52 protein-coding genes, 1 tRNA gene and 1 pseudogene (2 of these 54 running past the window's edge) are annotated in these 56891 nt (G+C 59.9%); 16 read left to right on the top strand and 38 right to left on the bottom strand.

The window, feature by feature from the left end; genetic code table 11:
- A protein-coding gene (phaP, locus tag AB7M29_RS18365) for a TIGR01841 family phasin (protein ID WP_217854914.1) crosses the window boundary here: on the bottom strand, positions 1-162 show its beginning. Its footprint begins 408 nt before the window's first position; only the first 162 of its 570 coding nucleotides appear in the window; the start codon lies at positions 160-162; its stop codon lies off the left edge, out of view.
- 255 nt (positions 163-417) lie between these two features.
- On the opposite strand from phaP, the gene AB7M29_RS18360 reads away from it, so the two are divergent.
- Positions 418-2847 (top strand): DUF3141 domain-containing protein, encoded by a 2430-nt coding sequence (locus AB7M29_RS18360; RefSeq protein ID WP_454247475.1) that lies wholly within the window; start codon positions 418-420, stop codon positions 2845-2847.
- 25 nt (positions 2848-2872) lie between these two features.
- Here AB7M29_RS18360 and AB7M29_RS18355 read toward each other — a convergent pair whose 3' ends face one another.
- On the bottom strand, positions 2873-3910 hold the full coding sequence (locus AB7M29_RS18355; protein WP_217854912.1) for an AraC family transcriptional regulator: 1038 nt from the start codon (positions 3908-3910) through the stop codon (positions 2873-2875).
- A gap of 257 nt (positions 3911-4167) precedes the next feature.
- Between AB7M29_RS18355 and phbB the strand changes: the two genes are divergently transcribed.
- The 3 genes from phbB (at position 4168) to phaC (ending at position 7939) form a co-directional block, all read left to right on the top strand.
- A complete protein-coding gene (gene phbB, locus AB7M29_RS18350) occupies positions 4168-4914 on the top strand; it encodes an acetoacetyl-CoA reductase (RefSeq protein ID WP_217854911.1) in 747 nt (248 codons plus the stop codon).
- Between the two features lie 57 nt (positions 4915-4971).
- Positions 4972-6150 carry an acetyl-CoA C-acetyltransferase gene (locus AB7M29_RS18345; RefSeq protein ID WP_454247474.1) on the top strand — a complete coding sequence of 393 codons (1179 nt, stop codon included), beginning with the start codon at positions 4972-4974 and terminating at the stop codon, positions 6148-6150.
- An 88-nt stretch (positions 6151-6238) separates the two neighbouring features.
- Positions 6239-7939 carry a class I poly(R)-hydroxyalkanoic acid synthase gene (gene phaC / locus AB7M29_RS18340; protein ID WP_454247473.1) on the top strand — a complete coding sequence of 567 codons (1701 nt, stop codon included), beginning with the start codon at positions 6239-6241 and terminating at the stop codon, positions 7937-7939.
- A gap of 109 nt (positions 7940-8048) precedes the next feature.
- On the opposite strand, the gene AB7M29_RS18335 is transcribed toward phaC, so the two are convergent.
- Both AB7M29_RS18335 and AB7M29_RS18330 read right to left on the bottom strand, forming a co-directional pair.
- The gene (locus tag AB7M29_RS18335) at positions 8049-8384 is read right to left on the bottom strand and encodes a YajG family lipoprotein (protein ID WP_217854908.1); all 336 of its coding nucleotides are present in this window, start codon (positions 8382-8384) and stop codon (positions 8049-8051) included.
- A 116-nt stretch (positions 8385-8500) separates the two neighbouring features.
- Entirely contained in the window at positions 8501-8902 is a 402-nt protein-coding gene (locus AB7M29_RS18330; RefSeq protein WP_217854907.1) for a RidA family protein, read from the bottom strand.
- A 143-nt stretch (positions 8903-9045) separates the two neighbouring features.
- Between AB7M29_RS18330 and AB7M29_RS18325 the strand changes: the two genes are divergently transcribed.
- A complete protein-coding gene (locus AB7M29_RS18325) occupies positions 9046-9978 on the top strand; it encodes a LysR substrate-binding domain-containing protein (protein WP_454247472.1) in 933 nt (310 codons plus the stop codon).
- A 189-nt stretch (positions 9979-10167) separates the two neighbouring features.
- Here the strand turns inward: AB7M29_RS18325 and AB7M29_RS18320 are convergent.
- Positions 10168-10326 (bottom strand): annotated as a pseudogene (locus AB7M29_RS18320) (general stress protein); the annotation flags it as partial.
- Positions 10327-10613: 287 nt separating this feature from the next.
- Between AB7M29_RS18320 and AB7M29_RS18315 the strand changes: the two are divergent.
- A complete protein-coding gene (locus AB7M29_RS18315; protein WP_454247471.1) occupies positions 10614-11171 on the top strand; it encodes an ATP-dependent Clp protease proteolytic subunit in 558 nt (185 codons plus the stop codon).
- Between the two features lie 41 nt (positions 11172-11212).
- Here AB7M29_RS18315 and AB7M29_RS18310 read toward each other — a convergent pair whose 3' ends face one another.
- The 4 genes from AB7M29_RS18310 to AB7M29_RS18295 form a co-directional block, all read right to left on the bottom strand.
- On the bottom strand, positions 11213-11497 hold the full coding sequence (locus AB7M29_RS18310) for a hypothetical protein (protein ID WP_052963286.1): 285 nt from the start codon (positions 11495-11497) through the stop codon (positions 11213-11215).
- A gap of 95 nt (positions 11498-11592) precedes the next feature.
- Positions 11593-12423, bottom strand: a complete 831-nt coding sequence (locus AB7M29_RS18305; RefSeq protein WP_217854904.1) for a DUF3618 domain-containing protein — start codon at positions 12421-12423, stop codon at positions 11593-11595.
- Positions 12420-12863: a phage holin family protein gene (locus AB7M29_RS18300; protein WP_052963288.1), complete on the bottom strand. Its 444-nt coding sequence runs from the start codon at positions 12861-12863 to the stop codon at positions 12420-12422. Before AB7M29_RS18300 ends, AB7M29_RS18305 begins: the two co-directional genes overlap by 4 nt.
- Positions 12863-13504 carry a hypothetical protein gene (locus AB7M29_RS18295; RefSeq protein ID WP_217854903.1) on the bottom strand — a complete coding sequence of 214 codons (642 nt, stop codon included), beginning with the start codon at positions 13502-13504 and terminating at the stop codon, positions 12863-12865. The genes AB7M29_RS18300 and AB7M29_RS18295 overlap by 1 nt, the downstream gene beginning before the upstream one ends.
- Before the next feature lie 366 nt (positions 13505-13870).
- On the opposite strand from AB7M29_RS18295, the gene AB7M29_RS18290 reads away from it, so the two are divergent.
- Together AB7M29_RS18290 and AB7M29_RS18285 are read left to right on the top strand one after the other, a co-directional pair.
- A complete protein-coding gene (locus AB7M29_RS18290) occupies positions 13871-14302 on the top strand; it encodes a nuclear transport factor 2 family protein (RefSeq protein ID WP_454247470.1) in 432 nt (143 codons plus the stop codon).
- A 183-nt stretch (positions 14303-14485) separates the two neighbouring features.
- A complete protein-coding gene (locus tag AB7M29_RS18285; protein WP_454247469.1) occupies positions 14486-15265 on the top strand; it encodes a carboxymuconolactone decarboxylase family protein in 780 nt (259 codons plus the stop codon).
- Between the two features lie 209 nt (positions 15266-15474).
- Here the strand turns inward: AB7M29_RS18285 and AB7M29_RS18280 are convergent, their stop codons facing one another.
- From AB7M29_RS18280 to AB7M29_RS18265, 4 genes are all read right to left on the bottom strand, one after another.
- The gene (locus tag AB7M29_RS18280; protein ID WP_454248727.1) at positions 15475-15753 is read right to left on the bottom strand and encodes a hypothetical protein; all 279 of its coding nucleotides are present in this window, start codon (positions 15751-15753) and stop codon (positions 15475-15477) included.
- A 317-nt stretch (positions 15754-16070) separates the two neighbouring features.
- Complete coding sequence (locus tag AB7M29_RS18275; protein WP_217854899.1) at positions 16071-17579, bottom strand: tripartite tricarboxylate transporter permease; 1509 nt, start codon at positions 17577-17579, stop codon at positions 16071-16073.
- A gap of 24 nt (positions 17580-17603) precedes the next feature.
- Complete coding sequence (locus AB7M29_RS18270; RefSeq protein WP_217854898.1) at positions 17604-18095, bottom strand: tripartite tricarboxylate transporter TctB family protein; 492 nt, start codon at positions 18093-18095, stop codon at positions 17604-17606.
- A gap of 1 nt (position 18096) precedes the next feature.
- Positions 18097-19062, bottom strand: a complete 966-nt coding sequence (locus AB7M29_RS18265) for a tripartite tricarboxylate transporter substrate binding protein (protein WP_217854897.1) — start codon at positions 19060-19062, stop codon at positions 18097-18099.
- 238 nt (positions 19063-19300) lie between these two features.
- Here AB7M29_RS18265 and AB7M29_RS18260 point away from each other — a divergent pair, with 238 nt between their 5' ends.
- Entirely contained in the window at positions 19301-19954 is a 654-nt protein-coding gene (locus tag AB7M29_RS18260; protein ID WP_052963294.1) for a hydrolase, read from the top strand.
- A 75-nt stretch (positions 19955-20029) separates the two neighbouring features.
- On the top strand, positions 20030-21355 hold the full coding sequence (locus AB7M29_RS18255; RefSeq protein ID WP_454248726.1) for an OprD family porin: 1326 nt from the start codon (positions 20030-20032) through the stop codon (positions 21353-21355).
- Positions 21356-21373: 18 nt separating this feature from the next.
- Here AB7M29_RS18255 and AB7M29_RS18250 read toward each other — a convergent pair.
- From AB7M29_RS18250 to fdnG, 7 genes are all read right to left on the bottom strand, one after another.
- Positions 21374-21469 (bottom strand) — tRNA-Sec (locus tag AB7M29_RS18250).
- A 6-nt stretch (positions 21470-21475) separates the two neighbouring features.
- Entirely contained in the window at positions 21476-23395 is a 1920-nt protein-coding gene (gene selB, locus AB7M29_RS18245) for a selenocysteine-specific translation elongation factor (RefSeq protein ID WP_454247468.1), read from the bottom strand.
- Positions 23392-24840, bottom strand: a complete 1449-nt coding sequence (gene selA, locus AB7M29_RS18240) for an L-seryl-tRNA(Sec) selenium transferase (protein WP_454247467.1) — start codon at positions 24838-24840, stop codon at positions 23392-23394. The genes selB and selA overlap by 4 nt, the downstream gene beginning before the upstream one ends.
- 79 nt (positions 24841-24919) lie before the next feature.
- Positions 24920-25846, bottom strand: a complete 927-nt coding sequence (gene fdhE / locus AB7M29_RS18235; protein WP_454247466.1) for a formate dehydrogenase accessory protein FdhE — start codon at positions 25844-25846, stop codon at positions 24920-24922.
- Between the two features lie 4 nt (positions 25847-25850).
- Entirely contained in the window at positions 25851-26504 is a 654-nt protein-coding gene (locus tag AB7M29_RS18230) for a formate dehydrogenase subunit gamma (RefSeq protein WP_454247465.1), read from the bottom strand.
- Positions 26501-27445 (bottom strand): formate dehydrogenase subunit beta, encoded by a 945-nt coding sequence (fdxH, locus tag AB7M29_RS18225; protein ID WP_217854892.1) that lies wholly within the window; start codon positions 27443-27445, stop codon positions 26501-26503. Before fdxH ends, AB7M29_RS18230 begins: the two co-directional genes overlap by 4 nt.
- Complete coding sequence (gene fdnG / locus AB7M29_RS18220) at positions 27446-30511, bottom strand: formate dehydrogenase-N subunit alpha (RefSeq protein WP_454247464.1); 3066 nt, start codon at positions 30509-30511, stop codon at positions 27446-27448.
- Positions 30512-30796: 285 nt separating this feature from the next.
- Between fdnG and AB7M29_RS18215 the strand changes: the two genes are divergently transcribed.
- A complete protein-coding gene (locus AB7M29_RS18215; RefSeq protein ID WP_217854889.1) occupies positions 30797-31951 on the top strand; it encodes a MalY/PatB family protein in 1155 nt (384 codons plus the stop codon).
- A 78-nt stretch (positions 31952-32029) separates the two neighbouring features.
- Here the strand turns inward: AB7M29_RS18215 and trbK are convergent, their stop codons facing one another.
- Positions 32030-32203, bottom strand: coding sequence for an entry exclusion lipoprotein TrbK (gene trbK / locus AB7M29_RS18210; RefSeq protein ID WP_217854888.1), 174 nt, complete (start codon positions 32201-32203; stop codon positions 32030-32032).
- A gap of 195 nt (positions 32204-32398) precedes the next feature.
- Between trbK and AB7M29_RS18205 the strand changes: the two genes are divergently transcribed.
- Positions 32399-33256: an SDR family oxidoreductase gene (locus AB7M29_RS18205; protein ID WP_454247463.1), complete on the top strand. Its 858-nt coding sequence runs from the start codon at positions 32399-32401 to the stop codon at positions 33254-33256.
- Between the two features lie 130 nt (positions 33257-33386).
- Here the strand turns inward: AB7M29_RS18205 and AB7M29_RS18200 are convergent, their stop codons facing one another.
- The 3 genes from AB7M29_RS18200 to AB7M29_RS18190 are packed head-to-tail and all read right to left on the bottom strand — an operon-like array spanning position 33387 to position 34868.
- Positions 33387-33833 (bottom strand): DUF421 domain-containing protein, encoded by a 447-nt coding sequence (locus AB7M29_RS18200; RefSeq protein ID WP_217854886.1) that lies wholly within the window; start codon positions 33831-33833, stop codon positions 33387-33389.
- Positions 33834-33840: 7 nt separating this feature from the next.
- On the bottom strand, positions 33841-34359 hold the full coding sequence (locus AB7M29_RS18195) for a hypothetical protein (RefSeq protein ID WP_454247462.1): 519 nt from the start codon (positions 34357-34359) through the stop codon (positions 33841-33843).
- Complete coding sequence (locus AB7M29_RS18190) at positions 34356-34868, bottom strand: CinA family protein (protein ID WP_052963309.1); 513 nt, start codon at positions 34866-34868, stop codon at positions 34356-34358. Before AB7M29_RS18190 ends, AB7M29_RS18195 begins: the two co-directional genes overlap by 4 nt.
- Positions 34869-35037: 169 nt before the next feature.
- Here AB7M29_RS18190 and AB7M29_RS18185 point away from each other — a divergent pair, with 169 nt between their 5' ends.
- The 3 genes from AB7M29_RS18185 to AB7M29_RS18175 all read left to right on the top strand — a co-directional run bounded on the left by AB7M29_RS18185 (position 35038) and on the right by AB7M29_RS18175 (position 37739).
- A complete protein-coding gene (locus tag AB7M29_RS18185; protein ID WP_123722790.1) occupies positions 35038-35649 on the top strand; it encodes a Yip1 family protein in 612 nt (203 codons plus the stop codon).
- Positions 35650-35704: 55 nt separating this feature from the next.
- Positions 35705-37051 (top strand): cation:proton antiporter, encoded by a 1347-nt coding sequence (locus AB7M29_RS18180; protein ID WP_454247461.1) that lies wholly within the window; start codon positions 35705-35707, stop codon positions 37049-37051.
- Positions 37052-37262: 211 nt separating this feature from the next.
- A complete protein-coding gene (locus AB7M29_RS18175) occupies positions 37263-37739 on the top strand; it encodes a hemerythrin domain-containing protein (protein WP_052963312.1) in 477 nt (158 codons plus the stop codon).
- Between the two features lie 121 nt (positions 37740-37860).
- Here the strand turns inward: AB7M29_RS18175 and AB7M29_RS18170 are convergent, their stop codons facing one another.
- The 3 genes from AB7M29_RS18170 to AB7M29_RS18160 all read right to left on the bottom strand — a co-directional run bounded on the left by AB7M29_RS18170 (position 37861) and on the right by AB7M29_RS18160 (position 43812).
- Complete coding sequence (locus AB7M29_RS18170) at positions 37861-39783, bottom strand: PAS domain S-box protein (RefSeq protein WP_454247460.1); 1923 nt, start codon at positions 39781-39783, stop codon at positions 37861-37863.
- A gap of 100 nt (positions 39784-39883) precedes the next feature.
- Complete coding sequence (locus tag AB7M29_RS18165; RefSeq protein ID WP_454247459.1) at positions 39884-42151, bottom strand: helicase C-terminal domain-containing protein; 2268 nt, start codon at positions 42149-42151, stop codon at positions 39884-39886.
- On the bottom strand, positions 42148-43812 hold the full coding sequence (locus tag AB7M29_RS18160; RefSeq protein WP_454247458.1) for a VRR-NUC domain-containing protein: 1665 nt from the start codon (positions 43810-43812) through the stop codon (positions 42148-42150). The genes AB7M29_RS18165 and AB7M29_RS18160 overlap by 4 nt, the downstream gene beginning before the upstream one ends.
- A 208-nt stretch (positions 43813-44020) precedes the next feature.
- On the opposite strand from AB7M29_RS18160, the gene AB7M29_RS18155 reads away from it, so the two are divergent.
- Complete coding sequence (locus AB7M29_RS18155; protein WP_038983339.1) at positions 44021-44245, top strand: YgdI/YgdR family lipoprotein; 225 nt, start codon at positions 44021-44023, stop codon at positions 44243-44245.
- Between the two features lie 127 nt (positions 44246-44372).
- Here the strand turns inward: AB7M29_RS18155 and AB7M29_RS18150 are convergent, their stop codons facing one another.
- From AB7M29_RS18150 to AB7M29_RS18100, 11 genes are all read right to left on the bottom strand, one after another.
- The gene (locus tag AB7M29_RS18150) at positions 44373-45452 is read right to left on the bottom strand and encodes a tartrate dehydrogenase (protein WP_454247457.1); all 1080 of its coding nucleotides are present in this window, start codon (positions 45450-45452) and stop codon (positions 44373-44375) included.
- Between the two features lie 35 nt (positions 45453-45487).
- Complete coding sequence (locus AB7M29_RS18145; RefSeq protein ID WP_454247456.1) at positions 45488-46945, bottom strand: NAD-dependent succinate-semialdehyde dehydrogenase; 1458 nt, start codon at positions 46943-46945, stop codon at positions 45488-45490.
- 261 nt (positions 46946-47206) lie between these two features.
- Positions 47207-48364 carry an acetylornithine deacetylase gene (gene argE, locus AB7M29_RS18140; protein WP_454247455.1) on the bottom strand — a complete coding sequence of 386 codons (1158 nt, stop codon included), beginning with the start codon at positions 48362-48364 and terminating at the stop codon, positions 47207-47209.
- The gene (locus AB7M29_RS18135; RefSeq protein WP_454247454.1) at positions 48361-49530 is read right to left on the bottom strand and encodes an NAD(P)/FAD-dependent oxidoreductase; all 1170 of its coding nucleotides are present in this window, start codon (positions 49528-49530) and stop codon (positions 48361-48363) included. The genes argE and AB7M29_RS18135 overlap by 4 nt, the downstream gene beginning before the upstream one ends.
- Positions 49527-50903 carry an FAD-dependent oxidoreductase gene (locus AB7M29_RS18130; RefSeq protein ID WP_454247453.1) on the bottom strand — a complete coding sequence of 459 codons (1377 nt, stop codon included), beginning with the start codon at positions 50901-50903 and terminating at the stop codon, positions 49527-49529. Before AB7M29_RS18130 ends, AB7M29_RS18135 begins: the two co-directional genes overlap by 4 nt.
- Positions 50885-51193, bottom strand: coding sequence for a (2Fe-2S)-binding protein (locus AB7M29_RS18125; protein WP_217854876.1), 309 nt, complete (start codon positions 51191-51193; stop codon positions 50885-50887). Before AB7M29_RS18125 ends, AB7M29_RS18130 begins: the two co-directional genes overlap by 19 nt.
- Positions 51190-53031 carry an ABC transporter ATP-binding protein gene (locus AB7M29_RS18120; RefSeq protein ID WP_217854875.1) on the bottom strand — a complete coding sequence of 614 codons (1842 nt, stop codon included), beginning with the start codon at positions 53029-53031 and terminating at the stop codon, positions 51190-51192. The genes AB7M29_RS18125 and AB7M29_RS18120 overlap by 4 nt, the downstream gene beginning before the upstream one ends.
- A gap of 1 nt (position 53032) precedes the next feature.
- Positions 53033-53908, bottom strand: a complete 876-nt coding sequence (locus tag AB7M29_RS18115) for an ABC transporter permease (protein ID WP_123359464.1) — start codon at positions 53906-53908, stop codon at positions 53033-53035.
- The gene (locus AB7M29_RS18110; RefSeq protein ID WP_123359465.1) at positions 53905-54861 is read right to left on the bottom strand and encodes an ABC transporter permease; all 957 of its coding nucleotides are present in this window, start codon (positions 54859-54861) and stop codon (positions 53905-53907) included. Before AB7M29_RS18110 ends, AB7M29_RS18115 begins: the two co-directional genes overlap by 4 nt.
- A gap of 47 nt (positions 54862-54908) precedes the next feature.
- A complete protein-coding gene (locus AB7M29_RS18105) occupies positions 54909-56546 on the bottom strand; it encodes an ABC transporter substrate-binding protein (protein ID WP_201060413.1) in 1638 nt (545 codons plus the stop codon).
- 94 nt (positions 56547-56640) lie between these two features.
- A protein-coding gene (locus AB7M29_RS18100; protein WP_454247452.1) for an NAD(P)/FAD-dependent oxidoreductase crosses the window boundary here: on the bottom strand, positions 56641-56891 show its end. It continues 1024 nt past the right edge of the window; only the last 251 of its 1275 coding nucleotides appear in the window; the start codon falls outside the window, past its right edge; it ends in the stop codon at positions 56641-56643.

Genomic DNA, 56891 nt, shown 5'->3' with positions numbered 1-56891 from the left:
GCGAACACCTTCAAACTGCTCCTCGGTGGAGTCGCGCAGTGCCTTGAACTGCAACTGGCTGAGCTGTTCAACGCTGGCGAACACTTTGCCACTGATTTGCTGCAAAAGGTCGAGGTTGGCTTTCTGAGCGGTTTGCAGTTTTTCCGAATTGAAAAAAGACATGCTTGAATCTCCTGGTACTGGAAGGCCCTGATGAGCCTGAGGACGCGATAGCGATCCGGCCAGTCATCGCGCTAGCCTTGATATTGCAGTGCACAAAATAATTTGGCAACGCCTATTTTTGTGCGGCGCAAAATAAACATTGCTAACGCCCTCCTTATTCGCTGTAGACTCCTGCTCATCGAACGGCCAGCCTGGCCCTCTTTAACTAAAGGGTTCAGATGCGCAGGTTCCCATGCATAGCAGCAGGAGATCACCATGGGTCAGGAAGCAAATATTGCGCTGCAAGATGAAGAGCGTAGCGACCCCGCCGGCTTGTTCGAACACCTGAATCATCTGCAACACCTCAATACCCGCAACGTCCTCGACGCTGTGCAGAAGCGTCAGGCAAAAACCTTCGCGCCTTTAGGCCTTGGGCAACTCAGGCAGCCGACACTGGCTGACTGGCAGGAATACTTCACTGACCTTGGCCAACGCAGCGTGCTGTTCTGGGACACCTTGCGGCAGCGCGGCGACAACACCCTGGCCCACGAACGCGCCGGGTATCCGCTGCTGCTCAAGTTCAATCATCAAACGCTGGTCGCTGGTGAAGACCTGCCTCGTGTGGTCAACTATTCGTTGTTGCAAATCCTCGGCGGCCCGGGGCAACAGATCGACAGCAAAAAACAGCCCGTGATCATCATTGACCCCCGCGGCGGTCATGGCTCGGGGATCGGCGGTTTCAAACAGGACTCGGTCATCGGCGAAAGCCTGAGAGCCGGCCATCCCACCTACTTCATCGCCTTCAGTCACTCGCCACGCCCAGGGCAAACCCTTGCCGATATCACAGACGCCCAGGCACGGTTCATCGAGGTCGTCAGCGCCCGGCATCCGAACAGCGCCAAACCTATCGTCATTGGTAACTGCCAGGCGGGCTGGGCGTTAATGGGCCTGGCGGCCACTCGGCCAGAGTTGCCGGGGCTGATCATCGTCAACGGTGCGCCGTTGTCGTACTGGGCCGGCGTCAATGGCCGCAATCCGATGCGCTACACCGGCGGTTTGCTGGGCGGAGGCTGGATGGCGCGCCTGGGGAGCGACCTCGGTAATGACCGCTTCGACGGCACCTGGCTGGTGAGCAATTTCGAAAACCTGGACCCGGCCAATACCTATTGGGGCAAGTACTACCACCTGTTCAGTGAAGTCGACAGCGAGGCCGCACGCTTTCTGGATTTCGAACGCTGGTGGGGCAGCCCGACCCTGCTCAATAGCGAAGAGATCGAGATGATTGTCGACGACCTGTTCATCGGTAATCAGCTGTCCGGTGGCCTGGGGCGCAAGAGCAGCGGGCTCGACCTCAAATTGATTGAAGTGCCGGTGGTGGTGTTCTGTTCCTATGGCGACAACATCACCTCCCCGCAGCAGGCACTGGACTGGATCACCGACGTCTACCCCAGCGATCTCGCGTTGCAAAATGCCGGACGCACCATCGTTTACCTGCGGCATGCGAGCATCGGTCACCTGGGCATCTTCGTGTCCGGTGAAGTGGCGCGGCGTGAGCACCGCGAGTTGCTGGGTGCGGTCGATGCGATCAATGCGCTGCCGGCCGGGTTGTATGAAATGCTGATCGACGACCTGCCGGAGCCCTCGGCGACGCCGTATACCGTGCGTTTCGAGCCCCGGCGTATCGCCGACATTCATGGCCAGGTGCAGCCGCCCCGTGATGACGATCGCGAATTCGCGCTGGTGCAACGTGCGTCCGCCATCAACAACAGCGTGTACGACGAATTCATACGCCCATGGTTGCGCCTGCTGATCAACGAACCGAGCGCCGAAATGCTGCGCCGCGCGCACCCTTTCCATCAGCAGCAAGTAGCCTGGAGCAGTTTGAACCCGGCGCTGTGGTGGCTGACTGGCAGTGCCGCCCAAGTGAGCAAGGATCGTCACCCCGCCAGCCAGAACAACCCGTTACTGGTCTGGCAGGAACTGTTTTCCAATCAGGTGCAGGACGCCTTGAACGGCTATCGGGACCTGCGTGATGCGGCTCACGAAATGTGTTTCTACGGCGTGTATGGCGTACTCAATAGCTTCGCCGGCAATGCACCCGGGCGAAATCTGCAGGAACACGCCAAGCAGCACGACCAGGTTCTGATCGAGCGCCTGCAGGATGCCCTGCCCCTTGGCGGCCTGATGGAAGCCTTGATACGGATTCTGTTCCTGCTGGGCCGCGACAGCGACGAACCGGGCAAGGAAAGCATCGAGAAATTGATCCTGCAACTGCAGGTACTGCTCCAGGACTACAGTGCCGAGCCGCTTGATTTGCGCGAAACCCTGCGCCTGCAAAAATTGCTGGTCGCCACCCACCCGCAAGAAAGCCTGCACAGCCTGCCCTTGATGCTGGTTGAAGTCGAAGAGCGTCAACAAGTGCTGGCGGCCGTTGCCAATTTACTGCCCGAACTGCTGAGCAGCGGCGCAAACAACCCATGCTGGTGTGAGCTGCATACACTACTCGACGTTCCGCTGCCAGGTTTCAGCCTGACCCAACCACCCGGTGCAGCCGATGCGATTGAAGTGAAAGTCCCGGCGATCACTACAGAGCCGACCAAACAGAAAATCCCCGCAGTGACCCCAGACCTCATCGCCAAGGTGGTGAGTCCGGTGCGCAAACCTGCCAAGAGCAAGAAAGCCGTAAAAAAACCTCCGATGAAATAACGCTGGGCGCTGACGGGAGGCTGTATCAGAACGGCGTGGCCCCCTTGATCCCGAACGATTCATCGGCCCGATATTGACCGGGGGTCATGTCAAACCAGCGGCTGCAGGCTTTGTTGAAGCTGCTGTGATCATGAAAACCAAGGAGATAGGCCACGTGCTTCATGTTGAAGTGAGAATGGCGCAGATAGAAATCGGCCAATTGCCTGCGTACGGCATTCAGCACGTCCTTGAATTGGGTCCCGTCTTTTTCCAGGGCGCGTTGCAGGGTTCGCTTGCTGATGTTCAAAGATGCAGCGATCGACTCCATGTCGCATTGCCCCTGCCCCTGACTCAAGCGCTCGGTCACCAGCGCCCGAATCCTGCCGACAACGGAAAAACCAAAAAGCAGGTCCAATTGCGCCTCGGCAAAGCTGTCATGCAGCACCGCCAACGCTTCATTGGCCATGCTCAAGGGGCGCTGCAACTCCTCCCCGTCGAACACAATGCTGTCGTAGGCCGCGTTGAAATGCAGGTCGCAACCAAACAGGCGACGGTGTTCGGAGGTGTCTTCAGGTTCGGGATAAGTGAAATCCACACTCAAGGGCTGCATTGATTTGCTGCCCGCCAGCCAACGGCAGATTCCCAGCAACGACGCCAAGCCGGCATCACTGTATTGGCGTGGTTTAATCGAGCCGCTTTGTTGATGATCGAGTCCGGACAGTCGGTAGTTTTGCTGTTCCGGTAGAAGGAAAAGGCTGAATCCGGTGCCTATCAACGGACTGAAGCGAACCAGCCGTTCCAGCGCTTTTTTCAGATTGAGACTGGACATCATGGTGTAGCCGACGATCTGAAAAGTGCCGGGATTGAAATTTCCGTAAGCTTTCAGACCGATGTCTGGATCACCCGAGGCCTGAGAAGCCAGATCCCATAATCGATAAATCGCCCTTCGCTCGCAAAACGCTCCTGGTTTGTTCGCAAGCTTCATGTCTAGTCCAGCCTCCCGACACAGACTGGCAACATCCAGCCCTTGAGCCGAGAGCGTATTTACCAGCACGCTGGCGTAGCCAGAACTCATTCTATACATGGCGTCCTCAATGACGTGTGGAACCGAACATCCTGTCCGGAGCCATAACTGATCTGCGATGAATCAAAGACTAACGGGTTCTTCAGTGGCGAATATTGATCCCAGTATAGGTAACCAGCGTTTTTCGCCACCCGTCATTAACCTGGGCATGGCACCGTTGGACACCAGAGCGTCACCTCTCAACACTTCCGCACACCCGGCCAATACCGAACAATCCCCCTATCTTGCAACGCAAAACAAAGAAAGGAATGGATTGTATGAAGTCGCTTGGTCGTATTGCGTTGGTCACGGGTGGTATGGGTGGGATTGGTACTGCGATAAGCCAACGCCTGTACAAGGAAGGATTCAAGGTCATCGTCGGCTGCAGCTCGGATTCCGCCCGCAAGAACGAATGGATAGCCACCCAGCTGGCGGAGGGCTATCAGTTCGAGTGCATCTTCGGCGACATCACCGATTGGGAGTCGACTCGTAAGGCTTTCGAAATGGCACGAGAACAATTCGGCCCGATCGATGTGCTGGTCAATAACGCCGGCATCACTCGGGACGCTTCCTTTCGCAAACTCACTCCAGAAGACTGGAACGCGGTGATCGGGACCAACCTCAGCGGCCTGTTCAACACCACCAAACAGGTGATTGAAGGCATGTTGGCCAAGGGCTGGGGGCGGGTCATCAACATTTCGTCGATCAACGGTCAGCGCGGCCAGTTCGGCCAGACCAATTACAGCGCGGCCAAAGCCGGTATCCATGGCTTCACCATGGCACTGGCCCGGGAAGTCTCGGGCAAGGGCGTGACCGTCAATACCGTATCGCCCGGCTACATCCAGACCAGCATGACCGCTGCCATCCGCCCGGACATTCTCGAGACCATGATCGCCGCCACACCGGTCGGGCGCCTTGGCCAACCCGAAGAAATCGCCTCGATCGTCGCCTGGCTGGCGTCCGATGAATCGGCCTACAGCACCGGTGCCGACTTCTCGGTCAACGGCGGCATGAACATGCAGTAAGCCTGTCAGGGCATTGATGCCCTGCTCCCGCTCGACAAAATTTTGATGAGGTCATGCATGAACGAAGTCGTAATCGTTGCCGCTACTCGCACCGCCATTGGCAGTTTTCAAGGTTCACTGTCCGCCATTCCAGCTACCGAGTTGGGCGCGGCGGTGATTCGTCGCCTGCTCGAACAGACCGGGATCGACGCTGCGCAGATTGATGAAGTCATCCTCGGCCAGGTGCTGACTGCAGGCTCCGGGCAAAACCCGGCACGCCAGACCGCGATCAAGGCCGGCCTGCCCCATACCACCCCTGCCCTGACCCTGAACAAAGTCTGCGGTTCGGGCCTCAAGGCGGTTCAGCTTGCGGTTCAGGCGATCCGTTGCGGCGACGCCGAACTGGTGATTGCCGGCGGTCAGGAAAACATGAGCCTGGCGCCCTATGTTCTGCCCAAGGCGCGCACCGGTCTGCGCCTGGGTCATGCGCAACTGCAAGACAGCGTGATTCAGGATGGTTTGTGGGATGCCTTCAACGACTACCACATGGGCATCACTGCCGAGAATCTGGCGAATCAATACAGCATCAGTCGCGAAGATCAGGACGCTTTCGCCGCGACCTCGCAACAGAAAGCCGCCTCGGCCATCGAGGCGGGTTACTTCAAGGGTGAAATCACCCCGATCCTGATCCCCCAGCGCAAGGGCGAGCCGCTGGTCTTCGACACCGATGAACAGCCACGTCCGGACAGCACGCTTCAGGCACTGGGCAACCTCAAACCCGCGTTCCAGAAAAACGGCAGCGTGACCGCGGGCAACTCGTCGACCCTCAATGACGGCGCCGCCGTGTTGATGCTGGCCAGCTCTGCCAAAGCCCTGGCGCTGGGTTTGCCGGTACTTGCGCGCATCAAGGCCTATGCCAGTGCCGGAGTGGACCCGTCGATCATGGGCATCGGCCCGGTACCCGCTACCCGTCTGGTGTTGACGAAAGCCGGCTGGAGCCTGGACGACCTCGACCTGATCGAAGCCAACGAAGCGTTCGCCGCGCAGTCACTGGCCGTCGGCAAGGAATTGGGCTGGGACATGAACAAGGTCAATGTCAACGGTGGCGCCATTGCCCTCGGTCATCCGATCGGCGCATCAGGCGCGCGGATTCTGGTGTCGCTGCTTCATGAACTGATCCGGCGCGATGGCAAAAAAGGTCTGGCCACCTTGTGCATCGGTGGCGGCCAGGGCGTCAGCCTGGTCATCGAGCGCTAGAAACACAGGCAGAGTTGCCAGACGCGGCGCCGACGTTAGGCGCCGCGTTTTTTTTCCTTCCGGATTATTCATGTGGGCAAGGAGTTCCATGGACAACACGCATACCTTAAACACATTCTGGTCGGGCCAGGTTCCATTCATTGCGTCCTTTGCAGTTCAACAATTAAGGCTCTGGGTCAGCAGCAATCCCTGGTTTACCGGGCAGGACTACAACGCCTGGTTTGAACTGCCACGCGAAACCCTGGACAGCCTTCAATCGGACTATCAGCAACAATGGAGTGAACTCGGCCAGCGTCTGTTGACCGGTCAGCCCTTCAGTTTCGAAGACCGACGTTTCGCCAGCGGTAACTGGAGCCAGCCGCTGTTCGGTTCTCTGGCGGCGTTTTACCTGCTCAATGCCGACTTTCTGCTGAAACTGGTCAATCAGCTGCCGATCGACGGTAAAAAGCCGCGTCAACGCTTGCTCTATCTGGCGGAACAAGCCATCGCCGCCGGCGCGCCGAGCAATTTTCTGGCCAGTAACCCCGATGCGCTGCAACGGGTCGTGGACACCCAAGGAAGCAGCCTGCTCACAGGCCTGATGCACCTGGCCAGCGATCTGCAGGAAGGCAAGATGCGCCAGTGCGACGCCAACGCGTTCACAGTCGGTGTCGACCTGGCGAATACTCCCGGCGAAGTGGTCTTCGAGAACGAACTTTTCCAGCTCATCCAGTATTATCCGCAAAGCGAAACCCAGTACCGGCGCCCGGTGTTTATCGTTCCGCCATCGATCAACAAGTACTACATCCTTGACCTGCGCCCCGACAATTCGATGGTTCGCCACCTGTTGCAGCAAGGCCACCCGGTGTTTCTGATGTCGTGGCGCAACTTCGATCAGGAACACGCCGGCACCACCTGGGATGACCTGATCGAAACCGGAATTATCAAAGGCCTGCAGCTGACCCGTGAAATCACCGGCGAGCAACGGCCCAATTGCGTGGGTTTCTGCATCGGTGGGACGTTGTTGAGTTCGGCGCTGGCTGTATTGGCGGCTCGTGGCGACAAAGAGATCGCCAGCGTGAGCCTGCTGACCACCTTCCTCGATTACCTTGATACCGGCCCCATCGACATCTTCGTCGACGAGCAATTGGTGGCTTATCGCGAGCGCACCATCGGCGGCCTAAATGGTCCCATCGGCCTGTTCAAGGGCGAGGACATGGGCAATACATTCTCGTTGCTGCGCCCCAACGACTTGTGGTGGAACTACAACGTCGACAAATACCTCAAGGGGCAGAAATCGATACCCCTTGACCTGTTGTTCTGGAACAACGACAGCACCAACCTGCCCGGGCCGATGTACTGCTGGTACTTGCGCCATACCTACCTGCAGAACGATCTGAAATCCGGCGAGCTGGATTGCTGCGGGGTCAAGCTGGACCTGCGCGCCATCGATGCCCCGGCGTACATCCTCGCCACCCATGACGACCACATCGTGCCATGGAAAAGTGCCTACGCCAGCACCGAGCTACTGTCTGGAACCAAGCGTTTCGTACTCGGCGCCTCAGGGCATATCGCGGGGGTGATCAACCCACCGGCCAAGGAAAAACGCCATTACTGGACCAATAATCGCGTCACCAAAAACCCTGAAACCTGGTTCAAGAATGCCCAGCAGCATCCGGGCAGCTGGTGGAATGACTGGTTCGTCTGGCTGGCCGAACACGCCGGGGAACGCCAGCCTTCAGTGCTGAGCACGGGGAATGCTAAATACCCGGCACTTGAGTCGGCGCCGGGGCGTTATGTGATGCAATGAGAGCCGCCCCGTCCGGGTAAATAGGCAAAAAAAAGTCCCGTGGCCGAATGAGTCACGGGACAAAGAAATGGTTGGTTGCGGCCAACCAAAGGAGCATTTTTAAAAGCGGTTACAGGCATTCCTGCGCGGCACGTTCGAAACTCGACGGCATGAAGTTCGACGCCAGCAAGTGGCGCTCATACAAAAACACCTTGCCGCCATTCGGGGCTTTGAAGGCTTCCAGAACATTGTCTGCCGCGACTTTGCTCGGCACCACGATCCGGTAGCTGCGCTGGTTTTGCGAGACCGTCGGGTTCAGTGCGCTGCCCTGCAACTTCGGCACCACGCAGTCGGCGTACTCGGCAGGCGTTTTTTTCGTCTGAAAGGTCAGCGTCGGGTCGTTCGGTGCGGAGGCGCAACCGGTCAGCAGCAGGGCGACAACAGCCAGTCGGGTCAATGTCTTCATTTGCGCCAGTTCCTTGAGCAGCGTCTTCGATGGAGGCGATTTTCCGACTTTGCCCGACAAAGCAGAACTGGCGTTTCTTGATGGTCACTATTACCGGAACCGATAGTTGCCCCGCGCTATCGCTGATTTTCAGGAAGCTTGGCAATCACCTTGATCTCGAACTCAAAGCCATACAGCCACGTGACGCCGACAGCAGTTAGTGTCGGGTGCGGTGCGTTACCCCAGAACTCCGGCACTACCTTCCAGATCGTTTCGAATTTCTCTTGCGGATCGACGATGAAGACCGTTATGTCAATCACGTCGTCGAAGGTGCAACCGGCAGATCCCAGGATCGCGTTCAGATTGTTGAACGCGAGCCGAACCTGAGTCTCCAGGTCGGGCTCGGGTGAGCCGTCTTCGGTGCTGCCGACTTGCCCCGAAACGAATAAAAAGCCATTGGACCGGATAGCCGGTGAATAGCGATTGCGCTCATAAAGCGCTTGGCGTCCGGGCGGAAAAACAACATCACGCTTGCTCATAAAGTGCCTCCAGCAACGGGTCAAAGACGACCCGCAATTAATGATGAAGAGACTTTAAGGACTTGTGCCTGCCCGATAAACGAGCAACTGTAGCCATCACTGTTTGTAAAACCCAAACAATCCAATAGATATCCGGGGCAGAAATGGACCGTTTCGATGCGATGCTGGCATTTGCTCGGGTGGTGGAGACGGGCAGCTTCACCAAGGCGGCCGAAACACTGCATATGAGCAAGACGAGCGTGACGCAACTGGTGCAGCAGTTGGAGGCCCGGTTACGCGTGAAATTGCTCAACCGCACGACGCGCAAGGTCAACGTAACCGCCGATGGCGCCGTCTATTATGAGCGCGTGGTACGGCTGCTAGCCGACATGGACGATGCCGAGACCAGCCTGTCCAGCGCCTCGGCCCTGCCCCGGGGCCGGCTGCGAGTGGATGTGCCCAGCCCGTTGGCCAGCATGATTCTGGTCCCGGCGTTGCCTGCGTTTCATGCTCGATACCCTGACATCCAGATCGACATGGGCGTCAGCGATCGCATCGTGGACATGATCGGTGAGAATGTAGATTGCGTCGTGCGCGGTGGCGAACTAACCGATCAGTCTCTGATGGCCCGGCGGGTAGGCGAACTCCAGTTGGGCGTTTATGCGGCGCCGAGCTACCTGGAGCGCGTCGGTACGCCGTCGCATCCGCAAGAGCTGGAAGATTCGCATCATCGTGTCGTCGGTTTCCTGTGGGCACGCACCGGCAAAGCCGTGCCTTATGCCATGCGCAGCAACAGCGAGAGTGTCCATATCAAGGGTCGCTATGTGTTGGCGGTCGACGATGGCAATGCCTACATCGCGGCCGGGCTGGCCGGCCTCGGAATTCTTTGGCTGCCAGACTACATGTCCAAGCCCCACGAAGCGCGCGGCGAGTTGGTCCGTTTGTTCGAAGATTGGCGCCTCGATCCGATGCCGATCTACGTGGCCTTTCCGCCGAACCGGCATATCAGCTTCAAGTTGCGCGTATTCATTGATTGGGTCGCTGAGCTGATGGCACAGCATGCGCCTATCATGATTCGTGAGGTGTCAGGAGTCTGACCTGGATAAAACCAAGCCCCGCCATAAGCGGGGCTTGATGTATTTCACACGGCATCAGGGTTTACGCCCGCCGCCGGGATTTTGCCCTCCTCCTTTTCTGCCTGCATCTCTATCCTTGTCGTCGGCAAAGTTGCCCGAGCGGCCTCCTCCCTGTTCGCTGCCGGAGCGATTGGTATCGCTGGATTGACGGCCCCCTGAGGCCTGTCCACCTTTTTTGCCGGCGTCGGAGGGGCGTTGCGGATCGTTCATCATCCCGCCGCCTGACTGCCCGCCTTTTTTGCCAGCTTCGGAGGCTTTATCAGGGTCGTTGGCAAAATTGCCAGGTTTTTTGTCACCGGTGTTAGCCATTTTCGTTCTCCTCATTGTTTCGCGCGAACCTTTGTCGGCTCGTCTTATTCCGAGGTTTTCCGGGATTGAAAGTTTGAACTGATGCGGCATTCTTGCGACCAACGGATTGGGGTTATTAGTTCCAGAAAACTCCTGCTGCGGCGACTAATGGGTGTGCATCAAACGAGTATAAAAACAGGCTGCGCTTATACAAATTGATGAAAGAAAAGAGCGTTGAGGTCTGGCATCATTCAAGCAGTTACGCTTAATCATTAGCTCTCTAATTTATCCTGTATGGAGGTACGTCGATGACAGAGCACATCGTCCACTTTCATTGCCAGATTGATCAGGGCACGATGGAACGCTTCAGGGACTGCTGCCTCGACGCCATCGACCAGGGCGCCTCATCTTTACTGCTGAATCTTTCCACCAGCGGCGGCAGCACCAATTTTGGCTTCGCCCTCTACACCTTCCTCAAATCCCTGCCAGTGCCGCTGTGCGCGATTAATGCCGGCAACATCGAGTCGATGGGCATCATCATGTACCTGGCCGCCGGCCGACGTATCACCGCGCCCCATTCGCGGTTTCTGATTCACCCCATGAATTGGTACTTCCCCCAAAGCTCGGTCGACCATCAACGCCTGCGCGAATACCTCTTGAGCCTGGATAACGACCTCGCGCGTTATGTGCAAATCTTTGCCCTGGAAACGGCCAACGCGGATACCAAACTGGATATTTTTCATTGCCTTTCAGCGGAAGAGAAAGTGATTGCGGCGCATGAATCTTTGGTTTACGGAATCGCCCACGAAATGCATCAGATGGTGTTTGCCGATAACGTCAAACACTGGAAAATCAGTGGCGGCTGACGCATGTTCGAGACGGACCTGAGCTTTTCGTTACCGATGCGTCAGGTGCCAGCAATGGGCTGAATGTCCAGGGTCATTCCGTCACTCAGCGTGAGTTTTAAATCCTTGATAGTGCCGGCTACACGATCCTGGAAAACCGGTTCGCCCTCGGGATCAAGTTCATCGTAGATAAAGCGGTTGCCCTCCAGCCAGCCGATGGCCGTTTGCAGTTCGGGCGTGAGGTAATACTTGCCGTCCAGAAAAAAACCGGCGAACGGTTCTACCCTTTCCCGGTTCTCGATTTCGTAGCGCACGCCGGGGGTCATGCCTGTGGATTCATCAATCATGATGGTGTACCTCGTCATGGTGTCTGATTGGCGTCGACAAACCGGGCTCGACGGGACGTCTGTGCATCAGACCTCCCGCCTTGCCCTGATACCTGTCAAGAAGTTCCCAGCCCACGCGACAGGTCGGCTGAGGTTTCGGACGCGGTCTTGCGCATCTCGCCCGTTTCTCCAGCGATTGCCTCGTGGGGCTCTGTGGTTTCCATCACCTTTTCGCGCACCGCCTCATAGCCCTCCCGTGCTTGCTGTTTGACCTTGCCGGTGAGGCTTGCGCTGGTCCTGCCCAGATAACGGCGCTCTGTTTCGGTGGTCGGTAACGCCGCGCCCAGCAACGCGCCCACCGCAATACCCATCGCAGCCATCAGCAGTGGTTGCTCCTTGAGCAGATGACTGAACTGGTCGCTCATTTCATGAGTCCTGCGCGCCAGGCGATCACTGGTGTCATGGACGGTATGACTGAGCTGATCGGTCTTCGCATGCAGGCTATCGCTCAGGTGCGCTGCCTTACCTTTGACCGCCTGATAGCTGTCCTTCAGCGAATCGGTGGTGTTGTGCAGACGCTGTCGGGCGCTGTCCAAACCCTCGGAGAGCCCTTCACCCACGTCATCGGCCCAGTCGACATCCGGCTGCGGCTCGACGCGATATTCCCTGGGCGTTGGCGGACGATTCTGGCTCATCATCAACCACATCAGCCCGACCGAAGTCAGCACCGCGGGCACGGGGTTGTTGCGCACACTGGTGCCCAGATTGGTCAGGAAGGTCGAGCCGTTGCTTTGCATCATCAGCAGCGCCTGATCGAACATCTGGCCAGGGGTGAACTTGCTTTCCAGCGCGTCGACGATATGCCCGATGTTCTCCCGTTGCGCATCGATTTCACGCTCGATGGTTTCCGGGCTCTTGGCCGCTTCGGTTTCGAATTCTCGGTTCATGACACTTTCCTCCGCAGGGCTTCCTGGTCTTTGTTCAGCGCGTCCAGGGTGCGATCAGGCTTGAAGTGGGAAGGCTCGAATTGTTTTTTGCCTGCCTGCAGCATCACGAACCCGATGACCATCACCACGACGCCGACAATCAGCGCGGCCAGCCAGGGCGCCATCACCAGGCTCAAGGCATAGACGACCGCCATCAGCAGAATGATGAACCCGGCGAGCAGCACAATGGCGCCGCCGGCGACCCCGGCAATCCCTGCTTTCAATGTCGTCAGGCTGGCCTGCAATTCCACCTTGGCCAACGCCAGCTCCTTGGTGAATAACGCCGGTACTTCCCGAGTTAACTGCCGCAATAAACCGACCACGGAAGCGTCATGATCAGCCGTCGTGACCGACGGTGTGACGGGAGGTGTGCGTTGTAGTTCTGGATCTTCTCTGTTCATCACCGTTCTCCTGAGAAGGGGCTGGACCCCGGCATTGAGGAAGTATCGCCACGATGGTCGGGCGCGCTCGGCGAGGACGGCGTGATGCTAGAGGCCAACCCGGGCGACAGCTCGCCTCCGGGCGGCATCGACGTTTCATAAAGTCCTTGCGAGCCATCGCCAGTGAACGTGGCTGCGCTGCTCTGGGCAGCGAACTCACGGTCGGTGGTTGTCGGCATAGTCGCCGTGCCTGCTTTCAGGAACCGCGACAGACCGAACCCCACCGCGATGCTGCCGACAATGAACAGCCCCGGATTGTCCCGTGCCAGGTCAGCGCCATCGTGCAGAAGTTCTTCGGCGCTTTTGCTGCGCAGTTTTCCCGCCAGGCTGCTCATGCTGTCGGCCATGTCTGCCAGGTAATCGGACATCCCAAACGTATCGTTCGTCCTGATCTCGGAAACGACTGACTGGGCGCCTCTGGCCAGTGCTTCAATCTGATCCGCTGCGGTATCGCGGTACTGGCCGAACTGCTCATCGGCCTGATGCCGTGCACCGCCTATCGCTTCGGTAACCTCCTCCTTTAAATGCTGAAAGTTTTGTTCGGAGCCTGCGGGATCCCGAGGGGCATCCGGTTGTCCGGTTCTGCTATCTGGAATAGTCATGTCATCCATCGCCTTCGTAATGAACACGTCAGGAAGTGGCCGCGGGCTGTCCGCGGTAGTGCTTCATTGCAGATGACGAGGGTGTCTGGCGGGGAGTTCCAAGCAGATGATGAAGTGATGAAAAGCGGCACCAGAGGTACTCGCGGGAGCGGAACCTGTGGGAGCGGGCTTGCTCGCGAAAGCGATGTGTCAGGCGACATCAATGTTGAATGTGCCGTCGTCTTCGCGAGCAAGCCCGCTCCCACAGGATTGCGTTTCATTGACTGACTGGATGCATCCAGTAACAAAAATCTGCTAAGTTGTACGATGACAGATGAGACGGCTGTCTCTCGTCTGTCATCTCCATAACAACAAGGAAAAATATTCATGAAAAAAACGAAATTGCTTATCGGCTTCTTGTGCCTCTTCAGCGGCTATGTAATAGCAGCCCCCTCATCGGGTGAGAAGGAAGTTGCCGTAGCGGTGGACCATCTGACGCAAGCCATGCTGCACAAGAACATTCCCCAACTGAACGCGCTCACCGCTGAAAACCTCACCTACGGCCATTCCAGCGGGAAAATCCAGGACAAGAAAGCGTTCATCGCCGACATCGAAACCGGCAACAGCGCTTTCAAGACGCTGGAAATGCAGGGGCAGACCATTACTCTGTCGGGTGATGTGGCGTTGGTCCGGCATCATTTTTCGGCACAAGCCATCAAGGGTGAAGAGATCGTTCCGACGGAAATCGAGAACTTCCAGATCTGGCAGAAACAGAAAGGCAAATGGCTACTGGTAGGACGACAAGCGTTCCGCTTCTGATTTCTGCGTGACAAGGCAGTGAATAGGCGCTGGGCTGCGATCGGTTTCAAACGTGGGCTCAATTGATGAGCCCACCTCATGACTCCATGCAGCTTATTGGCCTTAATCGATCTATCCACTTTCTTTAGTATGTGAAAGATGAGTGGCTGCCATCAGGCGCCAGACAACCTGGAGGTCGATGTCATGAAGCTGTTCGCTGCCACACTCGCCACGCTGTTCTTTTCCGCGTGGGGCGAAGGCAATCAGGGGAGTGCCAAACCTGCGCCCAAACCTTCACCGGATGTTCAGGAAGCGACACCCCAGCTCTACACTTATACGACTGAGCTGCTGTTCGGCGAGGTGTGGAAACGCCAGGAATTGGCGCCCCGGGATCGCAGCCTCATCACGATTGCCGCGCTCCTGGCCAACGGGCAATCCGCGCAACTCACAGGGCACTTCAACCTGGGGCTCGACAACGGCCTCAAGCCCAGCGAGATCAGCGCCCTCATCACCCATCTCGCGTTCTACTCCGGCTGGCCCAACGCAATGTCAGCCGCCGGCGTGGCGAATAAAGTGTTTACAGATCGAGGCCTGACGGCTGAGCAGATCCTGCCGCCCTCCTCTGAACCGCTGACGCTGGACCCTGCCAGCGAAACCAAACGCAAAGCCGCCGTCGAGGCGTCAATCGGGGACGTGGCGCCACAACTGGCCGCGTACACCAATGACGTTCTGTTTGGCGATCTGTGGCGCAAGACTGACCTGACGCCAAGGGACAGAAGCCTGATCACCGTTGCAGCCCTTACAGCCCAAGGCCAGGTGGCGCAACTGCCCTTTCACTTGAACCGAGCGATGGACAACGGCCTGACCCAAACCCAAGCCGCCAAGGTCATCACGCACCTGGCGTTTTACGTCGGGTGGCCGAAAGCGATGTCTGCTGTGCCTGTTCTGAAAGAGGTGTTCGCCTCGCGTAAACCCCAGGGATGAAAGGTTAATGCCAGTCAGTTATGCACAATCAATGTGGGAGCGGGCTTGCTCGCGAAGAGGGAGTGTCAGTCGACATTAATGCTGGTGGGCCACCGCCTTCGCGAGCAAGCCCGCTCCCACATTTGCTCGCTGGCGTGCACAAATAATGTGTTCACAGAAAATCCAGTGTGGGAGCGGGCTTGCTCGCGAAGGCGTCCGTCGCTACACCGCTAAACAGCAGTCTTGAACCCCTCCTCCCGCTGCAACGCCCGAGCCTGAATCACATCCAGTATTGCGCAACCTTCGCGCATCAGCAGATGCACCACCCGGGTAACACGGGTCAAGTCGCAGTCGGAAATGCCGTTGAGGTTAAGGCTGGACAAGGTGTCGGTCAGATCTCGAACCACGGTGAAGCGGTGCATGGCGCAAGCGGCCATGTCGCTGAGTTCTTTGTGGGTGTTGATGAAGAGCACTGGGGTTTCAGCGTCGTAGGTGTCGATGTAGAGCAACCACCGTTCGCGGCCAAGCGAAAAAGGTGGCGGCTGTGTGCGGGTTGGCCGACCGGCACCCATTAGATCCGGCACACCCGAGGGTGTCCCGCGCACAGCTGCCATAACACGATATCCAGACATAAAACGGTCTGAACAATGACGCTGATGCGTTTTGGGTGATCGACCGGCCAAGGTCGTTCGCGGTGTTTTCCGCGAGTCCGAACTATAGGGGTCGATACCGAAACGCGGCAACAGGGTACGTTGTAGGAAACGTCTTGGAAAGTTGTGCGCCATAAAGTTGATCGTTCCTACGATCGCGTGGGAACGATCGGCGCTCAATCGTCCTCATGCAATTTAATGCCGCGTTTATGCAGCAGATACGGAACCAGCAACACCAACAGCGTCAGCACCAGGACCGACGCCGCGATGGGTTGTGTCACAAATATCATCCAGTCGCCCTGGCTGATGGACAAGGCGTTGCGTAGTTGTTTTTCCGCCATCGGCCCCAGCAGCATGCCGACGATCACCGGGGCGACGGGGAAATCGAAACGCCGCATCAATACCCCGGCCCAACCGATGCCCAGCATCAGAAACAAGTCGAACGTTGAGTGGCGCATGCCGTACACGCCGATGGTGGCGAACACCAGAATGCCGGCGTTCAGGTACGGTCGTGGAATCTGCAAGAGTTTGACCCACAGACCCACCAACGGCAGGTTCAGCACCAACAGGATGGCGTTGCCGATGTACAGCGAAGCCACCAGCGTCCAGACCAGCTCGCCCGAGGTCTGGAACAGCAACGGCCCCGGTTGCAGGTTGTAGTTCTGGAATGCGGCCAACAGGATCGCCGCCGTGGCAGAGGTCGGTATGCCCAGGGTCAGCAGCGGCACCAGAGAACCGGTGGCGCTGGCGTTGTTGGCCGCCTCGGGGCCGGCGACACCTTCGATGGCGCCCTCTCCTTTGCTGGCCGCGAACTCTTTCGGGTACTTGCTGAGCTTGCGTTCGGTCGAATAAGACAGGAACGTCGGAATTTCCGCGCCACCAGCCGGAATCGAGCCAAAGGGAAAACCGATCAAGGTGCCCCGTAGCCACGCGGGAACCGAGCGTTTCCAGTCGGCACGGGTCATCCACAACGAGGTCAGGCGATGTCGGCTGCCCGTTTCTTCCTTTTGGTAGAGCACGCTGTACAAGGCCTCACCGACGGCAAACAAACCGACCGCCACCAGCACGACCTCAATGCCATCGACCAGTTCGGGCACCTCCATGGTGTAGCGGGCAATGCCCGAGGTCGAGTCCAGGCCGATCAAGCCGATGGTCAGCCCGATCCCCAATGAGGCAAAGCCGCGCAGCATCGACGCACCGAGCACCGCCGACACCGTGGTGAAGGCCAGCACCAGAATCGCGAAATACTCCGCCGGCCCGAACTTCAGCGCCAGCGTGGCCACGAGGGGGGCGAACAGGGTCAGCAAGATCGTCGCGATGGTGCCGGCCACGAATGAACCTATCGCCGCCGTCGCCAACGCCGGGCCTGCCCGCCCGTTGCGGGCCATGAGATTGCCTTCCAGGGCCGTGACCATGGAGGACGATTCCCCCGGGGTGTTGAGCAGAATCGAGGTGGTCGAGCCGCCAAACTGAGCGCCGTAATAGATACCGGCGAACATGATCAGCGCCCCGGTAGGATCGACCTTGGCGGTAATCGGCAGCAGCAACGCCACAGTCAGCGCCGGCCCGATCCCCGGCAAAACACCGATCGCGGTGCCCAGCAGGCAGCCGATAAAACCCCACATCAGATTGATCGGCGCCAACGCGGCACCGAAGCCGGTTGCCAGACTCGAGAGAATATCCACCTTGTCGACCTCCTTCGGCCCGGATCAGATCCAGGCGTTGACCAGGGGCGGAAGGGAAACCCCTAGCCCGGCGGTGAAAAGCCAGTAGATCGGCAGTGTCAGGGCGATGCCGATGGCCAGGTCCCGCACCGGGCTACGACTGCCAAAACCCCGTGCAGAACAGGCAAACAGTAATGAGGCGGCCAATACGAAACCGATGTAGGTAATGAGTAAGGCAACCCCCACCAGCCCCGCCGTGACCCAGGTTGCGCCGAGCTTGCCGCCGGGCTGAGCCTGGGTGGTCTGGTGGTCGTCGGCAAGGTTGCGAAAACCACCGGTGAGCGCCTGATAGCACATCAACAGACCGACGATGCCCAGAAACGCCGCGACGGCGTAGGGATAGACGTACGCCGCCATGATGACGAAGCCCATCTCGGCAGGAAATCGCGAGGCACCGAACGCCAATACCGCGCTGATGGCGACGACACCTAAACCAATCGCCAGTTGGGTCGGCATGACTTTCCAGCGCCCGGCCATCTCAAAGCAGTCCGACCTTGACCAGCATCGCGCGCAGACGGCCATGTTCTTCTTCGACGAATTTGCCGAAGTCATCCCCGGTCAGAATGCTCGGTGACCATGCATTGGTTTTTACGTTTTCTTGCCAGACAGTGCTTTTGGTGGCGGTCAGGACGGCTTCGGTCAGTTCTTTGCGCTGGTCAGGCGTCAGGCCCGCTGCGCCGTAAACGCCACGCCAGTTGCCGATCGTCACGTCATAGCCACTTTCTTTGAGAGTCGGTGCATCGATGCCTTCAACGCGGCTGGGTGCGCCAATGGCGAGTAGCCGGAACTGCTTGGACTGCACGTATTTGGCAAGCTCGGCGTAGCCGCCGGTGATCACCGTGATGTGGCCCCCCAGCGTCGCGGCGACGACTTCGCCGCCACCGGCAAAGGCCACGTAATTCACCTTGTTGACGGGGACGTCCATTTTGCTCGCCAGTTCGGCGATGCCGATGTGGTCGATCGACCCCTTGGAGCCACCGCCCCATTTGATATTGGACGGGTTGGCTTTGAAGTCTTTGAGCAAGTCATCCAGGGTTTTGTACGGGGAGTCGTCCCGCACGGCAATCACGTTGTATTCGGTGAACAGCCGGGCGATCGGCGTCACGTCCTTCAAGGTGATTTGCGGTTTGTTCTGCTCGATGGACGCGACCATGATTGCGCCGACCACCAGCAGGGCATTGGCGTCGCCCTTGGTGCCGTTGGCAAATTGCGCCAAGCCCAGGGTCCCACCGGCGCCGCCCTTGTTCTCGAAGGTAGCGGACTTTGCCGTTTTCGCCTCGACCATCGCCTTACCCAGGACGCGTGCAGTCTGGTCATATCCACCACCGACCGAACCGGGGGCCATGAACTTGACGGTGTCCAGCGCAAAAACCGGTAAGGCGAGCGCGGCGGCGGTAATGAAAACGGCGAGGTTGCTGCTGAATCGACGGGCCAATGCAAACATGAGTGGTCTCCCGAGAGCTGTTTTTTGTTGTTTTCGATCAGGGAAGAACCCCTGTTCGTTGAACATGCGTCTGGAATAAGCGTAGGTCATAGTTGTGTTTGTTGGCGGTATTTCAATGGCCTGCCTGCCGCCACTATTCCTGCGAAAAAAACAGCACATCGACTCAATATTCCCGCCCGAATCTACGCAACCATGGCCTCGCGAATCACCTCTCACTTAATCCGTAAGGACATTCACCATGGCCATTGCAAAAGCTGTTCCCGGCAAAACCCTGCTGACCCCGACCGACCACACCCTGATCATGATCGATCACCAGTCGCAGATGTCGTTTGCGACCAAGTCCATCGATGCCGTCACCCTGCGCAACAACGCCGCCCTTGTCGCCAAGGCCGCAAGGGGCTTCAAGGTATCGACCATCCTCACCACCGTCGCCGAGAAGAGTTTTTCCGGCCCGATTTTCGACGAAATCAAATCGGTATTCCCGGAACACAAGGTGATCGACCGCACCAGCATGAACACCTGGGAGGACGAGCGTATTGCCGTCGAAGTCAACGCAGCCGGCAAGCAGAAAATCGTTCTGGCCGGCCTGTGGACTTCCGTGTGCATCGTTGGCCCGGCCCTTTCGGCGATTGACCAGGGCTTCGAGGTGTACGTGATTGCCGATGCCTGTGGCGACGTCACCACCGAGGCCCATGAAATGGCCATGCAACGCATGATCCAGATCGGCGCCCGTCCCATGACATCGTTGCAGTACTTGCTTGAACTCCAGCGTGACTGGGCACGTACCGAGACTTACGACGAGACGGTGAAAACCTCCATCGCCAACGGTGGTGCCTATGGCCTGGGCCTGATCTACGCCAAGACCATGTTCAACGCCTCTGAAGGCCATTGAGAGAAAACAGCGACTCTTTGGAGTCGCTGTTTCAGGGGGCGATCAATGATGTTTTCTTTACAAGCCCCCCCGCTCATGCCCGGTCGGGAGGACGTGGCCAAAGCGTCCTTCTGGCTCTGCGTGCTTTTCGCCGGAACGGCCTTGGCGGATGAAGCGCCGGCAACCGCGCCAGGATTCCTCGAGGGAGCGAAGCTTGAGGTGCTCAGTCGAAATTTCTTCCTCAACAGCGACTACCGTTCACCCTCGCCTTCGGGCAAGAACTACAAACAAGAGTGGGCTCAAGGCTTTATCGGCTCTTTTGAATCCGGATTCACACCCGGCACGCTAGGTTTCGGCGTCGACAGCCACGCCTTTACGGGGCTGAAGCTCGACGGCGGCAAAGGGCATTCGGGAACGGGGTTACTGCCACTGGACAGTGACGGTCGTAGCGAAAGCAACTATTCCAGTGCCGGTGGCGCGCTGAAAATCAGGGCTTCCCGAACCACCCTGGCTTTCGGTGAAATGACCGTGGAAACCCCGGTGTTCGACACCGCCGACAAACGCCTGCAACCGGAATACGCCACGGGTTTTCTATTGAACAGCGGCGAAATCGACAACGTGAATCTGGTGGCCGGTCATTTCACGGCGTTCAAGAATCAAGACAACCCCTCGGGCAAGGGCAACTTTTACGGCTACGGTGCCAACACCGAGGCCGGAGGCATCACGCTTCTGGGCGCCGACCTGTTCACACACAGTCCTGTCGGCGGTGCGCTGTATGCCTCCGAACTGAGCGACACCTGGCGCCAGTACTATGGCAATCTGCACCTGAAACGGTCCGGATGGTTCCTCGACGCCAACCTGTATCGCACGCAAGACAGCGGCAAGGCGTTGGCCGGTGCCCTCGACAACACCGCCTACAGCCTGTCGGGCAAATACACCGTTGAGGCTCATGCCTTCACCCTGGCCTGGCAACGCATCAATGGCGACACACCGTTCGACTTCGTCGGCGGCGACTCCATTTACCTGGCCAACTCGATCAAATACGCCGACTTCAACGGCGCCCACGAACGCTCCTGGCAGGCACGCTACGACCTCGACCTCGGCGCTTATGGAATACCCGGCCTGAGCTTCATGACCCGTTATGTCAGGGGCAGCGACGTCGATGGCACCCGTGCGCCCAAGGGTGGGGCCTACAACCCGTTCGACCAGACTGTCGGCGGGTACGTGCCTCAACAAGGCGATGGCGGGCGACATTGGGAGCGCGACATTGACGTGCGCTACATCGTGCAATCAGGTGCCGCCAAAGGGTTGTCGGTGCAACTGTCCCATGTGTCTCACCGAGCCAACAGCGCCCAGGCGGGCGATGACATCGACAGGGTTTACATCGTCATCCAGTACCCGCTGACCTTCGGGCACCTATGATCAGCGTCACGATGGAAATGGCGGAAGGCAGCCGGAGTCGAACCTGCCCGGGAACGGATGCCGTCCCCAACCGGGTTTGAAGCCCGGCCGCGCCACCGGGCGCGATTGCCTTCCTTGAACTCAGTTTTCTGTTTGTTGGGCCAATGCATTGTCGAGCCGGATATGGCGCCGGTCGCCAAAGCGCCGGGTCAGGCCGATTCGGTCGAAGTACTCAAGAATCTGAATGCTGCGTTTGCGCCCCAGGCCCACGGCATCGCGAAACGCGGTGACCTGAATCACCGGGTCATCGCTGGCCAGTTGCACCAGCATAGCCGCCAATCGGCGCACCAGTGTCTCGGTATAAAACAAGTCACGAACCACTTGATGCACAAGCCCCAGCCGCGCCATCTTGCGCAGCAGCAGGCGCACGGCGGCCTCTTCATGGCCCGTCGATTTAGCCAGATCACGCACCCACGGCGGATCGAAACCCGCCTGTTCGAACAACGGCTGTAATTGTTGCCACAGGGTTTCGTCATCCTCGCTCAACCGCACTTGGTGATCGGGCAAATGCAGCCATGGGCCACTGGCGACGATCGCACCGCTGACCAGTAATTCGTCGAGCAGGCTGATAAAGGTCGGCCGGTCCAGCGCGGTGCCGGCGAAGCGACGCAGGCGATCCCTGTCCGGTCCCATTTGATCCGGTTCGAGTTGATGAAAGCGTGCGAGGTGTTCCAGCAGTGGCGCTTTCAGGGCTTCCCAGCGAGCAGCGCTGAAGAGCAACGGCCCCTGCCGCGTATCGATCAAGCGCACGTCGTCGGGCAGCTCCCAAGTTTCGCGCGGGCGATTGAACTGACGCTCCAGACGTTGCGGATCGAGCCCGGTGTCGCTGTTGGCCAGCAGCGCCGGCAATGCTTCTTCCAGGCTGTTCGTGGTGGCCAGCGCTTGTAGCTGCGCCAATCGTTCGAGACTGCGACGGTGTCGGGTCGGGGCGAACGGGTCAAGCACCCGGCCGCCGCCGAGGGTGCGTTGGGCGCTTTGGTCGCGCAGGATCAAACAGTCGCCCTTCACCACCAGCACCGGCGCGTTCACCAGCAGTTGCGCGAACATCTGCTCACCCGGTGCCAGGCTGGCGCCCCCCAGCAACGCCACTCGCCCGGTCACGTCCTGAGTACCCAGATGCACGTGCACGGGCTGAAAGTGCTCGAAGCTTCGCGCCTCGCTGACCAACAAGGTCATCTCGATATCCAGACACTGGGTCGGCGCATGCAGCCATTCGGCCAACAACCAGTGGCCCCGGTGAATCTGCTCCAGGGCCAAACGGTCGGCACTCAGGTTCAGCGCGACTCGCAGCCCGGCCGTTGCGCTGTCAGCCGCCTGGTTCTGCGCGTGCAGGCCTCGCACCCGCACCGGTTTGCCCAGCGGACTCAACATCAGCGTATCGCCCACGGCCACTTGGCCAGACAACGCGGTGCCGGTCACCACGATCCCGGCACCGGCCACACTGAAAGCCCGATCAATCGCCAGGCGAAAACCGCCGCTGGCGCTGCGTTGAAGCACCTCATGTTGCGCATCCAGCAAGGCCTGACGCAGTGTCTCGACGCCTTCGCCGGTCACGCTCGACAGCGCGATTTGCGGCGCGTTGGCATAAGGTCCGGGTGCGAGCAATGCTTCGATCTGTTCCCGGACGGCTTGCACACGAGCAGGGTCGACGCGGTCGCATTTGGTGATTGCAATCAGTGCCCGAGGGATGCCCAGCAACTCGACAATCGCCAGATGTTCGCGGGTCTGCGGCATGACGCCGTCATCGGCCGCCACCACCAACAACACCAGATCAATGCCCTGAGCCCCGGCCAGCATGTTGTGGGTGAAGCGCTCATGACCGGGAACGTCGATAAAACCGGTCAGGGCGGCGCCCGGTTCCAGCGCCGTGTAGATGTAGCCGAGGTCGATGGTCATGCCGCGTTCGCGTTCTTCCCGGCGACGGTCGCCGGCCTGGCCGGTCAATGCCTGGAGCAAGGAGGTCTTGCCGTGATCGATATGCCCCGCCGTGCCGACAATCACCCGTCCGCGCCCTCCTCCTGCAGTTGATCGAATTGCGCCAGCTGATCGAGTTGCGTCAACCACGCGGCTTCGTCGTCCAGTTGGCGCAGGTCCAGCCAAAGCGCATCGTCATCGATGCGCCCGAGCACGGGAATCGGCAACCGACGAAACGCGGTTTCCAGCCCCATCAATCGCCGCCCGCGCAGACGTTTGGTTACGTTGGGCCGCAGGCATAACGCAGCACTAGGTAAGCGAGCCACCGGTTGGCTGCCGCTGCCGATCATGCCCAGCGCCGGTACCGCGCTGACGCTCCAGCCATTGCCCAACACCTGCGCCAGTGACGGTTGCAGGCGTTCGGCCTCGGCGAAGATGTCGGCCTGGGGCCGGGTCAGCAGGCGCAGACTCGGCAGGCGTTCGGCCAATCGATCAGGATCGCGGTACAGCGCCAATACGGCTTCGAGGGCAGCCAGGGTCAGTTTGTCGACCCGCAGCGCACGCTTGAGCGGGTTCTTCTTGATCTTCGCGATCAGGTCTTTGCGGCCGACTATCAGCCCGGCCTGGGGACCGCCGAGCAGTTTGTCGCCGCTGAAAGTAACGATGTCCGCGCCATCAAGCAGCGCCTGACGCACCGTCGGTTCGGCGGGCAAACCCCAGCGAGTCAGGTCCAGCAGGCTGCCGCTGCCCAGGTCTTCCAGCAGCGGCAGTCCGTGACGGTGTGCCAACTCCGCCAGTTCAGCCGTCGGCACCCGGGCGGTGAAACCTTCAATGGAGTAATTGCTCGCGTGTACGCGCATCACCAGGCCACTGCGCGGACCAATCGCAGCCTCGTAATCGCGGGCATGGGTGCGGTTGGTGGTGCCCACTTCGTGCAGCCGCACCCCGGCGCGGGCCATGATGTCGGGAATGCGAAAGGCACCGCCGATTTCGATCAGCTCACCACGGGAAATGATGCCTTCCTTGCGCGCGCCCAGGCTGTTGAGTGTCAGCAACACGGCGGCGGCATTGTTGTTGACCACGGTCACCGCTTCGGCGCCGGTCAGCTCACGGATCAACCCTTCGATCAAATCATCCCGATCGCCGCGCTTACCGCTGTGCAGGTCAAATTCCAGATTGAGCGGATAGCGGGCGGCGAGTTGAACGGCTTCGATAGCCGACTCCGGCAACAACGCGCGCCCGAGGTTGGTGTGCAGCACCGTGCCGGTAAGGTTGAACACCCGGCGGACCTGGCTGCGATGCTGGATCGCCAGACGCTCGCCTGCCCTGCCCGCCAATACGTCGGGGGCGATTTCGACGGCATCGAGTTCCCCCTTGAGCACCGGCTCGCGCAAGTCATCGAGCAGTTGCCGCAGGCCGGCCAGCAGCGCGTCACGCCCATAACGCTCGGCCAGCGCCTGGCAGGCAGGATGGCGCAGCAAGCTGTCGATGGAGGGCAGCCGCAAGGTTTGGCTGGCGGAGGGTGCGGGCATCAGAGGCTCCCGGAAGCGATTGATCGTCGCGTCTGAGTGTAGCCGCTGGGCTCATAGGGATCGGCTTAGGGAGACAAGCTCAGTCGCCTCCCGGTGCCAGCATCAGATTCGGCGATGGGCGCTGGTAGCCTTCCTGCTCCAGGCGCATGTCCAGCATCAGGCTGGACAGGTCCGCCGAGAGTGCTTCGGCTTCGGCGTCGTTTTCCAGGTAGATCAGCTTCAGGTAGCTGTTGCAGCCGGGGCAGACTTCCGCCCGCAACGGCGCCTGATTGGCGGCATGACGGTCATCCTCGAAACTGACGTATTGCAGCCCCTTGCTCTGTTCGCAATACACGCACTTGACCCGCACCGCATGCCATTCGCAGGCGCACAACGAGCACACCAGATAGCGCAATCCGTTGTATTTGCCGCGATGACGAATCACTCCGGCCATCGCCGGCGAACCGCAGGCTGGGCATTGACTAAGACTGTCGCCGCGCTTGAGTTCAAGGTTGGGTGAACTCAGCAGCCAATGGCTCCAGGCCGCTTGCAGCGCTGCACCGAGGAACGGCACCAGCTCTGCCGGCAGCATTGAATACTGGCCGCTGACCAAGGCAATTGCCCACGCTTTGAGCAGCCCCGGGTTGGCGCTGCGCAAAGTCGCCACGGCGTTTTCTATCGCCGTTTGTGGCGGTGGCTGATAGCGTTGCAGCAAGGCTTCGAGATACGGTAGCCAAACATTTTCGCGCACCAGACTGTCGGCGGCGAACGGTGGCAAGCCATGTTCTACGCACACCCGAAGACGTTCGGGATCGGGCATGGCGGCCACGGGCGGATCGTCCATCAGGTTCTGCTGAGCGTGGCAAAGACCTGCGATCAAACGCAGGTAGTCCGCCATGGGATGCCCATCGGCCAGGCGTTCCAGACGCAGCGCGCGCAAGGTGAACAGGTTGTTCGGTGGCAGGTACAGAAACGGCGGTGAACTCGCCGCCGCTTCTATCTGCCCAGGCTCGAGGATCGTGGCCAAGGGGTCATCCTTTTTTGGTGATCGGTCGCTCAGGCGTTTCGTCACCGGTCACTTCCCGGTACCAGAGTTCATGGTGTTTTTTCGCCCAGGCGCGGCTGACCCTGCCACGCACCATGGCGTGGACCGAGCCGCGAATCCAGATACCGGCATAGACGTGAACGATGATGCTCAGCACCAGGATGAACCCCGCCAGCGCATGCAGCAGCATCGCCCAGCGAATACCGGTGATGCCGAAGTACGCGCTGAACCAGGCACGCCAGATCACCAGCCCGCTGAACAACAGCACCAGCATGCAGATCAGCAACACCCAGAACAGTAGTTTCTGCGCCGGGTTGTATTTGCCGATCGGCGGCACGCCCTCCTCATCGTTGCGCATGACAGTCCCGACGCGCCTGAGCCACAACCGGTCGTTGGCGCTGAAGTAATTCGCCCGCCAGAAACTAAACACCAGGCCGAGAAACAGCACAAACATCGCCACGCCCATGTACGGATGCAGAATACGCGTCCACGAACCGCCGCCAAACAGGTTGCTGAGCCAGAACAACCCCGGATGGAACAAGGCCAGCCCCGACAGCGCGGCCATGAGAAACAGAAGCGCCACCAGCCAGTGATTGGTGCGCTGGTTGGAGGTATAGCGCAGTATCGTTTTGTCGTTCATGGCCTGTCCTCCCCGCCGGGTTTCGTCGGATCAAAGGTGTGCACCGATGGATCGAACTCATGCACCGCAGGGTCGACGGTAACTGGGTGTTCGTCTTCCTCAACCAACTGCGGCCCAACGCGCACGTAATGGAAGAATCCGGCCAGCACCGCCGCGCCCATGGCCAGCAACGCCAGGGGTTTGCTCAGGCCTTTCCACAGGTCCACCAGCGGACTGATCGCCGGGTGATCCGGCAACCCGGCATACAACCTGGGCGTGTCGGCATGGTGCAGCACATACATGACGTGGGTGCCGCCGACGCCTGCGGGGTCATACAAACCGGCGTTTTCGAAACCGCGACTCTTGAGGTCGACGATACGTTCGGCAGCGTGTTCTTTCATGTCTTCCTTGCTGCCGAAAACGATGGCGCCGGTCGGGCAGGTTTTCACGCAGGCCGGCTCCAGCCCCACCGCCACCCGGTCCGAGCACAGCGTGCATTTGTAAGCCTTGTGGTCCTTTTGCGAGATGCGCGGAATGTTGAACGGGCACCCGGTGATGCAATACCCGCAGCCGATGCAATGGTCCTGATCGAAATCGACGATGCCGTTGGCGTGCTTGATGATCGCGCCGGGGCTCGGGCACGCCGCCAGGCAGCCGGGCTCGGCGCAGTGCATGCAGCCGTCCTTGCGGATCAGCCATTCGAGGTTGCCGGCGTCGGTTTCATGCTCGGTGAAGCGCATCAAGGTCCAGGTATCTGCGCTGAGGTCTTGAGGGTTGTCGTAAGTGCCGAGGTTGTGACCAACATCGTCGCGCAGCTCGTTCCACTCCGAGCAGGCGACCTGGCAGGCCTTGCAGCCGATGCACTTGGTGGTGTCGATCAGCTTGGCCACTTCCTCTTGCGTGCGCACCGAGGGCGGCACGGTGGTGGTGGCCGAACGGGCGATGATGTCTTGGCTGGCCATTTAGACTTTCTCCACGTTGACCAGGAATGACTTGGATTCCGGGGTCTGTGTGTTGCCATCGCCGAGGAACGGCACCAGGGTGTTGGTCAGGTAACCGTGACGGGTGGCGCCGGTGAAACCCCAGTGCAACGGGATACCGATCTGGTGCACCACTTGATTGTTGACCTGCAGCGGACGAATCCGCTTGGTCACCACCGCCACCGCTTCGATATGCCCGCGCTTGGAACTGACCCGCACCCGGTCACCGGCAGCAATGCCCTTTTCCTTGGCCAGGACTTCACCGATTTCGACAAACTGTTCGGGCTGGGTAATAGCGTTGATCGGGCAATGCTTGGACCAGAAATGGAAGTGTTCGGTCAGCCGGTAACTGGTCGCCGCATAAGGGAAGTCCTTGGCCTGCCCGAGGGTGTCCCAGACTGAATCGAAGATCCGTCCGGCCGGATTGCTGGTCGCCTGCTTGTTGTTGGGGTGCATCGGGTTGATGCCGATGGGTGTCTCGAACGGCTCATAGTGTTCCGGGAACGGCCCTTCGTTCATCTTGTCGAGGGCGAAGAAACGCGCCACGCCTTCGGGGTTCATGATGAACGGGTTCATCCCGGCTTCCGGCGGCACATCGGCCTTGTAGTCAGGCACGTCTGTGCCGGTCCAGACCTTGCCGTTCCACCACACCAGCTTCTTGTTCGGGTCCCACGGTTTGCCTTGAGGGTCGCAAGAGGCGCGGTTGTAGAGAATTCGTCGGTTCATCGGCCAGGCCCAGGCCCAGCCCAGGTTCTGCTTCATGCCGAAAGGATCGCTGTTGTCACGCCGGGCCATCAGGTTGCCCTGCTCGGTCCAGCTGCCGCAGAAAATCCAGCACCCGGACGCCGTGCTGCCATCGTCCTTGAGCTGGCCGAAGCCGGACAGTTGCTGACCCGTCTTGATCACCGCGCCCGAAGCGTCGGTGACATCGGATACGGCGTAGCCGTTGAATTCCCGGGCCAGCTCTTCTGGCGTCGGGTCATCCGGCACTTTGTAGGGCCAGTCGAGCTTGAGGATCGGCTCGGCCCAGGCACCGCCATTGGCCTGATAGCGCTTGCGCAGGCGCAAGAACAACTCGGCCATGATCTTCACATCCGTGTGCGCCTGCCCCGGGCCATCGGCGCCCTTCCAGTGCCATTGCAGCCAGCGACCGCTGTTGACCAGCGACCCGTTTTCTTCGGCGAAACAGGTGGTGGGCAGACGGATGACTTCGGTCTGGATCTCGGCCGTTTGCACATCGTTGTAAGGCCCGGCGTTGCGCCAGAACTCCGAGGTTTCGGTGGCCAGTGGGTCCATTACCACCAGCCATTTGAGTTTGGCCAGCGCCTTCATCACCCGGTTCTTGTCCGGTAAGGCGGCGATCGGGTTGAAGCCCTGGCACATGTAGCCATTGACCTCGCCCTTGCCCATCATGTCGAACATTTTCAGGATGTCGTAACCGGGGATGTCCAGCTTGGGCAGCCAGTCATAGCCCCAGTTGTTCTCTGCGGTGGCATTGGCGCCGTACCAGGCTTTCATCAGGCTGACGTGAAACTTGCCGTAGTTCTGCCAGTAAGACATTTGCCCGGGACGCAGCGGCTTGAGTGCGCGCTTGGCGATATAAGCGTTGTAATCCTGTTCGGCCTCGGCCGGCAGGGTCAGGTAACCGGGCAGCAGATTGGACAGCAAGCCCAGATCGGTCAGGCCCTGGATGTTGGAGTGCCCGCGCAGGGCATTGACGCCCCCGCCCGGCATGCCGACGTTGCCCAGCAGCAGTTGCACCATGGCCGCGCTGCGGATCATCTGCGAGCCGGTCGAGTGCTGGGTCCAGCCCAGCGCGTAAAGAATCGTCATGGTTTTGCCCGGTTGCGAGCAGGTGGCGATTTCTTCCCAGATTTTCTGCATCGCGTCCACGGGCATGCCGCAGACCTGACTGGCCAGCTCCAGGGTGTAGCGGCTGTAATGCTGCTTCATTAATTGATAGACGCAGCGTGGGTCTTGCAAGGTCGGGTCGACTTTGGCGAAACCGTCCTCGCCGATTTCGTAGCCCCAGCCGGACTTGTCGGTGTAGATGCGTTTGCTCGCGTCGTAACCGCTGAACAACCCGTCCTCAAAGCCGTAGTTGGCCTTGACGATGAACGACACGTCCGTATAGGCGCGTACGTATTCGTGCTGGATCTTGTCTTCGGTCAGCAGGTAATTGATCAGCCCGCCCATGAAGGCAATGTCGGTGCCGGTGCGGATCGGCGCGTAATAGTCCGCCACCGAGGCCGTACGGGTAAAACGCGGGTCGACCACAATCAGCCGCGCCTTGTTGTGGGCTTTGGCTTCGGTCACCCATTTGAAACCGCAAGGGTGCGCTTCCGCGGCGTTGCCACCCATCACCAGAACCAGATTCGCGTTGGCGATATCGGTCCAGTGGTTGGTCATGGCACCACGGCCATACGTCGGGGCAAGACTTGCCACCGTCGGGCCATGTCAGACACGTGCCTGGTTATCAAACCCCAGCATGCCGAGACTGCGAATCACCTTGTGGGTGATGTAACCCGCTTCGTTGGACGACGCCGACGCCGCGAGGAAACCGGTAGTCAGCCAGCGGTTCACCGTTTGCCCCTGGGCGTTCTTCTCGATGAAATTGGCGTCGCGGTCGGCCTTCATCAGGTCGGCGATGCGATCCAGCGCTTCATCCCAGGAGATTCGCGTCCACTCCGTGGTGCCGGGCTTGCGCACCTGCGGGTACTGGAGACGGCTGGGGCTGTGAATGAAATCGAGCAGGCCTGCGCCTTTAGGGCAGAGGGTGCCGCGATTGACGGGGTGGTCGGCATCGCCTTCGATGTGGATGATGCTCTGGGCGACATTCTTCGCGTTGTCGCCCTGGCTGTACATGATCAAGCCGCAACCGACCGAGCAGTACGGGCAGGTGTTGCGGGTTTCATGGGTATGGGCGAGCTTGAAATGACGCACTTGTTCGGCGAAAGCTGGCGTCGGGGCCATGCCCAGCGCGCCGAGGCTTGAGCCCGCAAGGCCGAGACCAGCGACCTTGAAGAACTGACGACGGTTGAGGTCCATCGTGCACTCCTGATCAGGTGGAAACCCGGTGCATTGGCCAGCCTCGCTCCTACAAGGGTTTTGCTTAACTGCCTGGCGTTTTGCGTAGCCGGGTTTTTCTGGACGATCACGGTGACGGTAACCTATCTACCGCCACTTAGAACTTTAGACAATGTTGCCGTGCGCCGTCTGAAAACCGACCGTCGGCGGCTTGCCGGTCATGCTCTGTTGCGCAATTCGCCAGCGATCAAGGTTGGCGCTTATCATGGCCGCCGGATTAACCCCCTGCCTTTTATGAGACTGAGCATGACTTTCGATTTTGATCAGGTGTTCGACCGCCATGGCACCGGCAGTACCAAATGGAGCCGCTACCCGGCCGATGTGTTGCCGATGTGGGTCGCCGACATGGACTTTGCCGCGCCGCCAGCGATCATTCAGGCGCTGCAAAAACGCCTGGAACACCCGATGCTCGGTTACAGCGTGGCTCAGGATGACTTGCGTGACGCCATCGTCGCCGACCTTTGGAACAAGTACGCTTGGCGTGTGCAACCTCAAGAGCTGATATTCCTGCCGGGTATCGAGTCGGGTTTCAACATGGCCCTGCATGCGCTGGTTCAGCCGCAGCAGAACGTGGTCGTGCAAACGCCAAACTACCCGCCGCTGCGCCATGCGCCGGGCCACTGGCAGTTGAACAAGGTCGAGCTGGACTTCGACGCGTTGGCCGATGGTACGTATGCCACGCCGCTCGATACCTTGCGCGAGGCGCTGCAAGGGGGCGGCGCGCTGCTGCTGAGCAACCCGCATAACCCGCTGGGAAAGGTCTTCCCGCGTGAGGAACTGCAAGCGGTCGCCGACATTTGCCTGGAGCAGGACGCCTGGATCATCTCCGACGAGATCCATTCCGAGCTGTGCTTCGACGGGCGCATACACATTCCGACCGCCTCGCTCAGCCCAGAAATCGCCAAGCGCACCATCACCCTGATGTCGGCGAGCAAGGCCTACAACATTGCCGGTTTGAAGACGGCGTTCATGATCATCCAGGACGCGACACTGCGCCATCGGGTCAACAACGCCCGCTGCGGCATGGTCGACAGCGTCAACCCGCTGGGCCTGGAAGCCACCCGCGTCGCCTACCGCGAAGGCGGCCCGTGGCTGACCGAGCTCATGGCCTATCTGCAAAGCAATCGGGATTATCTGGTGGACGCGGTTCGTACGCGGTTGCCGGGTGTGACCATGAACATCCCTCAGGGCACTTACCTGGCGTGGTTCGACTGCACGGCGCTGGGGCTGGATAACCCGCAGCAATTCTTCCTCGAGCAGGCCAAGGTCGGGCTGAGCGCAGGGCTGGATTTTGGCGATAACGCCCAGCAGTTCGTGCGCTTGAACTTCGGCTGCCCGCGGGCGCTGCTGGAGGAAGGGATCGCGCGGATGGAGCGTAGTTTGCGTAACCACCAGGCCTGACGCCCCAGGTTGACACCGAAAACCCGATGCCCGTGCATCGGGTTTTTTATGGGCGATATGCGCAGTATCGAATCCCGTTCAAGGCGTTATGCGCTCCATGCAGGCTTTGATGAAGTCTTGCCGCTTCTGATCGTCCGGTAGCTTCATGAAGTTTTTCGGCTCGCAATTTTTCTCATTCACTTCGTATTTGTTTTCGCAGCCAGCGAGACATGCCAACGAGAGTGCCAGTGCAACGAGCGATTGGGTGTTCATGAGCAACTCCTCATCGAGTTTCTTGCATCGCATTGAGCCTAACTCATGAGTTGAGTGTATGCAGAAACAGTGAGCTCTCCCCTTGCGCTAAACCCGTCGGAAGTCCAACCGAACTCAAGGCAAAAGACCGGGGTCAACCCTCAACGAGCGCTTGTGGCGTTTGAGTCTTTTGCCTTGAACAGAGGAGATTTCCCGATGACTGACTATCCAAAACCACCCTTCCCTAAACAAAGCCAGCCAGTCCCCGGGGTTCAAACGAAAATGGACCCTTACCCGGATTGTGGCGAGCAGAGTTACAAAGGCTCGGGTCGGCTGGAGGGCAAGATTGCCCTGATCACTGGGGGTGACAGCGGCATCGGCCGTGCGGTGGCGATTGCATTCGCCCGGGAAGGCGCGGATGTGGTGGTTGCCTACTTGAATGAAACTGAAGATGCGCAGGAAACCGCACGCTGGGTCGAACAGGCCGGTCGTCAATGCCTGCTTCTGCCCGGCGATGTGGCGCAGAAAGAGCACTGCCAGGCGCTGGTGGACAAAACGGTCGAGCGCTTTGGCCGGATCGACATTCTGGTCAACAACGCCGCCTTCCAGATGACCCACGAAAACATCGAGGACATCCCGGACGAAGAATGGGTGATGACCTTCGATGTGAACGTCACGGCCATGTTCAGGCTCTGTCAGGCCGCGCTGAAGCACATGAAGCCAGGCAGTTCGATCATCAACACCAGCTCGATCAACTCCGACATGCCCAAGCCGACATTGCTGGCCTACGCGACCACTAAAGGCGCGATTGCCAACTTCACCGCCGGCCTGGCGCAGATGCTCGGCCCGAAAAACATTCGGGTAAACAGCGTGGCACCGGGGCCGATCTGGACGCCGCTGATCGTCTCGACCATGCCCGAGGAAGAGGTGCAAAACTTCGGATCGCAAACCCCGCTCGGCCGTCCCGGCCAACCGGTGGAAGTCGCACCGATCTATGTACTGCTGGCCTCGGATGAAGCCAGTTACATCACCGGGCAACGGTATGGCGTCACGGGCGGCAAGCCGATGCTTTGACGCAACTGGCATGGCCAGCGTTCGGCCCCTGTAGGAGCTGCCGAAGGCTGCGATCGTTTGACTTTGATGTCAGCGAAAGCAAGACCAAAAGATCGCAGCCTTCGGCAGCTCCTACGGGGATCGCAGTGAATCAGGGCTCTTGAGCAATCACCGAAATTTTGCCGTTGCGCTCGATGATGGCGAATTTGATCTGCTCAAGGGTTTCAATGCCTTGGCTCGAACGCGCAGCCTCCATGATATCTGCTTCGACCAGCCGCGCATGGCGCAGGCGTTTGTGCAGGATCTTGCCGTTTTCGACGATGATCGTCGGCCCGCCATCGATCAGCCGCTGTACCCATTGCGAGCGTTGTTTGAGCAGTGAAAGCCCGACATCAATGGTAATCAGCGTGACGATCACCAGCATCGAGTTGGTCAGGGAAAAGTCATTGCCCAACAGGGCTTGTTGGGTCGCCTCGCCGATGATCATCAGCAACACGAAATCAAATGTCGTCAGTTCGGCCAGCGAGCGCCGACCGGCAATCTTGAACAGCACCATCAACGCCAGGTACATCACGGCCGCGCGCAATACCGAATCCATAAGTCACCTAAGGGAAAATGAATTGATCCACCTTGACCGAGGCCGCCCCGGGCGAGGCGATATGGCTGCGAAACAGGCCCAGCCCCTCGCCACGCAAAGTCAGGTAAAGACTGGCTTGGCCTTGCGCGTCCGTTTGTACCCACAGTTTCATACCCTGCTCGCCACTGAGTGCACGCACAGGTTCTGGTTGCAGGGTTTCGATTTCGAAGCCCTCCAGCAGTTTTCCGGTCAGCTCCAGCTCAACCGTGGCATCCGGCCGGCCGATCACACTGACCTTCATCGGATTGGTCGAGCCATGACGGTGGAACATCTCGTACTCCACCCGTACCTTGCCATCGCTGCCGTGAACGTCCCGGGAACTGAGCGGGCCACGGGAAAACAAGCCGAGCAATGCCAGCACCACCAATAGCACCATCACGTACCAGCCCCAGCGCTCGAATCGCCAGACCCTGACCTGATAGGCCATGTCTTCACGCACCGGATAATCGCGGCTGTGGTATTCGGTGCGGTGGGATTCGTCGTTCATTGATTCACCTGATCTTGTTCTCCGGCTAGGGCACGTTTATGAAAAAACGAGATCCGCTTCAAGGCATGTTCTGCGGCCAGTAACTGGACCTTGCTGCGGGACCCGAAAAAACGATGCTGTTGGGTGAATACACATTTCCCTTGCTCAGTCTGGTAGGCCCAGGCGAAACAGATGGTGCCGGCCGGAATCCCGTCGACATCCTCCGGCCCCAAGATACCGGTGGTGGCCACGGCGACGTTGGCGGTGCTGTCGAGCAAGGCGCCCAAGGCCATTTCGCGAGCCACTTCGCAACTGGTCAGGTTGAAGGTTTCGATCGTATGGGGGCTGACATTAAGTAACCGTTGCTTCGCTTCGGAAGAATAGACCACGTAACCGCTCTCGATCAGGTCCCCGCTGCCCGGCACTTCGGCCAGCAAAGTCACGATCTTTCCGGCGGTACAGGACTCGGCAGTCGTCAGTCGCAGGTCGTGTTGGCGCAAATATTCAACGACGGTTTGGCTGACGTTCATGATCAGGCATCCAGGCAAGAGGAACTGCTCGGTTGACCTTCGACGCTTGCAAACATTCCCTCGGGCAGACCGCCCATACCCCCCGATAAAAAATGAACCCCCGGCGATGGATGCACCTCAATACTTCTAGGGGCCCCTATGCCGGGCCGCTCGTTATTTGGAGGTCGTCATGTCCGCACCTTTCGTCAGGCTGTTCACTCAGCCCAATTTCGTCTGGACAGATATTCGTAAGGAAGAGGAAGCGCATCCGCGCCATTACCTCGCTCATTTGCTGTTGCTCGCCCTGATCCCCGCCGTGTGCCTGTTTATCGGGACTACCTACGTCGGCTGGAGCCTGGCCGAGAACGAAACGGTCAAACTCAGTGCCTCCAGCGCCCTGCAACTCTGCGGGCTGCTGTACCTGAGCATCATTGTCGGCGTGGTGCTGATGGGGCTGTTCATCCGCTGGATGTCGCGCACCTTTGACTCACGCCCCAACGTCAATCAGTGCATCGGTTTTGCCGCCTACACCGTCACCCCGTTCTTCCTCGCAGGTATCGCCGGGCTCTACCCGAGCCGCTGGCTGGCGATCACCGTGCTGGGGGCCGCCTCCCTCTATTCAACGTTTCTGCTGTTCGTCGGTTTGCCGATCTTCATGCACGAGCGCAAGGAGGAAGGCCTGCTGAATGCGGCGAGCGTATGGGGCGTCGGACTATTGGTGCTGGTGACTATCCTGGTGGAGATGATTCTGCTCTGGTTCAACTATCTGGGGCCTGAGTACGTGCGTGTGACCGGCGTGTGATTATCCTGATTCCGCCATCCGCCGGCGGTCGGCGGCCTACCTCCGAGAACCGGGCATGAGCTTCATTGTATGGGTGGCGGTATTGGGTACGGTGCTGTTGACTCTGGCACTGACCTCGTCCTATCTGCGCTGGATGCCGGTGACCACCTCCGCGGTGTGCCTGGCGCTGGGCGTGGCGATCGGTCCGGCGGGCCTGGGCTTGCTGAAGCTGGACATCAAGGACGCGGCGGTCTGGATGGAGCACCTGACTGAGGTCGCGGTGCTCTTTTCGCTATTTGTCTGTGGGCTCAAATTACGCCTGCCGCTGAAGGATCTTCGATGGCGGGTGGCGTTCGGTCTGGCGGGACCGGTGATGATCTTGACCATCATTGGCGTCAGCCTGTTGCTGCATTACGGTTTTGCCCTGGCCTGGGGGCCGTCGCTGCTGATCGGGGCGATTCTGGCCCCCACCGATCCGGTACTGGCCTCGCTGGTGCAAGTCAACGATGCCAGGGATTACGATTCGGTGCGTTTCGCACTCTCCGGTGAGGCGGGCCTCAACGACGGCATCGCCTTCCCCTTCGTCATCCTCGGCTTGCTGGTTGTGCAACAGAGCGGCAATAGCGACGCCTGGCTCGGTGAGTGGGCATTGAAAAGTGTGCTGTGGGCCGTGCCTGCCGGTTTGTTCATCGGTTACTGGATGGGCCATGGCATCGGTCGCTTGACCTTGTCGATGCGCATCCGCAATGCCGACAGCACCATTTCTCCCAACGATTACCTGACCCTGGCGCTGATCGCCCTCGCTTATGTCGCGGCCGAAGAGATCCATGCCTATGGCTTTTTATCGGTATTCGCCGCCGGCCTCGGGTTGCGGCAGGCCGAAGTCAAATCCACCGGCGACGCGCGGATTCCCGCCGAGCATCTGGTGCAACCGGTGGTCGGCCACCAGAACGTCGAACCTGCGGCTGCCGTCCACGGCGACGTGACGAACTTGCCAGAAACCCAGGTCGCGGCGGGCATCATGATGGGCGACATGTTGGCATTCGGCAGTTTGGTGGAACGCGCCATGGAAGTGTTTCTGGTCACCCTGCTGGGCGTGGTGCTGGTGGGCCACTGGGATTGGCGAGCGTTGGTGGTTGCGCTGGTGTTGTTCTGTGCCATTCGCCCCTTGTGCGTATGGCTCATACCGTGGGGGCGCTTGCTGGACAGCCGTCAGCGCCTGTTGATCGGCTGGTTCGGGATTCGCGGGATTGGGAGCTTTTATTACCTGTTCTACGCCTTGAACCACGACCTCGGTCCGGCGGCAGCGACGCTGTGCACCGACCTGACGCTGTCTGTGGTGGCGCTGAGCATTCTGGCGCATGGCATCAGTACTCAACCGATGCTGGCCCGTTATGAGCGGCGCAATCAGCAAGACGCCTGACGGTTTCCTCCTTCGGTCAACCTGCATTGAACAGCAACAAATATTCATGCAGGTTGCACGACAAACGTCGTTTCTATTCGATCACATCCCTCTGTTTTTCATGGTTTTTTGGTAAACCTTGAAACAGGCACGAGAAATGCTCCAGCAGTGTGAGCGACAACGGCAGCAAGACCGTTTGCGTGTGCCCCGTGACTAAACAAGAGGTTTGACCATGAACGCCATTGACCTGTTGAAAGCCGACCATGAACGCGTAAAAGGCATCCTGGCCCAGTTGAGCGAGTCCACCGAGCGTGGGGTTAAAAAGCGCACCGAGTTGCTGGCCAAACTGGAAATGGAAATCAAGATCCATACCCGTCTGGAAGAGGAAGTCTTGTATCCGGCGTATAAAAAAGCCGGGGGCAAAGAGCAGGACATCATGTATTACGAAGCCAAGGAAGAACATCGCACCGTCGATACGCTGGTGCTTCCCGACCTGAAAACCACTGATCCCTCTACCGTCGAATTTTCCGGTCGAGTGAAAGTGGTCAAGGAGTTGCTGGAACATCACATTGAAGAAGAGGAAAAGGAAATGTTTCCTCAGGCCAAAAAACTACTGGGCAAAACGACGCTCGACGAATTGGGTGCAGAAATGGAAACCCTGAAAGCCCGATACAAAAAAGAGCTGGGCGCGCCCAATCTCGCTGCTTGATGGTGGGAAGAGCAAAGCCCGGCGAATGACTTACGAGAGTTTTGAGTCAGTGAGAAACCTGTGGCGAGGGAGCAAGCTCGCTCGCCACAAAGGAAGCACCACCATGCCCGAACAGAAGGTGTCACTTCATCGCCAAGGCAATGACTTCCACCAGATTAAGTTGGGTAAAAGGCTTGGACAGGCGTGGAAGTCTGGCCGCGAAGCCTTCCAGGCGCTCCGCATAACCGGTGGCGAGGATGATCGGCAGGTGTGGCCTTATCACCCGAATAGCCTGCGCCAATTGCGCGCCACTCATCTTGGGCATGACCATGTCTGTAATGACCAGGTCAACGTCGTGCTCGCTGTCGAACAGCTCCAGTGCCTGTGCGCCGGACGCTGCACTGATCACCCGATGGCCCAGGTCCTCAAGCAACAGGCTGGTACTGGTCAACACCAGACTGTCGTCGTCCACGACCAACACACACAGACGAGGTACCCGCGACATGGCGGCCTCCTCAACAGCGGGCTCGGTGGTCGCGTTGGCTAGCGCAACAGGTAACCAGAGTTCGGCGGTGGTGCCGACGTCTTTCTGGCTTTTGAGGATGAAACGTCCACCCAGTTGTTCAGTAAACCCGTGAACCATCGACAACCCCAGGCCAGTGCCTTTGCCGACGCCTTTTGTGGTGAAGAAAGGGTCCATTGCCGACGCCAGGGTAGCGTCATCCATGCCCTCCCCTATATCCGTGACACTCAGGCAGACATAGCGGCCTGGCGCCAGGGCTAATCTCGACTGATCGCAGACCTCTTCTGTCTGGGCTCTGATGATGAGTTTTCCACCGTCGGGCATGGCATCGCGGGCGTTGGTCGCCAAGTTCAGTACCGCCAGTTCGAGCTGATTGACGTCGGCCATGACCGGTTCAAGTCCAGGCGCAAAGCGCGTTTCTATGCTCACCGACGGCCCCAGAGAGCTGCGCAACAGCCCGGTAATCCCCTGTATCAGCGTTGGTATCTCAACGGATTCGGTCTTGAGTTCCTGACGCCTGGCAAACGCCAACATGCGCTGGGTCAAGGAAACGCCACGCAAGGCGCCTTGAGTGGCATTGTCGAGCAAACGGGTAATTCTCGGGTCGTCCGCCGCACGTTTGCGAATGATTTCCAGATTGCCGAGGATAACGGTCAGCAAATTATTGAAGTCGTGGGCAATCCCTCCGCTGAGTTGACCGATGGCCTGCATCTTTTGCGCCTGAAACAACGCTTCTCGGGTTTTTTCAAGCGCTTGCTGGGCCTGGGTGACCTCGGTGATATCCCGAGTGATCTTGGCAAATCCCAGCAACGTGCCGGTTTCGCCCCAAATCGGGTCGACCACCACATGCGCGAAAAACCGCGTGCCGTCCTTGCGCATGCGCCAGGCCTTGTTTTCGAATCGCCCCTCGCGCGTAGCGATTTCCAGCGCGCGTTGCGGTTCACCGGCTTCACGGTCTTCAGGGGTGTAAAACATCGAGAAATGCTGGCCGATCACTTCTTCGGGGCGATACCCCTTGATTCGCTGAGCCCCCAGATTCCAGTTGGTCAGGCGTCCATCCGGGGCGAGCATATAAATGGCGTAGTCGGTGACGCTCTGCACCAGCAGCCGGAACTGCTGCTCACTTTGTTTGAGGGTTTCTTCAGCCATTTTTCGGTCGGTCAAATCCCGGGTGATCTTGGCAAAACCCAGCAATTTGCCCGACGGATCCAGAATGGGATCGATGATGATGTGGGACCAGAAATGCGTGCCGTCCTTGCGAACCCGCCAGCCTTCGCCCTCGAAACGCCCTTCGTGAATAGCGGTATCAAGGGCGCGCTGAGGCAAACCGGCCTTGCGGTCCACTTCGGTATAGAAACGCGAGAAATGCTGGCCGAGAATTTCCGCTTCCTCATACCCTTTGAAACGCTTGGCGCCAGCGTTCCAACTGGTGATGATGCCATCGGGGTCAATCATGTAGATCGCATAGTCGACCACGGCATCGATCAGCAGACGAAAGCGCATCTCCTCCATGGCATTGGTCTTGATCCGGTCATCGCTCATGGATCCCTGTCCCTATTGTTGTTCTTCTGGAGTATGCGACAAACCGCTCGTTTGGAAATTCAAAAATACCAATACGTTGGTGGGAGCACTACTCAACAGGCTAAAAAGGCGCCGATTCCATCGACCACCAACGGGGCAGCAATTGCTTGACCTTGCTCTCGCCAAACCGGTCATCGATCAACATCACCACCCCTTGATCCTGCTGAGTGCGGATCACCCGCCCCGCTGCTTGCACGACTTTCTGCACGCCAGGAAACAGATAGGTGTAGTCATACCCGGCACCGAAAATCGCCGCCATGCGCTGTTTCATCTGTTCGTTGACCGGATTCAGTTGCGCCAGACCCAGGGTGGCAATGAATGCACCAATCAACCGCGCGCCGGGCAGATCGATGCCTTCGCCGAATGCGCCACCCAAAACCGCAAACCCTACGCCCTGACTATGGAGGGTGAATTGATCGAGAAACGCCTGACGCGGCCCTTCCCCCATTCCCCGGGACTGCGACCACAGCGTGATGTGCGGATGCCGTTCGGCCAACAACTGGGCCACTTGCTGCAAATAATCGAAGCTGCTGAAAAATGCCAGGTAGTTACCGGGGCGTTGGGTGAACTGTTTGGCGATCAGCTCGACGATGGGCTCAAGGGATGCCTGACGATGGACATAGCGGGTCGAAATCTGGCTGACGATGTGCACTTGCAACTGTTCGGCGCTGAACGGCGATTCCACATCAATCCAGACTGTATTCGCCGGTGTTCCCAGCAAATCGGCATAGTAATGCCGAGGGCTCAGGGTGGCGGAAAACAGCACGGAGCTACGCGCAGCAGTCAGGCGCGGGCGAATGAAAGCGGCGGGCACCACATTGCGCAGGCACAGTTGCGACAGGTTGCGCTTGCGGTCGAGGTCGCGTTTGCTGATGTCGAACAGGAAATGCTCATCGAACAGTTCAGCCACGCGGCCGAATTGCAGCATGTCGAAGTAAAAATTCTGCAACCCGCTGTCCAGGCCCTGAGGGTGATCATTGAGGTAGTCGCCGATGCTCGCGCAGCATAAGGAGAGCGCCTGAAGCAGTTTTTCCGGGGCTTTGTCGTAGGCCTGATAGGGGCTCAGTTGCTGATCATGCAGGGCGTTCCATTCGCGATTGACCCGCTGCAAGGATCTCTTCAGTGGCTCAGGCGCGGTTTTTCGCACGCTGTTCAACGTCGCCTGGTCGAGATTGGCGCTGTACATCTGCCGGCCACGCTCCACCAGGTTGTGAGCCTCGTCCACCAGCACCGCGACTTTCCAGTTATTGGCCTGGGCCAGCCCGAACAGCAATGCGCTGAAGTCGAAATAGTAGTTGTAGTCAGCGACGACCACGTCCGCCCAGCGGGCCATTTCCTGGCTCAGGTAGTAGGGGCAAACGTCATGCTGCAGGGCAACCTCGCGCAAGGCACTCTGGTTCAGCAGGCTCAGTTGGCTGGCGGCCTGACGCGCGGCCGGCAGACGATCATAAAAGCCCTGGGCCAACGGGCAGGACTCGCCATGGCAGGCCTTGTCCGGATGCTCGCAAGCCTTGTCCCGGGCGATCATCTCGAGAACGCGCAATGGCGGAGCATCGGCGCTGTCGAGGATGACCTGAGCGGCGTCCAGCGCCAATTTGCGCCCGGGAGTTTTCGCCGTTAGGAAAAACACCTTATCCAGTTGCTGCGGCGCCAGCGCCTTGAGCATCGGGAACAGCGTGCCAACGGTCTTGCCGATACCGGTCGGTGCCTGGGCCATCAGGCAGCGACCGGTGCTGACAGCCTTGAACACCGATTCGGCCAGATGCCGTTGTCCGGGACGAAAATCGGCATGGGGAAATGTCAGCTGTTGCGCCGCCAGATTGCGCCCTTCGCGATGGGCCATTTCCTGCTCGGCCCAGTGCAGGAACAACCCGCAATGATGTTCGAAAAACAACTGCAATTCGGCGGCGCTGAAGGCCTCGACCAGGCAGGTTTCCTTTTCGCTGACGATATCGAAGTACACCAGCGCCAGATTAATCTGCTCCAACTGCAGTTTCTGGCACATCAACCCACCGTAGATCTTCGCCTGCGCCCAGTGCAATTGGCGGTGGTTAGCAGGTTGTTTGCTCAGGTCGCCACGGTAGGTTTTGACTTCTTCGAGGCAGTTTTGCGCCGGATCGTAGCCGTCCGCCCGGCCTTTCACGGTCAAGGTTCGATACTGGCCCTCAAGCGCGACCTCATTCTGGTAACCCTCGCTACGCCGTGACGCCACAGTGCGATGTCCGACGATGCCTTCCAGCGCAGTCGGCGACGGGGTAAAGCGCAGGTCGAGATCGCCGACCTTGGCGGTGAATTCACACAGCGCGCGCACCGCAATGCTGTAGCTCACGCGCCCTGCTCCGCCCATTGCACGTAGCACACGGCGATTGGCATCTGGTGCTCGTGACAGAATTCCAGCCAGCGCAATTGATTGTCTTGCAACCGATCGCCGGGGCCTTTGACTTCGATCATCCGGTAGGTTTTGTCTTGCGGCCAAAACTGAATCAGGTCCGGCATGCCGGCGCGGTTGGCCTTGATGTCGAGCAGCAGTCGATTGAACCAGTGTTTGAGGTGCTCGGCGGGCAGACAATCGAGTGCCTGCTCCAGCAGTTCCTCGCTCAGAGCCCCCCAGAATACGAACGGTGACTGCACGCCCCACTTGGCGCTGTAACGCTCGCGAACCGTTTGCACATAACGCCCGTCATCGAGTTCAGCGAGGCAGGTCTGGAACAGATCCGCGCGCCGCGCATGAAAATCTTCGTTGAGCAGGTCCACCGGCCCGCGCTGGAACGGGTGAAAAAACGCCCCCGGCAATGGCGCGAAAATCGCTGGCCAGCACAGCAGGCCGAACAGTGAGTTGATCAGGCTGTTCTCGACGTAATGCACCGGCGACTCCTGCGCCAGATGTGCTTGAACGTAAGACTCCACCGACAACGCCGGATCGTGTCTGGGCAGTTGCAGGTCCAGGCGCTGCATGGCCCGAGGGGTTGGCCGCTTGATTGGCGGCCCGCCCAGTTTGCGCCGCAGTCTGGGCAGCACACGCAATAAATGCTGATGCTCGGCGGCGCTTTCGGGGGCTTGTTCGGCGTGGGCGGCCAGGTCCATGGCCAGTTGATATTCAGCACAGCGCTCCAGCACCCGAATCAGCCGTAGACGTGCGCCGGGATAGTCGCATTCGCGGTAGAGGCTCAGGGCGACGGAAAAATCCGCGATGCGTTCGCAATGCTGACCGATCTGGAACAGCAGTTTGCCCCGACGTTTTTGCAGCCAGGGATTGTCGAGCTCCAGCCCGTTGATCTGCTCGACAATCGCCGCCACCGCTTCACCGGTTTCGAAACGCTGCTGACAACTGTGCAGGAACAGGCAGGCATCGACGTCTTCGCGACTGCGCAAGCCTCGGGACTCGGCGCAGAACTCGACTTTTTCGTAGGTAAAGATGCCCAGGTCGGCCAGCACGAATTCCGACCAGTCCTGGTAAAGGTTGCCGAAGAACATCAGCCGCAACCGGTCACACAAGCCCATGACGGTCAGGCTGAACAACCGGTCATTGAGTGCCGGACACCACTGGGCAAAACTTTGCGCTTCGGGGAACTGCTCGCTCAGGATCGGCAGCCAATCGGTCTTTTTGCCTTTGGGCTGATCGATGGCGTCGCCAAAGCACTGGAGAATCTCGGCCTTGAGCAACACCTCGAACAAGTCCTCGATGTGCAACGGCGACTGCTCATCGATCCAGCCCGATACCAATAGCGGCGCCGCAGCGCTGTCGATGTCGCCGATCTCGACGTAACTCAGTTTGCCGGCCCTGAAATGCACGCCCTTGCGCATCACAAGTCTCACCAGCAGGGCTTGGGACTCGCGGGGCAGTCGATCGAAGTCATGGATGAAATCCTGCTCCTCGACGCTCAACACATCGGCATAACGATGTTCAAGCCAATCAAGCACTTGCATGAAGTTGTTCAAGTAATAGAACGGATCATCGAGAGGATTTACAATCACGGGCAAAAGGGCCATGGCAAACGAGTACTGGTTATGCGTACAGATACCAGCTATGCCCCACCCGGTGCAAACGGAAAAGGATCAGTGGCGACGCTATTCGGCAATTTTCGGGTGACCATCGAACTTTCTGCCATTCCATCGCACAAACCGCGGTAGAGGCACAGCGACGATTGACCTCAAGCGGGGCTGTCGCGCTGTTTTTATTCAGTGATGAGAGGTGTGTATGAATATCAAGACTCTGGGTTTGCCCCTGGCAGTAGCGGCCTTTTTGGCCCTGGCCGGCTGCTCGACGCCAACGGTCGTGACCCTGCAGAACGGCACCCAGTATTTGACCAAGGACATGCCGAACACCAAAACCGAGGATGGCTTCTACGAATTTGAAGATATTTCCGGGGCGAAAGTGAAAGTCCGGGCCGATGAAGTGGCCACGGTTCGCAAGGAAGACTGATCCCAACGTAGATCCTGTAGGAGCGAGGCTTGCCCGCGAAGAACGATGACGCGTAATGCCTGATAAACCGCAGTGCATTTTTCGCGGGCAAGCCTCGCTCCTACAAAATTTTCATCGCACCGGTGTTTTAGAGCGCTTCTGCAATCGCCTTTCCGACCTCCTGGGTCGAGCCCTTCCCGCCCAGATCCGGCGTGATCGGCCCCTCGGCAATCACCCGTTCGATCGCCTGCAGAATCCCGTCGTGCGCGGCGCGATAACGCTCATCACCGTTCCCCAGAAAATCCAGCATCAACGCACCGGACCAGATCATGGCGATCGGGTTGGCGATGTTGCGCCCGTAGATGTCCGGGGCCGAACCATGCACCGGTTCGAACAGCGACGGAAAACGCCGCTCGGGATCAAGGTTGGCCGATGGCGCAATACCGATGGTGCCGGCACAGGCCGGGCCGAGGTCGGACAGGATGTCGCCAAACAGATTCGACGCCACCACCACATCGAACCGGTCCGGTTGCAGCACAAAACGCGCGCAGAGGATGTCGATGTGTTGCTTGTCCCAAGTGATGTCCGGGTACTGCGCGGCCATCAACGCCGTGCGCTCGTCCCAGTACGGCATGCTGATGGAGATCCCGTTGGACTTGGTCGCCGCCGTCAGGCGTTTGCGCGGTCGGGTCTGGGCCAGGTCGAAGGCGAACTTGAGAATCCGGTCCACGCCACGCCGAGAGAACACCGACTCTTGCAGCACGAACTCATGCTCGGTGCCTTCAAACATCTTGCCGCCGACCGAAGAATACTCGCCCTCGGTGTTCTCGCGGATCACCACGAAATCGATGTCGCCCGGTTTGCGCCCGGCCAGTGGGCACGGCACACCGGGAAACAAGCGCACCGGGCGAATGTTCACGTACTGGTCGAAGTCGCGGCGAAACTTCAGCAGCGAGCCCCACAGGGAAATGTGATCCGGCACCTTGTCCGGCCAGCCCACGGCGCCGAAGTAGATGGCGTCGAACCCCTTGAGTTGCTCGAACCAGTCGTCGGGCATCATCTGCCCGTGTTCCAGGTAGTAATCGCAGTGAGCCCAGTCGAGCACTTCGATGCTCAAATCGAGCTGCCACTTCTTCGCGGCTTGCTCCAGTACCCGCAATCCTTCCGGCAGGACTTCCTTGCCGATGCCATCGCCAGCAATCGCGGCGATTCTGAATGGTTTACTCATTAATCATGCCTCGCAAAATGGCTGTGCAATCGTTATCACAGCCCGCCGATGTGGAAGGCTTTGACTTCAAGGTATTCGTCCAGGCCGTACTTGCTACCTTCACGGCCAAGGCCCGACTGCTTGATGCCGCCGAACGGCGCGACTTCCATGGAAATGATCCCGGTGTTGAGACCGACCATGCCGAACTCCAGCGCCTCGCCGAAACGCCAGGAACGGCGCAAGTCCTGAGTGAAATAGTAGGCGCCCAGGCCATAAGGCGTGGCATTGGCCAATGCGAGCGCTTCGGCCTCAAAGGTAAAACGCATCAACGGCGCCACCGGGCCGAAGGTTTCTTCGTTGGCCAGGAGCATGCCGGCGTGGGTGTCGCCGAGGACGGTTGGCTGAACGAACTGGTTGTCGCCTTCGGGAATACCGCCGCAGAGCAAACGCGCACCCTTGCTCAGGGCATCGTCGATGTGCCGGGCGACCTTGCTCACCGCTGCCGGGTTGATCAGCGGGCCGATGGTGACGTCGGCGTCCAGGCCATTGCCCACTTTGAGCTTGCCCACCTCCTCTACCAAACGCTGGGCGAAGCGCTCGTAGATGCCGTCCTGCACCAGAATGCGGTTGGCGCAGACGCAAGTCTGGCCGGCGTTGCGAAACTTGCTGAGCATGATGCCGGCCACTGCCTGCTCTAGATCGGCGTCGTCGAACACGATGAATGGCGCGTTACCGCCCAGTTCCAGGCTCAAGCGCTTGATGTGTTCAGCGCTCTGACGCATCAGCAGCCGACCGACAGCGGTAGAGCCGGTGAAGGAAATTTTGCGCACCGTTGGGTTGCCTGTCAGCTCTTCGCCGATGCCCGCAGGCATCCCGGTCAACACGTTGAACACCCCGGCCGGAATGCCGATACGCTCGGCCAGCACCGCCAGGGCCAGGGCCGACAGCGGGGTCAGGTCCGAAGGTTTGACGATGATCGGGCATCCGGCAGCCAAGGCCGGCGCGCACTTGCGCGTGATCATCGCGTTGGGGAAATTCCACGGGGTGATGGCGGCGCACACGCCCACCGGTTGCTTGAGCGTCAGCAGGCGGCGGTCGCCACTGGGGGCCGGCATGGTTTCGCCGTAGACCCGGCGAGCCTCTTCGGCGAACCACTTGACGAACCCGGCGCCGTAGCGGATTTCGCCCTTGGCCTCGTTCAGCGGTTTGCCCTGCTCGCAGGTCATGATCAAGGCGAGGTCGTCGAGGTTGTCGATCATCGCCTGATACCAGCGCTCCAGCAGCGCCGCACGTTCCGCCGCCGGGCGTGCGCGCCATGCAGGCCAGGCGCGTTCGGCGGCTTCGATGGCACGCCGGGTTTCCGCGCCTTGCATGGCCGGGACTCGGGCGAGCAATTGGCCGGTGGCCGGGTCGATGACGTCCAGGGTTGCGGCGTTATCGGCGCCGATCCACTGCCCGTCGAGGTAAGCGAGTTCTGCCAGTAGGCTGGGGTCTTTCAAACGATTCTTGAGCATGGTCGAGTCCTGATCCGAGACATTTTCAGTCTAGGGAGATGCCACGGATGAGGATGCTGAAAGCGTTTGATGGGCAGTGTTGGATGCTGAAATTTGCGGTGGGACGGCAGGCTCTACCGAGATTAAGGGTAAACACAAACCCTGTGGGAGCGGGCTTGCTCGCGAAGGCGTCCCTCCAGTCGATATGGATGTCGCCTGACCCGACGCCTTCGCGAGCAAGCCCGCTCCCACATTTGATCTCCATTTACCCGCAAGACCTGATTACAGTTTCAGGGAACCGAGCAACCCTTCAAGAAACCGCTCACCAGCCTCCATCTGGCTGATCTCGATAAACTCATCCGGCTTGTGCGCCTGTTCGATTGAGCCAGGGCCGCAGACCACCACTGGCACATCCAGACGCTGCTTGAACAACCCGCCTTCGGTGCCGAACGAGACTTTGGCGGTGCCGGTGTCCGGGGCGACGAAGTTTTTCAGGAAGCGCACCGCTTCAACGCTCGGGTGGGTATCGAGGCCGGGATAGACGTTGACCGTTTCAATGTCGATCGCTGCGACACTGGACAGTTTTTTGGCCTCGCGCACGATCACTTCGGCACGCTCGCGCATCTGTTCCAGGAACTGATCCAGATTGTCCGCCGGCAAGTTACGCACCTCGAAATCCAGGGTGCACAGGTTGGGCACGATGTTCAGCGCCTTGCCGCCGACAATCTGCCCGACATGCACGGTGCTGTAAGGTACGTCGTAGTCGGCATCCTGCGCGCCCTGCGCTTGCAGTTGCTGCTGGCTCTGGCGCAGTGCCGCGATGAAATCGCAGGCCACGTGAATCGCATTGACCGAACGCGGTGCCAGGGAGGAATGCGCCTCCAGCCCACGACAGTAAGTGCGGTAAGAACCCTTGCCCTTGTGCCCCAGCACGAACTGCATGTTGGTCGGCTCACCGATCAGGCACAAAAACGGCCGCACCGGCGCCAGATGCAGCACATCGAGCAAACGTCGAACCCCCACACAACCAGTCTCTTCGTCATGGGACAGAGCGATTTGAAGCGGTCGGCTCAAGGAATGGTCGGCGGCATCGAGCATGGCGTCGATCGCCAAAGCAATAAACCCCTTCATGTCGCAACTGCCACGGCCGTAAACCCGGCCGTCTTGCACCGTCGCCTGAAACGCTGGAAAGGTCCAGGCCTGCCCCGCAGCCGGCACTACATCGGTGTGCCCGGACAGCAAAATCCCCGGCAACTCCTTTGGGCCGGTGCTGGCGAACAGGTTGGCCTTTTTGCCTGTTTCGTCCTTGACGATCAACGACTCGATGCCCTTGCTCAGCAACAGGTCACGCACGTACTCGATCAGGGCCATGTTCGACTCCGACGATACGGTGTCGAAGGCCATCAGGCGTTTGAGAATTTCCAGTACACGGGGTTTCATGAGGCCCTGCTCCGTTGCTCAGTTGTCCGTTGCTCGGCTGAAGAGGCGAACCGGCGGATGGAGAACGGCTCAATCGAGGTGCTAGTGCTGCCGGTGCTGATCAGTTCAGCCATCACATCGCCGACACCAGGGCCGAGTTGGAAGCCGTGACCGCAGAAGCCGAATGCGTAGTACAAGCCGTCAACGTTGCCGCTCGGCCCCATCACCGGCAGGGAATCGGGTAGATAGCCTTCGATGCCGCTCCACACACGGATGATGTTCAGGTTGCCGACACCCGGCAGCAGGCGGCGCATCTGCTCCATCTGATTGAGAATACTGCGCGGCTCGACATAGGCCCGGCGGTTGAGCATGTCCGGTTTGCTCCGGTAACCGCCGCCGATGATGATGTTGCCGCGCGGGATCTGCCGGAAGTAGATCACTTCTTCGGGAATTTTGGTGTACACACCGATCACCGTCGGCAAGGCGTAAGGCACCGGTTCGGTCACGGCCATTTGCGGGCCGTGGGTGTCCAGCGGCACCGGTTCGCCGAACTGCGCCGAGAGTTTCTGGCCCCAGGCACCGGCCGTGATCAGCAAGCGCTCGGCGCTGAATTGACGGCCATCGGTGGTGGTCACCGTGAACTCGCCGCCGACCTTCTGCACATCGGCGACTTCGGTCTGTTCCTCGATCCGCGCACCGAGGCGTCGTGCCGCCCGGGCAAATGCCGGAGCGGCCAGTCGCGGATTGGCGTGGCCGTCGTGGGGCGCATAAGAACCGCCCTTCACCTCCGGCCCGAGGAATGGAAAGCGCTCGTGCAGCTCAGCGCCGCGATAGATCTTCAAATCCAGCTGCGCCGCCTCGGGCGCCGCCGCGTAAGCTTCAAGCTCAGGGATTTCGTCTTCGCGATAACACACGCGCATGTGCCCGCGGGCGATGAATTCGAGGTCGTCGTCGATCAGTTCCGGCAGGCGTCTCCACAACGCCCAGGACCGATTGGCCAATTCCAGTTGCCCGAGGAATCGCCCCTGGCGCCGAACGTTGCCGAAGTTCACGCCGCTGGCGTACTGGCCGATCTGATCGCGTTCCAGCAGAATCACCGACTGCCCGCGCTGGCGCAGGAAAAACGCCGCCGCCGAGCCCATCAGGCCGCCGCCGACAATCACGACATCGGCTTTGTGTAGCGTCATGGCGACACCTCCTCGGTGAGCATCGAAAGGGGTTTGACCGGCGCTTGACCACGCTGCCGACCGACCTGTTGCACGCTGACGCCCGCGGCGGCGGCAATCACCTCGGCCCCGGCCTGGGAGCAATAACGGCCCTGACAACGGCCCATGCCGACCCGACTGAAGGCCTTTGCCCGATTGACTTCACAGGCGCCCTTCTCGCTCACGGTGCGGCGCAACTCGCCGGCGCTGATCATCTCGCAGCGGCAGACGATGGCTGAATCCGGTAGCGCTTTGGCCTGCGCCGCAGGCCAGGGAAACGCCTGGGCCAGGCCGAGGCGAAACTCATCCATCACCGCCAGAGCGTGCCGTTGTTCGTCGCGCAATCCGATGTTCACCGGTTGCTGCAGATCCTCCAGCAACGCCATCGCCACCAGTCGCCCAGCGTGCTCGGCGGCATCGGCACCGCGAATCTTCGAACCGTCCCCGGCGGCATACACACCGCTGACCGAGGTGCGACCCGCTTCATCGACAGCCAGCCACCATTGACTGGAAGCCTCGTCAAAGCGCATGCGGCAACCAGCCAGGTCGGCCAATTGGGTTTCCGGGCGCAAGTGATAACCCAGGGCCACGGCATCGCAATCGATCGTCAGGGTTTCGCCTTTCGCCATGCTGATCCGCACACCACTGACCCCGCTGGCGGCGTCACCCAGCACTTGCAGGGGGTTGATCCCCAAGTGCACCGGGATCTTCGCCCGATAAAGCTGCGCCAGCAGTTTCATCCCGGTAAACAGCAACCCCGGCCGCGCCAACAACTTGGGCAAGGCGCCGATGCGCTTGATCCGCGGCGAAGTGTCGAGCACCGCCGCGACCGAGGCCCCGGCTTTGACGTATTGGCTGGCAACCAGATACAGCAGCGGCCCACTGCCCATGAACACCACGCGGTGGCCAATGGAAACCGCCTGGGACTTGAGCGCGATCTGCGCCCCGCCGAGGCTGTAGGTGCCCGCCAATTGCCAACCCTCAATCGGCATCAAGCGGTCAGTGGCGCCAGTGCACAGGATCAGCGCGTCGTAATCCACCGTCGAGTGCTTGCCCTGGCTGACGCAGCACAATTGCCCCGGCGTCAGGTTCCACACCAGCGTGTCCGGGCGGTAGTCGATCTGCCCGCGCAAACGGTCGAAGCTCTGGTGCAAATCCTTGGCCTTGGCGGCTTCGGTGCCATACAAGGTGATGTAGTCCCGGGTAAACCCTTCAGGCTGGCGACGGTAGATCTGCCCGCCGTCCCGGCGATTCTCGTCGATCAGGATCGGTTTGAGGCCAGCCGCCAACAGGGTTTCGGCACAGCGAATGCCGGCGGGCCCGGCGCCAACAATGACTATCCGCGCAGTGGCCATATCGCCTCCGGTTGTGTGGTGATGATGTCCAGCCCTTCGCGGACTTCATTGGAGCAGGCGCGCAGGCGTTCGCCGCTACGGGTCCAGACCCAGCAATCCTGGCAGGCACCCATCAGGCAGAAACCGGCGCGGCGGCCCGAATCGAATTCCGATTGGCGCAGCGCGTTGCCCTGGGTCAGCAATGCGACCATCAGGGTGTCGCCCTGCAAAGCCTCGATGGGCGAACCGTCCACCGTCAGTTTGACGGTCGGCCGGCCCTGCTCGGCCAGCCTCACAAAACGCCCGTTCATGCGTAGGCTCCCAGGCTCATGGTGGTTAAGTCCCGCTGAGTTTTCAGCAACTCGGCACTGTCGTGATGGCAAAGGATTTCACTGCCTCCGTCGATGATCCGGCGGTTCGGCGCGGTGTGATTGCACAGGCCGTCGACCCGCACCGGGCAGCGACTGAGGAAGGTGCACAGCTCAGGCACATTGGCCTTGGCGCCGATCGGCGGCAGCGTGCCGCAAGTGGTGCCGCAGTTTTCCAGCCAGCCCTGTTGCAGCTCCGGCACCGAATGGATCAACAGGTCGGTGTAGGGGTGGAACGGTGCCTGCGCGAAAGACTGCCGAGTGCCGGCCTGAACCTTGTGGCCGCTGTACATCACCACAATGTCGTCGCACAGCGCCCGCACCGTGGAGATGTCATGGCTGATGAACAGATACGACACGCCCAGTTGCTGGCGCAGATCGCGCAGCAGTTCAAGAATCGCCGCGCCGACCACGGTATCCAGCGCCGAGGTCACTTCATCGCAAAGGATCAGGTCCGGTTTCGCCGCCAAGGCACGGGCCAGGTTGACCCGCTGCTTTTGCCCGCCGGAGAGTTCATTCGGGCGTCGTTCGGCCATGGCTCGCGGCAGGCGCACCAGGTCCAGCAGTTCGCCGATACGCTCGCGCAGTGCGGCGCCCTTGAGGCCGAAGTACATCTTCAGCGGACGACTCAGAATGGTGCCAACACTGTGCATCGGGTTGAGCGCGGTGTCGGCGTTCTGGAACACCATTTGAATCCGTCGGAACTGCTCGTCAGTGCGCTCGGACAGGCTGCCGCCCAGTGGCTGACCATCGAAGGTCAGGCCGCCCAATGCCGGCGTCAGCAACCCGGCCACCACCCGCGCCAGGGTCGACTTGCCGGAACCCGACTCCCCGATCACGCCGATGGCCTGGCCCCGGCGCACAGTCAGGTCGATGTCTTCCAGCACGCGGATTGCCGGCATGCCTTGCATATTCTTGTTGCCGTAACCGGCGGTCAGCCCCTGGATGGTCAGCAGCGGCGTTTCTTCGGCGATGCCGCAAGGCGGGCGAATTGTCGTATCCGGACGGGCCGCCAGCAGCAGGCTGCGGGTGTATTCGTGGGCCGGGGCTTTGAGCAACGGCGCGGTGGCGCTCTGCTCAAAGATTTGCCCGCCGTTGAGCACCACAATCTGATCAGCCATTTGCGCTACGACCGCCAAGTCGTGGGACACATAGACCGCCGTCGCGCCACGCTCGCGGACCACGCGTTTGAAGGCGCGCAGCACGTCGATCTGGGTGGTCACGTCGAGGGCGGTGGTTGGCTCGTCGAGCACCACCAGCAATGGATCGCTGATCAGCGCCATGGCCGCCATCACTCGTTGCAACTGCCCGCCGGACACCTGATGCGGATAACGCTGACCGATGTGATCGGGATCCGGCAGGGCCAGGTCGCGGAACAGTTCGATGGCTTTGGCTTCAAGCACGGCCCGACTGCCCAAACCGTGAATCAAGGCGCCCTCCACCACTTGGTCGATTAGCTTTTTCGCCGGGTTGAACGCGGCGGCGGCACTCTGGGCGATATAGGACACCCGATTGCCGCGCAGGCCTTGCAGCTCGTTTTCGCTCAACGCCAGCATGTCGTGTTCGCCGACCTGCACCACCCCGCCCGCCAACCGGCAACCGCGCCGGGCATAGCCGAGCAACGCCAGGGCGATGGTGGTCTTGCCGGAGCCAGACTCACCGATCAGTGCCAGCACTTCACCTTTTGCCAGGGAGAAGCTCACGCCCTTGACGATTTCCACCTCGCCGCGCTCACCACAAGCGACCACGCGCAGGTCTTCGACTCGAATCAAATCACTCATTTCAATGACCTCCCGCACGTCGACTACGCCGTGACGACAGTCGGTCGATGAACAGATTCACGCCGATGGTCAGAGTGCCGATGGCCAGCGCTGGAATCACGATGGCTGGCGCGCCCTGATTGAGACCGCCGATGTTTTCCCGTACCAGCGAGCCAAGGTCTGCATCCGGTGGTTGCACGCCCAGGCCGAGGAAGCTCATGCCACTGAGCAGCAGCACGATGAAACCGAAGCGCAGTCCCAGATCCGTCAACACTGGGTTAAGCATGTTCGGCAAGATTTCCACGCACGCGATGTACAGCCGGCGTTCGCCACGGGTGCGGGCCACTTGCACGTATTCCAGCGCTTCGATGTTCACCGCCATGCTGCGGGCGATGCGGAATGCACCGGGGGTGAAACTCAGCACCGCGGTGCAGATCAGCAACAGCACCGAGGAGCCGAAAGCCGAGACCATGATCAGCGCCAGCATCTTGCTCGGAATGGAAATAAAGGCATCCATCAACCGGCTGATCACCTCGTCCAGCCACTTCGGCGAGACCACCGAGAGCAACGCACATCCGGTGCCCAGCGTGCTGGCCAGCACTGCCGAAATCAACGCCAGGCCAACGGTGAACCGCGCGCCGACGAGGATGCGGCTGAGCATGTCGCGGCCCAGGTAATCAGTGCCCAACGGGTAAGCCGCGCTGAGGCTGTCGAAGACGTTGTCGGAGATCACTTCGCCCACCGGGTGCGGCGCCAGCCACGGACCGAAGATGGCCACCAGCAACCAGATCACACACATCGCAGCGCCGACCAGACCAAGCCACGACGGCCCATGGGAGACCTTGCCCAGCGCCAGTTCGGGGCCGGCAGGCGCCGATTTCGCAATGAGATCGTTCATTGGTTTCTCAGCCTCGGATTGGAAAGAATCGCGCACAGGTCGGCAATCAGCACCAACCCCAGGTACGCCGTACAAAACAGCATGGTGCAGGCCTGAACCAGCGCCATGTCGCGGTTGGTCACCGCATCGACCATCAGGCTGGCGATGCCGGGATAGTTGAAGATGGTCTCGACGATCACCACCCCACCCAGCAGGTAGGACAGGCTCAGGGCGATGGCATTGGCAATCGGCCCGATGGCGTTGGGCAAGGCATGGCGCAGGACGATTCGCATCGGGCTCACGCCTTTGAGCCGGGCCATTTCCACATAGGCACTGTCGAGTTGATCGATCACCGCCGCCCGGGTCATGCGCGCCATTTGCGCCACAATCACGCAGCACAGCGTCATCACCGGCAAGGCGTAGGTGCGCAGAAACTGCAGCGGTGAGGTGATGTCGCTGGCATAGGACAACGCCGACAGCCAGCCCAGGTTTACCGCAAAAATCAGCACCGCCAGGGTCGCCACTAGAAACTCCGGCACCGCGACCAGGGCCAGGGTGACAAAGCTGAGGAAGCTGTCGATGCGCCCGCCGCGGCCCATGGCCGAACCGATGCCGAGGATCAGCGCCACCGGCACCGACACCAGCGCCGTGACGGCCGCCAGCATCAGCGTGTTGGGCACCCGCCCGGCCATCAAGTCGCTGACCGGCATGGCGTTGGACACCGACTGCCCCATGTCACCGCTGAGCAGGTTCATCAACCAATGCAGGTAACGCACCACACCGGGTTGATCCAGCCCCAGTTTCAGGCGCAAGGCCGCCACCTGTTCCGGCGTGGCGAATTGCCCGAGAGCCTGTTGCGCCGCGTCCCCCGGCAGTACCGCCGTGATGGCGAAAACCACCATGGACACGATCAACAAGGTCACGACCGCCGCGCCCAGGCGCCGGCCGATCAACCACAGTGTGTTGCTATTCATCGCCCTACCCTCATGCAATATCCCCGCTTACACGCGTGTGCGGCCGATCAAGCATCCAGCCAGATCTGCTCGGCGAACATGTAGCCCATGAAACCGCCCAACGGGTTGCTGCCGTAGCCTTTGATGCGCTGGTCGACGCCATCGATGTTGCTGATGAACACCGGCACGCCGATGCCGCTGTGGTCGTGCACCAGGGCCTGCATGTCGGCGTACATCTTGCTGCGTTTGGCGTCGTCGGTTTCACCGCGGGCGAGCATCAGCAACTGGTCGAACTGATCGTTCTTCCAGCCCGACTCGTTCCAGGGCGCGCTCGACTGGAAGAACTGCGAGAACATCACGTCGGCGTTCGGCCGTGGGTTGATGTTGCCGAAGCTCAACGGGTGCTTCATCCAGTGGTTGGACCAGTAGCCATCGCTGGGCAGGCGGTTGACGTCGAGTTTGAGCCCGGCCTGTTTCGCCGATTGCTGTAACAGCACGGCGATGTCTACCGAACCGGTTGCGGCCGGTGAGCACATTAGCGGCATGCTGATACTTTCCATGCCGGCCTTCTTCAGCAGGAATTTGGCTTTTTCCGGGTCGTAGACCCGCTGCGGCAGGTCGGCGTTGTAATAGCGCGAACCAGGGGAAATCGGATGGTCGTTACCGACCACGGCAAAGCCACGGAACACCGCGGATTTGACCTGTTCACGGTCCAGCAGGTACTTCATGGCCTGAGTGAATTCCGCACTTTTACCCGGCATCTGGTCCTGACGGATGATCAGGTCCGTGTAGTTGCCCGACGGTGCATCGACGACGCGGTGGGTGGTGCTGGCCTTGATCCGCGTGGTCGAGCGTGGGTTGACCTCGTTGATGATGTGCACGTCGCCCGACAGCAACGCATTGATCCGTGATGGTTCGTCGCCAATCGCAATGAATTCGATCTCGTCCAGGTACGGCAGGCCCGGTTTCCAGTAGCCGGTGTTGCGCGCGGCAATCGAGCGCACGCCCGGTTTGAATTCCTTGACCTTGAACGGCCCGGTGCCGATGCCCTGATTGAAGTCGGTGGTGCCTTCGGGAACGATCATCAGGTGCGACACGGCGAGGATCGACGGCAGTTCGGCGTTCGGCGCGCTCAGGCGGATCTGCACTTCGTGGGTGCCGGTGGCCTTGATCTCCTCGAACTGCGCCATCAGTGGCATGACCTTGGAACCGGTCAACGGGTCCTTGTGGCGCGACAGCGAGTACACCACGTCGGCGGCGCTCAGGGTTTTGCCGTTGTGGAAGGTCACGTCCTTGCGCAGGGTGATGATCCACAGCGTCGCGTCGGTGTTGTCGATGCGCTCGGCCAGTTCCAGTTGCGGCACCAGGTGGCTGTCGAAACGGGTCAGGCCGTTGTAGAACATGAAGTGGCGCACGTAGTCAGTGGACAGCGCGCCCTTGGCCGGGTCCAGGGTATCGGCGGTGGAGCTGGACATGCCGGCGACGCGAATGCGCCCGCCCGGCTTGCCTTTGCCCGGGGTCGCTGCTTCTTCGGCGAACAATTTGCCGGCGGCGCCGAACAGGCTACCGGCACCCGCTGCGGCGACACCCGCCACGCCGAGCATCTGCAAGGCGTTGCGGCGCGACATGCCGCGATTGAGGCCTTCGAATACCCGCAGACTTTCCTGGCCGGAAATCAGTGTCGAGTCGATTTTGTTGTCAGTCATATCAGTTGTACCTGTCGAAAAAATGAGGCTCGAGTGCCCACGGATATCCGGGGCGTCCTGGAAACGCAAACGACGGTGACGCCACAACATCAACTCAATGAAAATAGTCCTGGAAACGGTAATAAGCGCCCACGAACGGCAGGAACCACGGCTTGCCGAAATGCCCGGGGATCGCCGGCCAGTCGAGTTCGCGCCAGGGGTTAGCCTCGACCTTGCCGGCCATCACCTCGGCCATGACCTGCCCCATGTGCACCGACATCTGTACGCCATGGCCGCTGTAGCCCATGGAGTGATAAACACCGCCGTGCTGACCGGCGCGAGGCAAGCGGTCGGAGGTCATGTCCA

The organism is Pseudomonas sp. F-14 TE3623 (genome assembly GCF_053629015.1).
The sequence above is the reverse complement of the archived record's forward strand: the minus strand, read 5'-3'. Positions and strand labels throughout refer to the sequence as shown.

Excerpts from the sequence above, each read along its gene's own strand:
- AB7M29_RS18330 (WP_217854907.1), bottom strand. The coding sequence starts at position 8,902 with ATGAGCAAGCGTGATGTTGTTTTTCCGCCCGGACGCCAAGCGCTTTAT.
- AB7M29_RS18160 (WP_454247458.1), bottom strand. The coding sequence starts at position 43,812 with ATGGCCCTTTTGCCCGTGATTGTAAATCCTCTCGATGATCCGTTCTAT.
- AB7M29_RS18150 (WP_454247457.1), bottom strand. The coding sequence starts at position 45,452 with ATGAGTAAACCATTCAGAATCGCCGCGATTGCTGGCGATGGCATCGGC.
- AB7M29_RS18130 (WP_454247453.1), bottom strand. The coding sequence starts at position 50,903 with ATGGCCACTGCGCGGATAGTCATTGTTGGCGCCGGGCCCGCCGGCATT.
- AB7M29_RS18300 (WP_052963288.1), bottom strand. The coding sequence starts at position 12,863 with ATGAACAGAGAAGATCCAGAACTACAACGCACACCTCCCGTCACACCG.
- AB7M29_RS18325 (WP_454247472.1), top strand. The coding sequence starts at position 9,046 with ATGGACCGTTTCGATGCGATGCTGGCATTTGCTCGGGTGGTGGAGACG.
- AB7M29_RS18145 (WP_454247456.1), bottom strand. The coding sequence starts at position 46,945 with ATGCTCAAGAATCGTTTGAAAGACCCCAGCCTACTGGCAGAACTCGCT.
- AB7M29_RS18295 (WP_217854903.1), bottom strand. The coding sequence starts at position 13,504 with ATGACTATTCCAGATAGCAGAACCGGACAACCGGATGCCCCTCGGGAT.
- AB7M29_RS18200 (WP_217854886.1), bottom strand. The coding sequence starts at position 33,833 with ATGGATTCGGTATTGCGCGCGGCCGTGATGTACCTGGCGTTGATGGTG.
- selA (WP_454247467.1), bottom strand. The coding sequence starts at position 24,840 with ATGCCCGCACCCTCCGCCAGCCAAACCTTGCGGCTGCCCTCCATCGAC.
- trbK (WP_217854888.1), bottom strand. The coding sequence starts at position 32,203 with ATGAACACCCAATCGCTCGTTGCACTGGCACTCTCGTTGGCATGTCTC.
- AB7M29_RS18115 (WP_123359464.1), bottom strand. The coding sequence starts at position 53,908 with ATGAACGATCTCATTGCGAAATCGGCGCCTGCCGGCCCCGAACTGGCG.
- AB7M29_RS18310 (WP_052963286.1), bottom strand. The coding sequence starts at position 11,497 with ATGATTGATGAATCCACAGGCATGACCCCCGGCGTGCGCTACGAAATC.
- AB7M29_RS18125 (WP_217854876.1), bottom strand. The coding sequence starts at position 51,193 with ATGAACGGGCGTTTTGTGAGGCTGGCCGAGCAGGGCCGGCCGACCGTC.
- AB7M29_RS18345 (WP_454247474.1), top strand. The coding sequence starts at position 4,972 with ATGAACGAAGTCGTAATCGTTGCCGCTACTCGCACCGCCATTGGCAGT.
- AB7M29_RS18355 (WP_217854912.1), bottom strand. The coding sequence starts at position 3,910 with ATGTATAGAATGAGTTCTGGCTACGCCAGCGTGCTGGTAAATACGCTC.
- AB7M29_RS18230 (WP_454247465.1), bottom strand. The coding sequence starts at position 26,504 with ATGAACGACAAAACGATACTGCGCTATACCTCCAACCAGCGCACCAAT.
- AB7M29_RS18135 (WP_454247454.1), bottom strand. The coding sequence starts at position 49,530 with ATGACGCTACACAAAGCCGATGTCGTGATTGTCGGCGGCGGCCTGATG.
- AB7M29_RS18180 (WP_454247461.1), top strand. The coding sequence starts at position 35,705 with ATGAGCTTCATTGTATGGGTGGCGGTATTGGGTACGGTGCTGTTGACT.
- AB7M29_RS18360 (WP_454247475.1), top strand. The coding sequence starts at position 418 with ATGGGTCAGGAAGCAAATATTGCGCTGCAAGATGAAGAGCGTAGCGAC.
- AB7M29_RS18285 (WP_454247469.1), top strand. The coding sequence starts at position 14,486 with ATGAAGCTGTTCGCTGCCACACTCGCCACGCTGTTCTTTTCCGCGTGG.
- phbB (WP_217854911.1), top strand. The coding sequence starts at position 4,168 with ATGAAGTCGCTTGGTCGTATTGCGTTGGTCACGGGTGGTATGGGTGGG.
- AB7M29_RS18255 (WP_454248726.1), top strand. The coding sequence starts at position 20,030 with ATGCCCGGTCGGGAGGACGTGGCCAAAGCGTCCTTCTGGCTCTGCGTG.
- AB7M29_RS18120 (WP_217854875.1), bottom strand. The coding sequence starts at position 53,031 with ATGAGTGATTTGATTCGAGTCGAAGACCTGCGCGTGGTCGCTTGTGGT.
- AB7M29_RS18315 (WP_454247471.1), top strand. The coding sequence starts at position 10,614 with ATGACAGAGCACATCGTCCACTTTCATTGCCAGATTGATCAGGGCACG.
- AB7M29_RS18305 (WP_217854904.1), bottom strand. The coding sequence starts at position 12,423 with ATGAACCGAGAATTCGAAACCGAAGCGGCCAAGAGCCCGGAAACCATC.
- AB7M29_RS18190 (WP_052963309.1), bottom strand. The coding sequence starts at position 34,868 with ATGAACGTCAGCCAAACCGTCGTTGAATATTTGCGCCAACACGACCTG.
- AB7M29_RS18335 (WP_217854908.1), bottom strand. The coding sequence starts at position 8,384 with ATGAAGACATTGACCCGACTGGCTGTTGTCGCCCTGCTGCTGACCGGT.
- AB7M29_RS18170 (WP_454247460.1), bottom strand. The coding sequence starts at position 39,783 with ATGAGCGATGACCGGATCAAGACCAATGCCATGGAGGAGATGCGCTTT.
- AB7M29_RS18155 (WP_038983339.1), top strand. The coding sequence starts at position 44,021 with ATGAATATCAAGACTCTGGGTTTGCCCCTGGCAGTAGCGGCCTTTTTG.
- AB7M29_RS18195 (WP_454247462.1), bottom strand. The coding sequence starts at position 34,359 with ATGAACGACGAATCCCACCGCACCGAATACCACAGCCGCGATTATCCG.
- AB7M29_RS18215 (WP_217854889.1), top strand. The coding sequence starts at position 30,797 with ATGACTTTCGATTTTGATCAGGTGTTCGACCGCCATGGCACCGGCAGT.
- argE (WP_454247455.1), bottom strand. The coding sequence starts at position 48,364 with ATGAAACCCCGTGTACTGGAAATTCTCAAACGCCTGATGGCCTTCGAC.
- AB7M29_RS18260 (WP_052963294.1), top strand. The coding sequence starts at position 19,301 with ATGGCCATTGCAAAAGCTGTTCCCGGCAAAACCCTGCTGACCCCGACC.
- AB7M29_RS18265 (WP_217854897.1), bottom strand. The coding sequence starts at position 19,062 with ATGTTTGCATTGGCCCGTCGATTCAGCAGCAACCTCGCCGTTTTCATT.
- phaC (WP_454247473.1), top strand. The coding sequence starts at position 6,239 with ATGGACAACACGCATACCTTAAACACATTCTGGTCGGGCCAGGTTCCA.
- AB7M29_RS18110 (WP_123359465.1), bottom strand. The coding sequence starts at position 54,861 with ATGAATAGCAACACACTGTGGTTGATCGGCCGGCGCCTGGGCGCGGCG.
- fdxH (WP_217854892.1), bottom strand. The coding sequence starts at position 27,445 with ATGGCCAGCCAAGACATCATCGCCCGTTCGGCCACCACCACCGTGCCG.
- AB7M29_RS18175 (WP_052963312.1), top strand. The coding sequence starts at position 37,263 with ATGAACGCCATTGACCTGTTGAAAGCCGACCATGAACGCGTAAAAGGC.
- AB7M29_RS18290 (WP_454247470.1), top strand. The coding sequence starts at position 13,871 with ATGAAAAAAACGAAATTGCTTATCGGCTTCTTGTGCCTCTTCAGCGGC.
- AB7M29_RS18185 (WP_123722790.1), top strand. The coding sequence starts at position 35,038 with ATGTCCGCACCTTTCGTCAGGCTGTTCACTCAGCCCAATTTCGTCTGG.
- AB7M29_RS18270 (WP_217854898.1), bottom strand. The coding sequence starts at position 18,095 with ATGGCCGGGCGCTGGAAAGTCATGCCGACCCAACTGGCGATTGGTTTA.
- AB7M29_RS18205 (WP_454247463.1), top strand. The coding sequence starts at position 32,399 with ATGACTGACTATCCAAAACCACCCTTCCCTAAACAAAGCCAGCCAGTC.
- AB7M29_RS18105 (WP_201060413.1), bottom strand. The coding sequence starts at position 56,546 with ATGACTGACAACAAAATCGACTCGACACTGATTTCCGGCCAGGAAAGT.